The sequence below is a fragment of the Lysinibacillus sp. NPDC047702 genome, assembly GCF_050272555.1.
Lineage (GTDB): Bacteria > Bacillota > Bacilli > Bacillales_A > Planococcaceae > Lysinibacillus.
In genome coordinates, this window is record NZ_JBNNMG010000009.1 from 18889 (window position 1) to 76559 (window position 57671).

Sequence of the window (57671 nt, forward strand, 5' to 3'; positions counted from 1 at the left end):
GACAGCAACATGATGTTTTTTGTGCGAAAGCGTAGTGCTAACGCAGCGGCAGCAACATGATGTTTTTTGTGCGAAAGCGTAGTGCTAACGTAGCGGAAGCAACATGATGTTTTTTGTGCGAAAGCGTAGTGCTAACGTAGCGGAAGCAACATGATGTTTTTTGTGCGAAAGCGTAGTGCTAACGTAGCGACAGCAACATGATGTTTTTTGTGCGAAAGCGTAGTGCTAACGCAGCGGCAGCAACATGATGTTTTTTGTGCGAAAGCGTAGTGCTAACGTAGCGGCAGCAACATGATGTTGGTCACTCAGTCGTGTGTTGTTGCTGTCGCTTCGCTTTCGCACAGATAAAACCGTGTTGCTGTCGCTTCGCTTTCGCGCAGTAAAGTAGTGCAGAATGAAAATAAAAAAGCCTTTCACGCCTTACAAACACAGTTATTGCGTTGTAAGGGGCGAAAGGCTGAATAAATATTGGTTCGCGGTACCACCCTTAATCACTGCTAGTAGAACTTTTGCAGTCTTAGCTATATGCGTAACGTGCATGTGACGGATAAGCTTACTTTGGGATGTTCTGCCTATCTATTCAGGAGTGGAACTATTATCGTAGAAATCACTGATTTACACCAACCATCAGCTCTCTTGAGATTTTCTTGCGACTAGCGTGTCTCCGTCGTTATATTTTTGTGTAATTAAATTTGTTAACATCATAATCCCTATTGTTCACCTTTGTCAATAATATTTCTGAAAAAGTTAAAAAATATTGACTTCAAAAGTCTGAAAAATACCTAAAAACGAACTTTTTATTCTTTTTATCCTAAAATAGTTCGTCTTTTCAGAGAGGACAATGAAAGCGCTAACGAAATGTCTTAAGTCAGGTGAAATGGGCATTTGAGATTAAGTCGAAGTGAAAAATTATATGGCAATTTATTGGGAGATAATTGCTGAGGCGAGGGGTTTTTTCAATGTTTTCAAGAAGAAGGCGAACATTCTTTTCTTGTCACACTTTCGTCAAAAATATGAAAAGTAGAAGGTAAACGAACTATTAGGGAAGAATGTTAGTAAAGTACGATTGATTTTTTGGGGGTGTAAAATGTTGTATGATGTTGTAATTGTGGGAGCAGGGTTAGCAGGTTTAGTTGCTGCGTGTGAATTAGTAGATGCCAAGAAAAAAGTATTATTGGTAGATCAAGAGCCTGAAAATTCAATGGGGGGACAGGCATATTGGTCTTTTGGCGGAATATTTTTAGTGAATTCACCTGAGCAAAGACGACTTGGTATTAAAGATAGTAAGGAGCTTGCATGGCAAGATTGGCAAGGTACTGCTGGCTTTGATCGCTTGGAAGACGAAGATTCATGGGCGTTTAAATGGGCGAAGGCTTATGTTGAATTTGCGGCTGGTGAAAAATATGAGTGGCTAAAATCGTTAGGCATAAAGTTTTTTCCTGTAGTTGGTTGGGCTGAACGGGGAGGCTCATTAGCTGGGGGTCATGGAAATTCGGTGCCTCGATTTCATATTGTATGGGGAACAGGACCTGGTATCGTAAAGCCTTTTGCAGATAAAGTAAAAAAGGCAATAAAGGATGGTTTTATAGATTTTAAACCAAGACATCGTGTTGATGAATTTATTCAACATGAGGGAAAGATTGACGGAATTAGCGGAACAGTTTTAGCCGAAAGTTATGCAAGCCGTGGAGAGAAGAGCTCAAGGATTGGAATAGGTGAGTTTGCCTACGAAGCCAAGGCTGTAATTGTAGCTAGTGGTGGCATAGGGGCAAATTTTGATTTAGTAAGAAGAAATTGGCCACAACGACTGGGCATACCTCCTAAAAATATGGTTTGTGGTGTACCTGCCTATGTAGATGGTAGAATGCTAGAGATTACGGAACATGCGGGAGGGCGTATTGTTAATCGAGATCGTATGTGGCATTACACAGAGGGGTTAAGAAATTGGGACCCGATTTGGCCCAATCATGGTATTCGCATTTTGCCTGGCCCGTCATCATTATGGTTTGATGCAGAGGGAAATCGTTTCAGTGCACCAAATTTCCCGGGCTTTGATACACTAAGTACGCTAGAGGCCATTCAAAAAACAGGCTATGAGTACTCGTGGTTTATTTTAACGGAAAAGATTATTGAAAAGGAATTTGCTCTATCGGGTTCTGAACAAAATCCTGATTTAACCAATAAAAGCATAGGAGAAGTTCTTAAACGTATTTTGCCAGGTCCACCAGCTCCAATTCAGGCATTTAAAGAACATGGGGAGGATTTTGTTATAGCTGATAACTTAAAGGAATTAGTTGATGGCATGAATAAGTTAGCAGGTAACGAGCTTCTTAATTTTATGAAAATCAAGGAACAAATAATGGCAAGAGATCGGGAAATGGATAATAAATTTACAAAGGATTTGCAAATTAATGCCATTCATGGGGCAAGGAATTACATTGGAGATAAATTAGTGCGCGTTGCCAAGCCGCATAAGATATTAGACCCTGATAATTGGCCACTTATTGCGGTACGTTTAAATATTTTAACGCGGAAAACGTTAGGAGGTCTACAGACAAATTTAGATGGCGCTGTACTCGGGATGGATGGTCAGCCAGTACCAGGTCTATTTGCGGCTGGTGAAGTAAGTGGCTTTGGAGGTGGCGGTGTTCATGGTTACCGAGCTTTAGAGGGAACATTTGTGGGAGGCTGTTTATATAGTGGGCGACAGGTTGGACGCTACTTAGCTAAAGGAGAATAAGAAAATTAGAGGAAATCTCCGTCGTGATGTGAAAGCGCTCAAGTTTAGTGAAAAATGCTCAGGTAAGGCGTAAAAGTGCTCGAGTCCAAGTGAAAAATAGCTCGGGTTCAAGAGAAAATCGCTCAAGTAAGGTGTGGAAGTGCTCGGGTCCAAGAGAAAAACGCTCAGGTAAAGCGCAAAATTGCTCGGTTCCAAGAGAAAAACGCTCAGGTAAGGTGTGGAATTGCTCGGGTCCAAGAGAAAAACGCTCAGGTAAGGCGAAAAGTGCTCGAGTCCAAGTGAAAAACGCTCAGGTAAAGCACGAAACTGCTCAGGTACTAAATAAAAACAATTCACCAAAGGACAAAGCATCACCCGCAAATTGGATGATGCTTTTTTGATGTGAAAATTTATAAAACTGTCTAAATAGAAAGGTGACTCATTAAACTACTTGAATTTGAGCAATTTTAGCAATTTGTTCCTCGACCTGCTCCGTTGTCCAGCCATTTTCTTCAACGAAGAAGTTACGCTTTGCCCGGCGGCAATCATCTGAACAGCTGCGCATATAAAATGCTTCGTGCTTTTCTTCACAAAGCATTAATCGATGGCATTCTGGGTTTGCACAATTCGTATAGCGTTCTGATGGCTCACCTGTAAAGAAATCTTGCCCGATAACCACATGTTCAACCTGATTAATTGGTACACTGCGACGTCGGTCAAAGACAAACATTTGTCCATCCCAAAGCTGCCCTTTCACCTCAGGGTCTTTCGCATATGTGGCAATTCCCCCATGTAATTGAGCTACGCTTTCACCGTACCCCTCACGCTTTAACCAGCCTGAGAATTTTTCACAACGAATACCGCCTGTACAATATGTTAATATTTGCTTACCTGTAAATTTCTCTTTATGATCCTCCATCCAAGCTGGAAGATCGCGGAAGTTTTCGATCTCTGGACGAATGGCCCCACGGAAATGTCCAAGGTCATACTCATAATCATTACGTGCATCAAGAATGACGGTATTGTCTTCTTGCATGCGCTTCATAAATTCTTTTGGTGATAAATATTCTCCAGTTATTTCTAAAGGATTAATATCATTCTCTAAACCAAGATGCACAATCTCGTGACGAGGACGAACATGCATTTTTTTAAAAGCATGCCCTTTCGCTTCATCTATTTTCCATATGATATCGTTAAAACGAGAGTCAGCCTTCATCTGCTCCATGTAAGCGTCCGTTTGCTCTATGGAACCTGAAACTGTGCCATTAATTCCTTCATGCCCTACTAAAATACGACCAAGAAGTCCTATTTCTTTACATAGCGCTAAATGTTCTTCAGCAAATGCTTCAGGATCTTCAATCGTAATATATTTATAAAAAAGTAATACACGATAGTCTTTCTGTGTCACAATACTTAACCACCTTTAAACAATATTCGACCTTAAATATAGCATATCAAGTGCAAGTTTGCGCAGCATAGAAGGAGTTTTCTAAAAAAACTAGAATTATACATAGTGAATGACTATTCATATTTGGGGGTGCTAGGATGGAATTTTCAACAATTACTTTGGAAAAATTAGAGCGTCGAGCAACATTAACATTAAATCGTCCACAGGCGATGAATGCTATGGATGATGTTATGATGCGTGAGCTGGCGGAGTGCTTTGAGGCACTACAAAAAGAACAGGATATACAGGTTCTTGTTATTCGCGGAGAGGGGAAGGTCTTTTCAGCAGGTGGTGATATTAAAGCAATGCTAGATCCAAATAAACCGCTTAATATTGAAGAGGCAATGGTTTATTTAACTCGAATTGTAAAAGCCTATTATCAACTACCGATGATTGTTATTGCCGCAATTCACGGAGCATCTGCGGGATTAGGCTTCAGTCTTGCCTTAGGGGCAGACATCGTTGTAGCCTGTGAAAATAGTAAGCTTGCGATGAATTTCATTGGCATTGGACTTATCCCTGATGGAGGTGGTCATTTCTTTATGAAGGAACGTGTGGGCACTGTTAAGGCAAAGCAAATGATATGGGAGGGCAAAGTATTAACCGCAACAGAAGCACATGAAGCAGGATTAATTGACTACGTCGCTCCAGAGGGATCTGTTTTTGCAGTGACTGACCAGCTCGTTGGAAAAATGTTGGCGTCTCCAATTGCATCTATGATTACAACTAAGAAAATACTGCATGCTCAAAATTTACCTCAATTAGAAAGTATTTTGTCATTGGAGGCAGAGGGGCAAACAGCTATGCGGAAAACAGCTGATCATTTAGAGGGAATTCATGCATTTGTAGAGAAGAGAACACCAGTTTTTACGGGGAAATAATTAAGGGTAACATAGTGAAAGGCGCGTAGAGCTATTACTACGTGCCTTTTACTAGTCACTTTTAGACATGGAATAGGATTAATTTACCGGAAGAGTTGACAAGGCGATGAGTTTTATCGGCAACACCTTTTTCTTCGATTTGCTGTTGACCGTTAATTTTTGCAGTCTCATCGTTTTCGAAAGACCATGTTTCATCAAACAATGTTTCCCCTGTTTTTTCAAAAGCTGTGAAACGATAATGCTCCATTCTACACCCCACCCTTTACTTAAATATATATCTATTATACATAGAAGATTTATAAACTTCACGGTAAATCTAGCGGAAATTTTGATAAATTACGAAAATTGTGGAAAATTGAAGGCGATATAATTAGGGAATATATATTGAATAAATTTCTCATCTAATGAGAAGTATGATAAAATAGAACAAATATTCGGTTTGAATTTATGATATTTTATCCAAACTTCTTCGTAACTGAGAAAGTAGATATGATATTGCGAAGATTCAAATTATTTATTACTTGAGGTGATTGGATGTCTGCAATTCGTTTTTTTCATATGGCGGATTTACATTTAGATAGTCCATTTAAGGGCTTATTTGGTTTACCTGAACATAATTTTAAAAAAATTCGAACAAGTACTTTTGAGGCTTTTAATACAATTATTGATAAAGCTATTCATGAGAAACCTGATTTTTTACTAATAGTTGGTGATATCTATGATGGTGAAAATCGTAGCTTACAGGCTCAGCGCCGATTCCAAGAGGCAATGGAAAAACTTTTTCAACATAATATCCCAGTAATTTTAAGCTATGGCAATCACGATCACTTAAATGGTTCTTGGACTCGCTTTGCCTTACCAAGTAATGTCTATGAATTGCCAGCGGAGACTAGCGTTGTTCAGCTAAAAATACGAGGACAGCAAGTGAATATTTATGGCTTTAGTTATGGTGAACGTCATGTAAAGGAATCAAAGATAGAGAGTTATCCTATTGCCTCTGACCAACATGTACTTCATATTGGCATGCTCCATGGCAGTGAGTTTAGTGACACCACACATGCAGTTTACGCACCTTTCACAAAGGATCAGTTGCTTGAAAAAAACTATCATTATTGGGCTTTAGGACATATTCATAAACGCCAGTTGTTACATCAAAATCCACCTATTGTGTATCCAGGTAATATTCAAAGTCGACATCGTAAGGAACAGGGAATTAAGGGTTTTTATGATATCACTTTATCGCAAGCCTCTGTTGAACTGGATTTTATACCGACATCTGCTGTTGTTTATAATACTGTGGAGGTAGATTGCAAAAACATTTTTCATGCAAATGAACTTTTAAAAAAGTGTGAGGAAGCACTTTCTCTTAATAGACAAACCTATGGAGCGTCCGTTGTGGAGCTTCACTTAAAAAACATTGATGAACAAGCCTCTTCTTTATTTGAACATGCTACGGTAGATGCATGGCTAGAAACTATACGGGAGGCAGAAGATGGGATGGAACCAATGTGTTGGGTACAGAAGCTAGCGCTGCATAATTCATCTTCGCTGTACGAACATACTGCTGCAACTGAATCTGTGGTGAATTTAATGGAGCAATGGGATATTTCAGCCTGGAAGGATATACTAAAGGACCTATATCAACATGCAGGTGGTGCAAGATTTATCGAACCTTTAACTGAACAGGATATTAAAGCCTTAGTGCACAATGCACAGGAATTATTAGCAGAAGAAATTCAAAGGACGTGAATGACATGCTGACGATACGAAAAATCCAAATTTATGGTTTTGGGAAGCATGAAAATATCACAATCTCTTTATCTGACGGTGTTACTATTTTTTATGGCATGAATGAGGCTGGAAAAACAACGATTCAACAGTTTATTTTACAAATGCTCTTTGGTTTTCCTACAAAAAATCAAACGCAACGCAAATATGAACCAAAAACTTCAACTAAATTTGGCGGTCAGCTGACAATTTGGCATCCAATATATGGGCAATGTACCATAGAGCGTGTTAAAGGAAGGGCAGCTGGAGATGTCACGGTTTATCTTGAAGATGGGACAGTTGGACAGGACGAGCTATTAGCAAAGCTGCTTTATGGCTATTCAAGGGCATCCTTTGAGTCAATTTTCTCCTTCTCTTTACATGAGTTACAGGGCATTGAGAAAATGTCTGAGGAGGAGTTGACACAATTGTTGATTGCCTCAGGGACAACAGGCGTTCAACAATTGTCTGCTATTGAAAGGAAAGTGGAAAAAGAGGCTGGTGATCTTTTTAAAAAGTCAGGAAAGATACCTATTATTAATCAAAAGTTAGAGCAATTAAAGCAGCTTGAACGCACTATTAAGCAAGAGCAGAGTAATATTCAAAGCTTTGAGGGCAAATTGCTGCAATTAAAGCAGCTTGACCAAAAACTTGAAGACTTGTACAAGCAGCAAAAATTACAGCAACAGAATTGGCAGCAGCTCAACATTCTTAAGCAGGCAATGCCTCTTATGAAACAGCAGAAGGCTCTGGAGCAAACATTAAAGAATTATGAGCATGTGCAGTTTCCACCAGAAGGGATAAGACGCTATGAGCAATTAAAGGATCGGCTAATGCATGAAACATTGCAATTGCAGCAGCAAAAAGAGCGGGTTCAAGAACTACAACAAAAACTGTCATTAACAGTGGATGAGCAAGCTATACATGAAATGTCGCGACTTTTGAATAAGGAAGCAACATGGAATCAGTTAATTGTAAAAGAACAAAACTTAATGGATGATTTGTATTTATTAGAGCAAGAAATAGAAGCACAGTTTCGATTATTAGGTGTACAGGAAAATGAAGCACAGTTGAAGCTCCTTGAGGAGACGGTCTCATTGCAACAAGAGGAGCAGTTTCAACACCAGCTAAGTCTGCTGGAGGAGGCGGAGGAAGAGTTAAAATTTCATTTACGTTCCCTAGAGCAAATACACATCGAGCTAGATTCAATTGCCCAGCATAAGCAGCGTCTTCAACAGGAGGCATTAACAGCGGAAGAAGAACATATTTTAGCACAGTGGCCGCAACGTAAACGAAAGCTTGAGCAATTACGCCATGTAAGGTCACAGCGCTCAAAGCAGAAGCAATCCAGTGCTTTAATATGGATTTTATTAGCTATAAGTATATGTTCAATTATATATGGTGTTTTTGGGAAAAACATGGCTGTCATCGTTTTAGGAGCAGCTATCGTGTTATTCCTTATTTTATATTTGAAGTTTTCGGGAGATGAAAATAAAGCATCAGGACAGTCTAATCAGCTTATCCGCGAATTAGAGCAGGAGGAAAATATTGCTCAGGCGATTCTACTGAAAAGACAAAAGCTTGAGGAACGTTTGTTGCAGGTACAGGAACAGCAGCAAGAAAAAGAACATCAATATGTGCAACTAGAATATAAAATTCAACAGGCTGAAAGAGTGAGTGAGGAAGCAACTCAATCCCTGCAACAATTTTTAGGGCGCTTTCGTTTAGAGGGGAATATAGCGAGAACATTGTTACCAGAGCTTTTTATGCGAATACGGGGAGCTCAAGAGCTAGAGGCAAAAAGAAAGAGTACAAGTAACCTTTTACAAACGATACAGGTAGAAAAACGCGAGCTATTTGAACAGCTACAACAGGCTCTCAAGGCAGAGTACAGTGAACAAGAAATTTTTATGCATTTGCGTACTACATTCCTTACTATTCAGCAAGAGCAACAGATGACTCAGCATACAAAAGAGCAAATGACTGATCTTACTATCAGTATTCAAGGGATACAGTCTCATATAGAAAACATTGAATCACAAATTGCTCAATTATTTAGTGAGGCAAATGTTCAATTAGAAAAGGAGTACTACGAGAAACATGAACAATTTGAGCAACAGCAGAACTTCAAAGCTGAACTCCTTACAATAAAAAGTCAACTTGTTTCATTGGAAATATCGAACGATGAGTCATTGATACATGACAGTCAGCTAAGTGAACGTTTAAATACTCTGGAAGCGGAACAGGGTGCGAGTCAGTTAGCTATAGATCAATGCTTAGAGCAACGTGCTACACTACACGTCCAAAAGGAGCATCTTCTAAATGACGAGAATTATGGTCAATTGCTTCAGCATTTTGAGCAAGAGAAATCCATACTGCAACAGCTGATAGGGCAATGGGCAACAAAAAAAGCATTGTCTAATGCTATTCATGAAACATTATTCAGCTTAAGAGAAGAAAAACTACCCTATGTTTTAACAGAGGTTAATGCTATTTTTTGTTTATTAACAGGTGGACGTTATACAAAGTTATTCATTAACGATGCAGGCTATTTTGTTGCTCAGGATGCTACTAGCGGCTTACATTATCATATGGCGGAACTATCACAGGCGACGAAGGAGCAAGCTTATATTTCACTACGTATGGCACTAGCAAAAACACTTTCAACTTCTGCACCATTTCCATTTATTATGGATGATCCTTTTGTCCATTTTGATCGAATCCGAACAGACAAAATGGTACAATTAATGAAAGAAGTAGGATATGAACGCCAAGTTTTATATTTTACTTGTCATGACACGATGCTCAAATATTGGCGCAAAGATCAAATTGTCGATATAAGCTCATTAGCAAATGAAAGGGGAGTGGCGTCAACATGAAAGGAATAACGACGCTCCAGGTTGGAGAAGCAGTTGATCAATTTTTATTAATTAAACAAGCGACAAAAGGGGTTACAACGGTTGGAAAGCCCTTTATGTCGTTGTTATTACAAGATAAAAGTGGAGATATTGAGGCAAAGCTGTGGGATACGAATGAAGATCATGAAAAGATGTATCATGCTGAAGCAATTGTGCGTGTCGGTGGGGAAATTCACGACTACAGAGGGAAAAATCAATTGCGTATCAAAGCCATTCGTGTGGCAAAGCCAGAGGAGGGAATTGCAATCCATGATTTAGTTCCTTCTTCAGCTACGCCTAAAGAACAATTATATGAAGAATTAACACAATATTTCTTTGAAATTAAAAATCCTCATATTTCAAGAATTACGCGTGCAGCTATTAAAAAACATCAGGATGCTATTTTAGTATTTCCAGCAGCGACAAAAAACCATCATGATTATGCCTCAGGATTACTTGATCATATGGTATCCATGTTGAGACTTGGCAAAGCTATTGCTGATTTATATCCTACATTAAATCGTGACCTATTATTTGCTGGCATTATTTTGCATGATATTGGTAAGGTAGTGGAGCTTTCAGGTCCTATCGCAACAATGTATACAGTTGAAGGGAATTTACTTGGTCATATTACGATTATGGTAAATGAGATTGCTAAAATTGCTAGTGAACTAGAAATTGAGGGAGAAGAGGTTATGCTATTGCAGCATATGGTATTATCCCATCACGGCAAGGAAGAATGGGGCAGTCCCAAAAAGCCAATGCTTCAGGAAGCAGAAATTTTGCATTATATTGATAATATTGATGCAAAAATGAACATGCTAACACGAGCACTTGGTAAAACAACTCCTGGTGAATTTACAGAGAGATTATTCCCACTCGATAATCGATCGTTTTATAAGCCAACTATATAGAAAATAAGGCTGCTGAGAAATTTCAGCAGCCCTATTTTCTTATGCTAAGATATTGTTAGTTGCTGAATTATTTAATAAGTTAATTTTAATAATAGTGGCTTATGTAACTATAGAGTATATTATAAGGAAACTTTTTTGTGGGAACAGAAAATTTTGATGGGTTTTTGAAGTCTGAAAAATCGTTTAAGATTCGTCAAAATTTAAGAAAAGCATTCTTTAATTTCTAAACAATAGTATTTTTAAATCAAAATATATGTAGAACAGGTTTCAACTCCATCGTTCAAAGAAAGCTTTCTAAAATTTGACCATATTAAATTCACGATCGATAACAAGGTGAAAAATAAAATATCGCTTAAAATAATTGATTTGAGAATTTTCATAGAACTTAAACAATCATAAATGGGCAAAGTTTTATTTTTTGTATATAAACCTTTCTACTAATAAATACTATATGACCCATATTTAGTTGTATTAAAAGCATAAATTTCTCAATTTGTTAAAGGAGGATAAATAGTATGAAAAATTAAAAAAGTAAGTGCTCTGTTCAAAGTGATTCAAAGCACCTACCATCTTAAAAAGAATTTTTTCATTAATTGATAAGAAAAGCCCTCTATAGTTGACAATAAATCATTTTAGCCTATCTCAAAGCAACTATAGTGGATTTTGTAGATAAAGTCTTCCTTCATACCAATATAAACCAAGTGAGCTTTGAGATGCATTATAAATTAGCGTACCCGAATAAATAGCAGGCGCGTAAGGCGGATTTCGGTCTATAGCGATAGCATATTTGTGTGTTAGTCCGTAATACGTTGTAAAATAAAGACCGCCATTTATATACGGAACCTCACTTGCTAACATGCTATAAGTCAATGATTCTGTTTCTGCTATTGTTAAATTTAATGCTTCTGGTTCTGGAGAGGTTGAAGCATTAATTTCTTGTGCTGAAGAGCTTAATGCCCCTGGAAAAATTAAAGCTCCGCAAACTACTAAACCAGTGAATATTTTAGATATTTTCATAATAAAAAATCCCTCTTTTTTCTTTTATAATTATAAATAGTGCTATAGCATATTATACTAACCTCGAGTTAAACTAATATTACCATTATTTACAATGGAAAATCAAATTAAATTTTCCATATTTTTCTTTTGTAAGTTATTAAAGTAATCATTGTTAGGAATTACTAATGTCGAAAGTGGAAAATACATACAATGGCTTTTTCACTATGAAAATGATTTTATGCTTGGTAATCTTAGACATTATCATACATACAATACCTCTCTTTTAAACAAATAGTTTATTTGTGACAGCGAACAAATTTTAACGATTATTTTTCTGAATAAGTCGATTCAAAAAAATGACGGGATATAACCTAATTGAAAATCAATTGGTAAGAAGTGTATCTATCATCCATATTAGATTCTTTCAATTGAAAAATGATAAGTTATGGGGAGTGAGTGAGATAGAAATTGAAGATGATGTATTGATGTTGCTTCAGTATATGTTCTTGTGGAGTTATAGGAAAGATAAATGGAGTTTCTAAGAATGCAATAATTTATTTAAGCTTTTTGTCAACGTAAAAAAGGCTGTCGAGAAAGTATTAACTTTCTTGACAGCACTCACTACTTTTCTATCATAAATACTTACTAAGCTATATTGGTTTCCCTGCGCTTTTCGCTCAGAAAACGTTATGGGTCACAATCTTCAAAGCAAAGGATTGTCCTAAATTTGTGCAGACATTCCTTTGCTATTGAATTTAGGTTAGTTTGAAAAAAACATATGGGAAATTAGCTTATTTTTTTTCTGTTTCTTTGTCTTCATTCTTAGCTGCTTCCTCAGCTGCCTTAGCTTCTTTCTCTGCCGCTTTTGCTTCTTCCTCACTTGTTATGCTCAAGGTCTTTAATGCTTCCTGTAAAGATTTATCAGATGTTTTAAAATCAGCCTCTTTCACTAATTTTGCGACAACGTCTTTAGCAACTGTTTGAATTTCTCCAGATTTCTTTAAGTTCTCAAGCATAGTTTCACTAATTTTCTTCTCTTCATCTTTAAAGGAGCCAATATCTTTTACATCACGCTTGTCCGTTACTTCGATAATATGGTAGCCATATGCAGATTTTACAGGCTCACTAATAGTATTTACTGGTAACGCATAAGCAGCATCACTAAATTCAGGAACCATTGAACCAACAGAGAACCAACCAAGTTCGCCTCCTTTTTGTGCAGATCCTGTATCAGTTGAGAATTCTTTGGCTACATCCTCAAATTTAGCGCCACCCTTAATTTTTTCAATTACTTTTTTTGCTGTGTCTTCATCTGCTACTAAAATATGGCGAGCATTTAGCTCGGTTTTCATTTGTTCATAATATTTTTTTGTATCAAATGTATCTTTTACAGCTTTATCTTGAAGAAGTTCAATGCGTAAAGAATCTTTGAAGCCTTCTTCTGTAAAGCCATTTTTAGCAAGTGCTTGTTCAAAGCCATCACCGAATTGCGCTGCATAATTGTCATAAGCTTCTTTAAATTCTTTATCTGTTACTTTGTATTTTTCACTTAATACTTTTTCAGTCGCCATTTGTTGAAGTACAAAAGAACCTGCTAAAGTTTTCGCTTGTTCATTAAAGTCAGCTACTGAAATATCACCGACTTTTGATGTTGCAATTGTTTTACTGTCCCCTCCGCTACAAGCTCCAAGCGCTAAAACAGAGGCGGCTAATGTTAAAGATAATACGGTCTTTTTCATTGTGGATATTCTCTCCTAACATGGTTTTCGTCCATTTTTTACTATAACATAAACGTTTTAAAAACAAAATGGTTCCCCCTTGAGTATAGCCTATATTTCCATTTTTGAAGCGCATAGGATAGAGAAAAGAAAGGGGGTGAAGTTATGAGCAACGGAGGATATGGCGGCGGTGGCGGCTACGGCTCAGGCTTTGCTTTATTAGTTGTGTTGTTTATTTTATTAATTATCGTTGGTGCAGCGTTCCTATATTAATTAATAAAATGTTGAAAAGCTAAGGGTATAATATCCTTAGCTTTTTTAACAATGGAAGGCATTCAAGCCGCACGCTTGAGTTCAACCTTCATCGATCAGAAAGAGTTGATACACGAGGTGTTAAACTGACCTCCGAGCGTGCGCGGATGCACTTTTTTAACTATACTGCATATAAAATTTCAATATAAAATGAGACAAGTAATATTGTAATAAGTATATTTATAGTTCGGAATATTTTTGGCTGATTTTCTTCGGGAATTTCACGTCGCATGCACAGTGCATAAGTCATGCGGTTTATTTGAAATAAATAGAATACCGAGAATAGAACTACGATCATTAATAGCAAGTCTATTCCTCCCCTCTTTCAATAGTAATAGCATAACAAAAAACGTCAACAAAACACAAGTACAAGCAATTTAATGAATAGTAGGCGGTACTAAAATTTCATAGCCCTTTGGTGTTTCCTCAATTTGGGAGTCCTTTGGTGAATTCAATAAGTATTTTACATATAGGATATCAATTAAACATAAACTACAATGATATGCTAATAGCAATGTGCCGTAATGTGTGTAGGCAGGTAAAAAAAGTGTACCTATTAATATGACTGTATTAAGCACGAAAAATGGTGTAAGTAGTGCCATAATATAACGACTTTTTGATAATGGCTCACGTATGCGCATATGTAAAACAGGAATTACATAAAATTGCGAACGCATACGTAATGTTAAATGCTGCCGTAAATCAAATAATGCTAGAAAGTGTAAGCATTTATGAATTGGATAAAGGGCAAATACTGCAATGACAAATAACCAAAATAAATGATCAGTATAGTGTTCATCATTAAATAAATTAAATGTTACATAAGATAGAGAAAATACGGTTAAAAACACGAATACAGACATTATTATAATACGCGTTGTACCGTAGTGATGTTCAAGATTTAATATTTTCCAACAGTGCATGCTTTATCAACTCCATAATTGGAAGGGTCCTATTTAATGTAAATTGATTTATGTAAGAATGCAAGAAAAAGGAGGTATCTCAGAAATATTTTCTGAAATACCTCCTTTAACATGATTTTTAACGTTTCGTAAGGGCGTACCCCATATCGTTATTCCTCAATTGTTTAAATATAATCAGCAGCTACAAATGAGTTTCACTTTATCCTTTTACAGTTGAACGAACTTCTAACGTGTCAAAGGAATCACGGAAGTGTTGAAAGGAGCGCTCGAAAATATCAATGAAGTCTTCTCCATAAATATTGCGGATTACAGCCATAACATCTAAAAATTCTGGGAAGCGACCATATAAGTCTTTTAAAGCTAATGACCCTTCGAGGACAGAATGATACGTATTATGATAATTGCTATTCATTTCAACAATTAGTTCTGTGCCTGCTTCAGTTAGTTCAACATACGTATTACGTTTGTCGTCATCACGCTTTGAAAACTTCAGGAATCCACGCTCTTCTAATTTTTTTGAGAAGTTAAATGCTGTGGAAACGTGCATCACGCCAAATTTTGCTACATCGGAAATCGAAGCCCCTTTTAGATGATACGAAATCCATAGAATATGATGCTCATTGATGTTTAAATCGTATGGTTTAATCCATTGCTGCCAATCCTTTTCAACCGCTTTCCATAAGGCTTTTGATAATTGCGCAATTCTTTGACTATAAAGCATCGCCTCTTTTTGTGTGTATAATTCCTCTGACAAAGCCATCACCTACTGCTTTCTTTAACGTTTTAAAAATATTATAGCAATAAAGGAAAAAAGTTTAAAGTTAGAAAAATTAAATAATTGAAAAGTGGTTAAATAATAATATTTTTTAAGGGTTTTTTAATAAAAAAATATTATTATTTTTAGTTTAATAGGACTTTAGTTGTTTATATTTTCTTGTGGTTTTTTCTTTTTTTCTGTGAATTGTGCAACATTTTTCTCGATTTCGCTAATTGTATTCTGTAATGCCTCTATTTCTTGTTGTAAATTATTTTTTGTTGGCTCGATTTCATCTGTAAATGTAGTAATTGTTTGTTTTAATTCATTTATTATTTGCGGTATATTATTTTTGACTTCATTTGTTAAGGAATTAACTGACTGTTTAACATTATCAACCTGATGTTTAACTTCGAAAAGCTTGTCCTTAGTGATTTCAGCATTTTCTCGCAAATTTGCGCGTAATTGTCTGCCTGATTGGGGAGTAGAGAAAAGTACAGCAATAGTTCCTCCAACAATGCCAGTAACTAGTCCAAATAAAAATGGTTTTGCCTTCATATCGAAATACCTCGTTTCTGTAATAATTATATTACCCTTATTAAACCACGAAATGCACATATACCAAAAGAAAAAAGAAGCTAAACGAGTAATTTTCCATCACGTTTTAGCTTCTTTTAGTAGTTGAAAGTACTTTTTCCTCAAAATAAGGGTTTGTACTACATATTAAATTTGAGAAATAGCTGTATTGAATTTAGAACGCTTTACTAATTTTACAACAATTGGATAAATAATCGCGAAAGCAATGACATTAAATGCTACAGCAGGTAAGACAACACCTATAAAAAGCATAGCAAATGTTGCACCAACATTAGCATTGAACACAAAAAGTGCTACTGCTAAAAATACCGTACCTGATAATATTGTTCCTATACCTACTAAGACAGCTGATACAACAAAATTCTTTGCAAGTTTTTTTAGGGCGAATAAAATCGCTAAAAAGACAAAACCAGTAACAGCCTTATCGATAATATTTGGAACTAGACCAGCAGGAAATGTTGTAAATAATCCTGATAGAACACCTGTCGCTAAAGAAAGTAAAAACGTTTCTTTAATGGTAGGGAACAGTAATATCCCGATAAACATCATTGTTAGCATGAAATCGGGCTTCATGCCATTTACCATACCTGGTGTGACTACGTATAGCGCCGCACCTACACCGACTAAGAGTGCCATTAAAACTAAATTCTTTGTATTCATTTCTAATCTCTCCTCAACTATGCTAATCTGTCTCCCAACGTGTCCTCTTGACCGTTAGCGAAACTTATTTGTGATTGTACGATAAAAATTTTTAAATTGCAAGGCACTATTCTGAAAATTAAAGTATATCCCTCTTATTTAAAGATGTGCTTTAATATTTTCTGCAACTTCAGTTAATTGCTCTGGTGTATATTTTTGTGTTTGCCAAATTAAACCTAGACCTTCTTTTTCATCATAACGCGGAATAAAATGTAAGTGATAGTGGAAAACGGTTTGTCCAGCAGCTGCTCCATTGTTATTAATTGTATTCAAGCCAATAGGTTGAAACGCTGCTTTGATAGCATTTGCAATTTTAGGTGCCGCAGCATAAAGATTACGTGCTACATCCTCTGGCATTTCAAATAAATCCTGACAGTGCTGTTTGGGAATTAATAAAGTATGTCCTTTAGCAACCGGTGAAATATCTGTGAATGCATAGACATGGTCGTCTTCATAAATTTTTGTACTTGGAATGGATCCGTCAATGATTTTGCAAAATAGGCAATCGCTCATTCGTAATTTCCCCTTTCATTTATGTATGTAATTACATTCTATCATACTCATAACTGTATCATTTGCTAATTTTTGATAAAATATAAAACAAGAAGAGGAGTGAGGTCATGTCAGTATTAGAAGTACAACATGTGACAGGTGGCTACACAAGAAAGCCTGTTATAAAAGATTTATCATTTACCATTGGAAAAGGGGAGCTTGTTGGCTTAATTGGCTTGAACGGTGCTGGGAAAAGTACAACGATTAAGCACATTATTGGTACAATGCTTCCTAAAGAAGGGGATATTCGATTAAATGGTGTTACATTAAAGGAAAATACGGACAAGTATCGAACATCATTTTCTTATATACCTGAAACGCCTGTATTATACGATGAGCTAACATTACGGGAACATTTAGCATTAACGGCAATGGCTTATGATCTAGATGAGGCGACACTTGCAGCTCGATCAGAGTTATTATTGAAAGAATTTAGGATGGAAAAAAGACTGAATTGGTTCCCATCGCATTTTTCTAAAGGAATGCGTCAAAAGGTGATGATTATGTGTGCCTTTTTAGTTAATCCAAGTCTTTATATTATTGATGAGCCTTTTGTGGGTCTTGATCCTCTTGGCATTCAATCATTGCTAGATCAAATGGATGAAAAGAAAAAAGAGGGCGCTTCTATATTAATGTCCACTCACATTTTATCGACGGCTGAGAAGCATTGTGATCGAATCATCTTATTACATGAAGGACGTGTTCGAGCACAAGGAACGATGAATGATTTACGTCAGGCTTTTGCTATGCCACACGCGACATTGGATGAATTATATATTGCTATGACAAAGGAGCGGGACCATGAAGAACTTGCGTGATGTATGGTCTTCTCGTTTCATGCATTATATAGGAGAAGTACAAAAATATATGCAATTTATTTTTACTGGGCATATCGCGATTGTACTCGTATTTCTTGTTGGAGCAGGAGGCTATCAATATAGTGAATGGCTTAAAATCGTACAATTAGATTTTCCAGCAGAAATAGTAATTGCCGTAATCGTAGGAATTTTATTAGCTTTTAGCCGACCTACTTCGCTTTTGCGAGAGCCAGATCAAGTGTATTTATTACCTGTAGAATCGAAAATGTCACAGTACTTTCAAAAGGCGTTAGGGTGGACATTTTGGTCACAGGTTTGGATTGTTGCGATTGTATATATTGTAAGTATCCCTTTACTAAAGGCGATTACTGATTTAACAACAATTGAAATTTGGGCAGTGTTTGTTTTAATTATTGTATTGAAGTTTCTAAGTGTTCAAGGTGAATTTAGCTACCGTTATAGTGAACGCGGTCAGATGATTTGGGTGGACAGGCTAATTCGAGCAATAATATTTGGTGTGACTATTTACATGGCACTACAAGCCAAAATAATATTAGCAATCGTTGCCACTGTTATTGGCTGTATTTATGTTCTTATATTCAGAAAAAAATGTAAGGGTGAGCCTGTGCCGTATGAGCATTTTGTGGAGCTAGAGCAAAATCGAATGATGAGCTTCTATCGTTTTGCAAATTATTTTACGGAAGTGCCCCATTTAAGAGGAATCATTCGTCGTAGAGCATGGCTTGACTGGCTGTATAAATTCATCCCTTATAAAAAGGAGAACACACAAAAATATTTAGTGTTTCGAACTTTTGTACGTACTGACGATCACTTTTATTTATGGCTTCGTTTAACAGTTATTTCTGCTGTTATTGCAGCCTTTGTCGATATTCCTATCGTGACATGGATTGTTGTAGGAGCATTAAGCTTTGCATCCACAATTCAGTTAAAGCAAGCTTTATTGGCAAGTGGAGAATTTCGTATGGACATGCTGTACCCATTGCCTGACCATGCTCGTAAAGCAGCCGTTCAACAAATTGTTCGTTTAGCGATGGTCACTCAAGCCGTTATTGTTGGCATATGTAGTGTGATGCAGCCGATGTTCTATATAGGAATAGTAATTATTATTGTTGTCAGTGAAATAACAACGAAGGTTTCTAAGCCTTAATAAAAAGTCCACTACGGTGGACTTTTTTGAATGATTATTTGATTAATTGATAATCAAGTGCTGCCGTTAATAATACCTTTGCTGCCACTGCCATACCTTCTTCATCTATATCAAATTGAGGATGATGGTGAGGAGCTGGTGCAACAGGTGCAGCTCCTGTAAAGAAAAATGTGCCTGGTTTTTCCTCTAAGTAATAAGAAAAATCCTCCGCTCCCATTGTTGTCTCCATTTCAAATACCTCACAAATATCCTTGGCAATCTCACGAATAAATAATGTTTCCTTTTCATGATTGACAAGAGCAGGGTAGCCACGACGAAAATTAAGCTCAATCGAACAATCATGGGTAATTTCCGTACCTTTAATAATGCGCTTAAATTCACGCTCCATTGTTTCTCGTATGTCTTTATCAAATGTACGAATAGTCCCATTTAAATAAGCAGTATCGGCAATAATATTGTCTGCATTTGAAGCGACAAAGGAGCCGACTGATAATACGGCTGGCTCTGTTGGAACAACACGACGTGCCACAATTTGCTGTAGGTTCATGACAAGCTGTGCACCAATCACAATTGCATCTTTAGTTTGATCAGGGTGTGCACCATGTCCACCCTTGCCTTGGATTTTTAGGTCAAAGCTATCCACAGCAGCCATCATTGGACCCACTCGATAACCAACTGTTCCTGTTGGATGATTTGATGATAAATGTGTACCAAAGATAGCATCAACGCCTTGTAAAACACCTGCTTGGACCATTCCAATAGCACCGCCAGGATCAACCTCTTCTGCGTGCTGATGAATCAAAATATATTCACCTACTAAATCATCGCGCATTTCCCATAAAAGCTTGCCGACAATCAATAATGTTGCTGTGTGACCATCATGCCCACAAGCATGCATCACTCCGGGCACAGTAGATTTATAGGGAACATCTTTTTCATCTTGTATAGGCAGTGCATCAAAGTCTGCACGTAAGGCAATTGTTTTGCCAGGTTTGCTTCCTTTAATTCGGGCAATGAGTCCGTAGCCACTGATATTTACTTCAACTGGGACCCCAAGTTTTTTATAAAATTGACTAATATAATTAGCGGTTTCTTGCTCCTGGAAGCTTAGCTCCGGATGCATATGTAGATGGCGGCGAATAGCCACCATTTCTTCAAAATGAGCATCGATTTTCTCAAGTAGATGTTGATCCATAGTCAAAACTCCTTTATCAGATTATTCTAGATAAAACACGAATGTCACTCTTCGTCTTCTTCTTTTGGGGCAACGCTATAGGTTGTAATATAGGAAGCGGCTGAAAATATATTTTGTTGACGAACACCTGTTGGTTCTTCACGTTCTGCATGTGCTGACTTAAATGCTTTTGAGCTTTTCCATGCTTCAAATGAATGTGGACCATTCCATTGCGTCATGACAATATAGGTTTCGCTATTTAACGGACGAAGTAGTCGGAATGCTAGAAAGCCTGGTTCATCCTCGATAGCACGTGCACGATTTAAAAAGCGATGTTCAAAAACAGGTCGACCTTCATCTGTTACAGGAATGTTGTTAAAAACAAAAAATCCACGTTCTTCTAAATCGTTTACTGAATCCAATACTTCAAACTTACGTGGTGTGGCAAATACAGATTTTCCTTCAGTTTCATGTATAAGCACAGAATTTCCTTCACCGTGTATTAAAATCATCTCCTGGTTTGAGTGCTTTTTTCTTACTTGTTCTAAAAAATCTCCTGTACCTGAAGTTAAATAAATATACATAAATTTGCCCTCCTTATGAATGCTCAGTATAATAGCTTGATTATCTCCATTTAAGTGGAAGTCTATAGCTTTGTCAAAAAAGAAATCTTTTAGAAAGAACAATTTTATGACATTTCATGTGGAAAACTATACAATTACTAAGGAAGCGTTTACTATTGAAAACGGATATCAATAATAAAGGAATAAACTAAAGATTTTATCTTCATTCAGCAGAAGGCTCCCACCTCTACAGGTGGTGAGATGAATGCGGATTTGGTTTCTTTTCATTGAGTGTTCAAACACCTACTGAATGAAGATAAAGCCTCCGGCAGATGTCACGGATTTTCAAAGGAATGAATTGTGCAGGCACAATTCAAAATCCGGACGCAATTACGCCAAGGCGAAATTGATACGATATGAATTTTATTGAGGGGAAGGAACTATTCATGACAACATTTAATGATACACTTCTTCGTGCTGCACGAGGGGAAAGAACAGAACATACACCTGTATGGTATATGCGACAGGCAGGACGCTCTCAGCCAGAATATCGTGAGATTAAAGAAAAATATTCGTTGGAGGAAATCACACATCAACCTGAGCTTTGTGCGTATGTAACTCGTTTACCAGTAGAAAACTATAATGTTGATGCGGCCATTTTATACAAGGATATTGTAACACCTCTCCCTGGTATCGGTGTCGATGTGAAAATAAAAGCTGGAGTTGGTCCAGTTATTTCCAATCCTATTCGTTCTGTTGCTGATGTAGAAAAATTAGGTGAGTTTAATGCTAAGGAACAGACACCATTTGTATTAGAAACAATAAAGTTATTAACAGAAGAGCAGCTGAATGTACCTCTAATTGGTTTTGCTGGTGCGCCTTTTACGCTTGCAAGCTATATGATTGAAGGTGGACCTTCAAGAAATTATAATAAGACAAAATCATTTATGGTATCAGAACCACAAGCTTGGTTTGCATTAATGGATAAATTAGCAGATATGATTATTTCTTACGTAACAGCACAAATCGAAGCAGGTGCAAAGGCAATTCAAGTATTTGACTCTTGGGTAGGTGCTTTAAATGTTGAAGACTACCGTATCTTTATTAAACCAGTAATGACGCGTATTTTTGCTGAGTTGAAAAAAGAAAATGTACCGCTTATTCAGTTCGGTGTCGGTGCAAGTCATTTGGCAAAAGAATGGAATGATTTACCGATTGATGTTGTTGGCTTAGATTGGCGTTTACCGATTAAAGAAGCATGTGCAAATGGTATTACTAAACCAGTACAAGGTAACTTAGATCCATCTTTATTAATTGCAGATTGGTCAGTTATAGAAAAGCGTGCAAAAGATATTATCGATCAAGGCTTAGAAATGCCTGGACATATCTTTAATCTTGGGCACGGTGTATTCCCAGAGGTAGATCCAGAGGTATTGAAACGATTAACAGCTCTTATTCATGATTATAGTGCTCAACAAATCCAAGCACGCTCATAAAATTAAGAAGCTTTGACTAAATCTTGTCTGTGAATGTTACATTATGTACAACACAGCAAGGGAGCTGTCCAACCTAATGAATTGGACAGCTTCTTTTTGCCACATACTTATTTATAAGAAAAAATATATTTAAATTAATATTTAGAGGTGAAAAAGGTAATGAAAGAAATCAAAGGCTTATTAGTAATGGCATATGGAACACCTTATAAAGAAGAAGATATAGAACCTTACTATACGCATATTCGCCATGGTCGTAAACCATCACCAGAGCATCTAGAAGATTTACGTAGTCGATATGAAGCAATAGGCGGGTTATCACCACTTGCTGCTGCGACAAAAGCTCAGGCAGAAACTTTATGTGCACGTTTAAATGAAGTTCAAGATGCTGTAGAATACAAATTATTTATTGGTTTAAAGCATATTCACCCATTTATTGAAGATGCTGTAGAACAAATGGTAGCAGAAGGTATTAAAGAAGCGGTTTCTATTGTATTAGCGCCTCATTTCTCAACATTCTCTATCAAGTCTTATAATGGACGTGCAGCAGAAGCGGCTGGGAATCGTTTAGCAATTACTTCTGTAGAATCTTGGTACGATGAACCAAAATTCATAGAGTATTGGAAAAATGAAGTGAACGAAACATTTAATGGCATGTCTGAGGAAGAGCGTGAAAAAGCATGTTTAATTGTGTCTGCCCATTCACTTCCAGAGAAAATAAAAGAGTTGGGCGATCCATATGAAGACCAATTAATCGAGACAGCTCGTTTAATCCAAGCAGCAACTGGTGTACAAAATGTAGAAGTAGGTTGGCAATCAGCAGGTCAAACACCAGAGCCTTGGATTGGTCCAGATGTTCAAGACTTAACTCGTGAACTTTATGAGCAAAAAGGCTTCCAATCATTCGTGTACACACCAGTTGGCTTTGTAACAGAACATCTGGAAGTTTTATACGATAATGATTTTGAATGTAAAGTTGTTTGTGATGAACTAGGGGCGAAATACTATCGTCCAGCTATGCCAAATACACATCCATTATTTATTGATGCGATGGTAGATGCTATTCATAAAAAATTAAGCTAAGCGAAAAGAAAGTGATGATGTTGGTGACTCAGAAAAGACGAAAGGTAGTTGTTGTAGGCGGTGGTATTACTGGTCTTACAGCTGCGTTCTATATGCAAAAAGAAGCAAGTGCAAAAGAATTGCCATTAGATATCGTACTTGTCGAGTCGTCACTACGTCTTGGCGGAAAAATTCAAACACTTAGAAAAAATGGTTTTATTATAGAGCGCGGACCAGAATCTTTCTTTGATCGGGAGAACAATGTAAATACGTTGGCAAAAGATTTAGGAATTGAACAAGAAATAATTACGAGTAACACAGGTCCGACTTATATTGCAGTTGGTAGTCATCTTTATCCGATCCCTAGTAATCTTTTGTCTGGAGCAACACCGCATGCCTCGTCATTTATTACATCTGGTTTATTTTCACTTAGCGGAAAAATACGTGCAGCAGGGGATTTTTTTATTCCCCGCTCTGCACAGAATGAAGACCAACCATTAGGGCAGTTCTTCAGAAGAAGATTTGGTGCAGAAATTGTCGAAAATTTAGTAGAACCACTACTTGCAGGAACATTTGCAGGAGATATTGAGCAGCTAAGCATGTGTTCAACCTTCCCACAGCTTTATGATTTAGAACAAAAATATCGTAGCCTTTTACTTGGAATGAAAAAGTCTGGTACGAATTTTTTAAGTAATAATCTTATCGCTAAGGATAAGGGGATTTTTCAAACTTTTAATAATGGTTTGGAGACACTTATCGAGGAACTTGAAAATTCATTACTTCCTGGCTCAATAATGAAGGGTGTCAAGGTCGAAGAAATTGAACATGGTAAGGAAGGCTCAGTTCAAGTTGTGTTAAATAATTTTACTCAAATCAAAGCGGATGCTGTTATTATTGCCACGCCATTTAATGTCGTAGAGAAAATGTTTAGTAAACAACAGCTTTTAGCTGAATTGAGTACGATGAAGGCAGCTACTATTGCTACTGTGACAATGGCTTTTACAAAAGATCAATTAGGTGATCTGGATGCACTATCGTTTTTTGTCTCCCGAAATAGCGATTTTTCAATAACTTCATGTACTTGGATGAATCGCAAGTGGCCAGGTACCTCACCTGACGATTATGTGCTATTACGCAGTTACATTGGTCGAGTGGGCGACGAAGCGATTGTAGCGTTATCAGATACTGAAATTGAGAAAACTGTGTTACAGGATTTAAATAAAACTATAGGTATAGATGGGGATCCAATAACGACAGTGGTTACACGTTGGAAAAATGCAATGCCGCAGTACACTGTTGGACATGAGGCGAAAGTCCGGAGCATTAAACAAAAATTACAAGAATATTTCCCAACTGTAAAATTGGCAGGTAGCTCCTTTGAGGGAATATCCATACCAGAATGTGTGCAACAAGGTAAACATGTTGCAGAAGAAGTATTAAAGGATATATTTGAATAATAGCAGTGCAATAGTACGAACATTAACATTAATGTTTGTACTATTTTTTTGTATTTATGTAAATTGAATAAGCAAAAAGAAATAGCAAACTAAATATCATAGTTTGTTATTTTTATTACCAATTATTTCTAAATTTTCTTAATAACCTGATCTAAGAGATTCGATGACATGACCAAACGATACCACCAGAGTTAGCGCCACCTAGTGTAAGAGAGAGAGTTAATCCATTAGATTCATAGAACAAGTCAATAGTATCTCCAGCGTTTAAATTTACTTCTCCAGCCAAAGTTATAGTCCCATTTCCAAGAATCGATATTTCATTGAGATGCTAGAAGAAATAGATAATTACCTCTTATTCGTGATAAAGAAAGTTTAATAAATAGAAGGTTGTTTTGTACCAGATTATAGCTTTCAAAATATATAGCTTAATTTATATATTAGAAGTCCTTATGTTCTTTAGTTAAAATACTTTTTATTGTGTAAAACTTTTTTATCGTTTGGAATAAAGGATCTGGCTAATTCATTATGGGAATTGGCTAGTTCGTATTGTTGTAAGCTGTCAAAATTTTTTACAACCATACATAAGCTAATTGACACCATAGCTGAAACGCCTCCTTACCAGAATCTATGTAGTAGATGTTTATTAAAGGGATAGGGTTGGATAAATGTTTGTTAAAAGTAGTGTTATTTATAATGAATCTGATAATGGCGTTGGTTTGTCATAGAATTACCAATCAAGTTTCACTCGGATTTCACAAATGTGAAGTATAGTTAAGAGGCAGAGGTGATGATGTTGAAAAGGTTTGCATTCTTCATTCTTTCTTTAATTCTAGTAGTGTGGTTGGCTGGCTGTACAGATTTATCCTTTAAGCCTATCAAGAGCAAACAGAACTTTATTGCGTCTTTAAATATACAAGAACCATCATTAGATTTTATAGATGAACAGGGGAAGGTAATAGCCACATGGTCGTTTGATAAAGCTTATACTGGTGCAGTATTACTTGGAGACGATCGTATCTTATTGTTCGGTCATCAGTTAGATAAAATTGATGTTTATACATTATCAACTGGGGAAAAGCTCTATTCAAAAAAAGTGAAGATTGGTACTACAAATGTTTATTATTCCGAAAATGATAAACAATTCTTTATTACGAATAGCACCACGAATACAGTGACAAGCTTTGATGAGAAGGGAAATAAGCTGGCATCGCAGCAATTAGGTAATTACCCTATGTCCATGGCAGCTTTTAAGGAAAAGCTATATATCATAAATTTTAAAGATACAAAATTATCAATTTTAAATGTAAAAAATCTGAAGGTTGAACAGGAGTGGGTAATTCCAAAATCAGCACATGGCTTAGCGATAATAGAGGAGACAAATGAGCTGTGGGTTGGAGGGCATGGTGATGGAAGTAAGCCTAATAGCTCGGTAAAACGTTATGATTTAACTACAGGTGAATTATATGGAGAAATAGAGATGCCGTTAATGCCTGTTGGATTAACAAAAACGAAAGACTCAGTCCTTGTAGTTAGTCATGGACATAATGAATTATATGTAGCTGACTTTAATGGTAAGGTGAAATGGCAGCTAGAGGTAGGGGCGAATCCATTTGTTGTTAATCAATTTCAGAACCATATTGTGGTTGCTGGATATGATGATCACACATTGTATTTTATTAAGGATGGTCATATAGAAAAAACAGTAGATGTTGGAAAAGGTGCATTTCAACTGTTAGTGAGGGAGGAAAAATTGTGACAACTGTATTAATTGTTGATGATGAGCGAGATATGCGCAATCTAATAGAGATGATGCTTAATAATTCTAATTTTGAGACCTTTACTGCAGCAAGTGGTATGGAGGCATATGATATTATTGTTCGAGAACAAATCGATTTGGTTCTACTAGATGTTATGATGCCACATGAGGATGGCTTTGTAGTATGTCAGAGTATCCGAGCAATGTCAAATGTACCGATTATATTTTTAACTGCCCGTGACGCGAATGAAGATAAGGTAAAGGGGCTTACACTTGGCGGGGATGATTATATTGTCAAGCCTTTTACAGTAGAGGAGCTATTAGCTCGTATTCGTGCAGTTTTGAGAAGAACTGGTTTAAGTATATTGGAAACACAGCAAAAATATATCGTTACTGGACCGATAAAACTAGATGAAATATCTCGAAAAGTATCAGTGAATGATAAAAGCATCCCACTCACATTAAAGGAATTTGAACTATTGCATCTATTTATGAAAAATCCTGGAAATGCGTATACGAGGGAACAATTATTGGAACGCATATGGGATATTGATTATATTGGTGGTACAAGAACGGTGGATACTCATATTAAAACGTTACGATTGAAGCTTGGAAAGGAAGCAGCGGCATATGTACAAACCGTCTGGGGAGTAGGCTACCGTTTTGATGCAAACGAATGAAAAAGATATCTACTCGTATTTGGATATTAATTTTTATTTTTTTAATTATAACAGTTGTATTTATGTATGTTTTGACTGATTTCTTATATGAACGACTTTATGTGGAAGACACAGAGGATATGATGATTGAGGTTGGTACAAAATTACAAACCATGTATGCAGGTGGAAAAGTAACGGACGAATTTATTGCGGATATTGAACATTATAGTAATTATTCTAATTTAAATATTTTTGCAGTTAGAAATCCTCGTGAGCTTAGCGCTTGTGTACCATTCGATATTGATTATGAAACATTAATTGGTCCAGAGGATCGCCAGCAATTATTAGCAGGTCGTTATGTACAAAAAATAGGTTATGAACCTCGATTTGACAGACAGCTTATTTCTGTAGTACTTCCGTTAGTGGATCAAAATAGACTTGAAGGCATCATTTATATTTACTTCCCGTTGGCAAAAATTAGTGAGTTGGCAAATGAACAGGTTATTTTTCTAGTTGGCAGCGCCCTATTATTTTTAATCGTAATCAGCTTTTTAATTTATAAAGGGATTCGCCATATAATGCGACCATTAAGTGAATTACAAAGGGCTGTAGAAGAAATGTCAGATGGAAATTATGGAACTCGTGTGCCGGTTAATTCGAAAGATGAGATTGGGCGATTATCTAGTACCTTTAATGAAATGGCAGAGTCAATACAGCAAGAGGATGAGGCTCAAAAAACGTTTTTAGCTACCGTTTCTCATGAATTACGGACGCCTATTAGTTATGTGAAGGGCTATGGTGAAGCATTGCATAATGGCTTTATACAGGAAGAACAAAAAGAAGAAACCATTCAGCTTATTGTTCGCGAGGCAAATCGTATGGAACGTTTGACAAATGAACTACTTCAACTAGCTCGGATGGAGAATGAGCAAACAGAAATCACGCTATATCCAATTCCACTTGCCGAAACATTGCGTGAAGTTCAAAAAATATTAATTCATCAAGCAGAAAAAAAGAGGATAGTACTGAATTTGGGTGCTGATGATGCTTTAATTATCAAAGCAGATGAAATCAAGCTGAAACAGATTTTTATTAATATAATAGAAAATGCTATTAATTACTCGTATGAGCAGTCAAAGATAGAAATAGTAGCTGTAGAGAATCATAACTATGCTCAGATTACGATAAAGGATTATGGAATTGGTATTCCACAGGAGGACTTACCACATGTGACAGAGCGTTTTTATCGTGTCAATAAGGCACGTGGTCGAGCAGATGGTGGTAGTGGATTGGGCTTATCGATTGTGGAGCAACTTTTAAAACAGCTATACGGTAAAATTGAAATTGAAAGTAAAGTAGAAAAGGGCACAACGGTGAAAATTACGTTGCCATTAATGGAGGAAGAATAAATGAGAAAATGGTTGTTAGCATTAATAGCAGTACCAGCATTATTAGTAGGGTGTGGGGAAAAAGAAGAACCCACAACATTAAAGGAGCCTGAGGTACCTCAAATACCAGATGTTGAAATCCTAACAGCAAAAGAAGTAGCAATCAATGAAACGATTGAACTTGCTGCACATGTTGAGCAGGGTGGAAAAAATGTGGATAATGCTGTTGTAGAATTTGAGGTTTGGGAATCTGGCAAACGTGACGAAGGACAAATGATTGAAGGGAATTTAGAGAAGGACGGCGTTTATAAAGCAGAAACGACATTTGACCATGATGGTGTTTATTATATGTATGCTCATACAACAGCTAATGGCGTTCATAATATGCCTAAGCAACAAATTACAGCTGGAAACCCTGATATGTCACAGGTCGTACCAGAGGATAACAAAGCGAATAACAGTATGGATAATAATATGATGAATCACGATAATAATACAGAGCAAAGCGATCAAGAAAAAAATGAAAAAAATCATCATTAAACACTTGCATTATTGTTAAAATAGGAATATGATAATGACCAGATGACCGAAATGGTTTTCTGGTCATTTTGTTTCTGTGTACTAAGAATGTACATAACCTAACAAGAAAGGATGTTATTAATGGATCGTAGGCAGGAAATTCTTGAAGCAGCTGCAAAATCTTTTACATTGTTTGGTTACAAGGCGACAACGATGGAGCAAGTAGCGAAAATTGCTAATGTCGGTAAGGGTACGATTTATACATTCTTTGCAAATAAAGAAATTTTATTTCAAGAGATAGCTATGTCACTTGTACGAGAGATGAAGGCAGAAGCAGATGCAGTGTTGGATGCATCTGCGAGTTTTATGGACAATGCGCATAATGCTTTAATGAAAATGCTTCAGTTCCGTGAAAAACATCTTTTATTTGCGAAGTTATTAGAGGAGGAAAAGGAATTACGAACGCCAGCTGTCAAACAAGTTCTCATCCGTATCGAGACTGAGATTTTATCGTATGTTGCTGAGTTAATTCAAAGGCGTATTGATAAAGGGGAGATTCGAGACTGTGATGCAGAATTAGTAAGCTATCTGTTGCTAAAGGCATATCTAGCATTTGTCGTTGATTGGCATGAACTGCATGGCGACATGATTCCAGAGGAAAAGATTTTAAATCTTTTTAAAGAAACAATCTTCCGTGGACTACTTTTAACTTGATTCGGCATTATTAACTGGATCAAGTGCAAGTCTTGGGTGTTTATTCCCAGGAAGGTTTCAATTTTTTTGAATTAAAATGACCGATTGACGTTTTCAGTCAATCAGTATAGGAGTGAAGGAATTTTATGATTAAAGCTGAATGGCTGAAAATCTTGAAAACAAGAAAAATGCTTGTGTCAATCATTGCTGTATTATTTATCCCAGTCATGTATGCAGGCATGTTTTTATGGGCTTTCTGGGATCCATATGCAGGCCTGCCTAACCTGCCAGTAGCAATTGTCAATGAAGATAAGGGTGCTGAAATGGATGAGGTAAAATTAGATTTAGGTGACACCCTGGTTGAAAAGCTCGTTGATAGTGAGCAATTTAACTTTATTGAAGTATCCAAAGAGCAGGCTGAAAAAGGTTTAAATGGTCGTGACTATTACATGATTTTAGAAATTCCAACAAATTTCTCTGAGCATGCTACAACACTATTAGATGACAAACCTTCTAAATTAGTGATGAACTATATTCCGAATGAGGGATTAAACTTCCTTGGTGCACAAATTGGTGAAACGGCAATGGATCGTGTACGTGCGGAAGTAAATGCACAGGTTTCTGCGACTTATGCGGAAAAACTATTTGATTCCATTGCAACACTTGGAGATGGCTTTACAGAGGCTGCTGATGGCTCTAATAAGCTAGATGAAGGTGCTCAAAAAGTAGCTAATGGTGCGAAAGATTTAAAAGGTTATCTTGAACAACTGGCATCAAGCACAATTGAATTATCAAATGGTACAGATAAAATTACAAAAGGTGCTGGAGATGCTGCTAAAGGTGCAAATGATTTATCTACTGGTTTAGTAAAGCTTCAGGATGGCACAGTACAATTACAAAAAGGTGCGCAACAAGCAGCGAATGGTGCTACAAGTCTTGAGCAAGGTTTAACGCAATATACACAAGGTGTTGCAAAAGTGGAAGCAGGTTTAAACACTTTAAATGATAAACAACAGCAGATTAGTACAGGTGCAGCTTCTATTGCTGATAATGCAGGTACACTAAATGGTGCAGCAACCCAACTAACAGCTGGTTCAGCAAAAGTAGAAGCAGGAATTACTGCCTTATCTAATCAACTACAAGGTATGATGGCTTCAATGCCTGAAGAGCAAGCTGCAGTATTAAAGCAAACATTAGCAGAGCTTCAAGCTGGAAGTGCAAGCGTGCATAATGGTTTAAATTCGTTATCAACAGGTACAGAAAAATTACAAGCTGGTGCAAATCAAGTTAGCTCAGGAGCAACTCAAATTGCGGCAGGTCAGTCAGAAGTGCTAGCAGGTGCTAACGCACTAACTGCAAAAAGCAATGCTTTAATGGAGGGTGCAAAAGGTCTCCAAGCAGGTAATACGACATTAGCAGCAAAATTAGGTGAACTAAATGCTGGTGTAAATACAGCAGTAACAGGTTCTAAAACATTAGCATCTGGTTTAAATGAGTTAGCGAATGGTACAACAACTTTAAATCAAGGTACATCTACACTTGCCTCAAAATCTGGGGAGCTAGCACAAGGCTCTGCAACACTTGCAGATGGTTCTACTGAGCTTGCAGATGGTACAGCAACTTTATCTGGCAAATTAGGTGAAGCAAGTGAGAAAGCAAATGAAGTACATGCAAATAAAGACACATATGATATGGTAGGTAGTCCAGTTCAAGTCGATAAGGAATCCGTTAACCATGTACCTAACTACGGTACAGGCTTCGCTCCATACTTTATTTCTCTTGGTTTATTCGTCGGAGCATTATTAATCTCCATCGTGTTCCCACTTGTAGAGCCAGCTATTCGTCCAAAAAATGGAGCAACTTGGTTTACAAGTAAGGTGTCAGTATTAGCAATCGTCGGCTTAGTTCAAACTATATTAACAGTGGTTATTGTTAAATGGGGACTTGGTCTTGAAGTAAATAATTTAGGATACTTTGTATTAACAGCATTATTAACAAGCTACGTTTTCTTAGCTTTAATTCAAATGTTAGTGTCCATCTTCGGTGACCCAGGACGCTTTATAGCAATTGTTGTACTGATTTTACAATTAACAACAAGTGCGGGAACATTCCCACTAGAGTTAATCCCATCACCATTACAAGTATTTAACAAACTATTACCAATGACATATACTGTTCAAGCCTTTAAAACAAGCATTTCTACAGACGATATGTCATTCTTAATGCAAAACTACGGCGTTCTATTAGGCTTCCTAGTTGCATTCTTAGCGATTACGTTCGGATACTTTATGTTACTACACACAAAACGCTATTCTAAAGTAGCCGAAGAAAATTAAAATTCAACTTACTTTGCACCCACCAATTGAATGGTGGGTGTTTTTTATATTGCTATTGAAAAGATAATTTCTTGGGGAAAGTAGAGATTCGCTCAGGTGAGTGGAAAAATCGCTCGGGTGGAGTAGAGATTCGCTCAGGTCAGAGGAAAAACTGCTCGGGTGGAGTAGAGATTCGCTCAGGTGAGTGGAAAAATCGCTCGAATAGAGAAAATATTCGCTCAGGTGAGTGAAAAAATCGCTCAAGTAGAGGAAAGATTCGCTCATGTGAAAGGATAAGCATACAAAAAACAACAGCTGATATGAGCGTATCAGCTGTTGTTTCGTAAGTGTAAGAGATTTAATTAAGGGTTCATCAAAAATGATGAGGGGTGTCATTAATGGTACGTGTGGGGCACGTAAATGACAATATTACAGAATAGGCAAATGCTTATAGGTGGTTACATTTTTCACAAGTGTTGCTGTAGCATTCACTTTGCTCTTCAATTTTTTCACCGCATTCTGTGCATTGCTTTGCAGGTAAGTTCTTGAAAAATTCAACTACGTTTTCTAACATTGTGGACTCCTCCTTTAAGTTCATCTGTACTATTACTGTTTTGATATTTCTTAGTGTATTATAACAGATGCTTTTCGTCAACACAAAATGCCTAATTTGCGTTAAAATAAATATGGATATTTTGTGAAGGAGGAAAAGCAAACGATGATTTTTGTTGATAATAAAGGAATTCATGACCCACGCATTAACCTTGCCATCGAGGAGCACTTATTAAAAACGATGGATGTTGAAAAGGAACCTGTACTTCTTTTTTACATAAACCAGCCTTCCATCATCATTGGAAAAAATCAAAATACTATTGAAGAGATTAATACAGATTATGTGGAGGACAATGACATTATTGTTGTGCGACGGCTATCTGGCGGTGGTGCAGTGTATCATGATTTAGGAAATCTTAATTTTAGCTTTATTACCAAAGATGATGGCGAAAGCTTTATGAATTATAAAAAATTCACACAGCCTGTTGTTGAAGCACTAGCTAAAATGGGTGTTAATGCAGAGCTTTCAGGGCGTAATGACATTTTGGCAGAGGGACGTAAGGTTTCTGGAAACGCACAATTCTCTACTAAGGGGCGAATGTTTAGTCATGGTACGCTGATGTTTGATACAGAAATTGACGCTGTTGTGTCTGCTCTAAAAGTGAAGAAGGATAAAATAGAATCCAAGGGAATTAAATCAATTCGCTCACGAGTGGCTAATATCTCAGAATTTTTGAAGGACAAGATGACTGTTGAAGAGTTCCGATTAGAAATTTTGAAATCCATTTTTGATGGTGAAGAAAATATTCGTTACTATGATCTAACAGAGGAAGATTGGGCAAATATCCATAGACTATCTGCTGAACGTTATCAAACTTGGGAGTGGAACTATGGTAAATCCCCACGCTTTAATATTCAAAAAACACATCGCTTCCCAACAGGAGGCATTGATATTCGCTTAGAAGTAAATCATGGCATTATTGAAGAAGCTCATATTTTTGGTGATTTTTTCGGTGTAGGAGACATGGCGGATGTTGCGCAACGATTAGTTAGGACAAACTATAATCGTTCAGCGATTGCTGAAGCGTTAGCGGATATTGATATTCCAACATACTTTGGCGGAATTACAACTGAAGAGTTTTTACAATTAATTTATTGAGTAAAGTTTATTGAAAAAGACGAATGCCTAAGACGTCACACTTCGAGCAAATGATCTTTTATGATAAAGGTTCGCTGACAATTATGTCGTCGAACCTTTTTTTGGTACAATATAGAGTAGAAAGGAGTGTTGGTATGCAGAAGCATCGGATATTTATTGTCGAAGATGATGTGAAGATTGCATCATTGCTTGCGGAAACACTTAGAAAATATCAATACGAAGTTGAAACAATTAAAGAATTTGATCATCTCATTGAAGAGTTTACAGCATTTAACCCACATATGGTATTGCTTGATATAAATTTACCTGCGTACGATGGCTACTATTGGTGTCGTCAATTACGTCAGCATACAACTTGTCCGATAATATTTATTTCTGCCCGTTCAGGGGAAATGGACCAAATATTCGCATTGGAAAATGGTGGAGATGATTTTATCACAAAGCCGTTTAACTATGAGATTGTGCTGGCAAAAATTCGTAGTCATTTGCGCCGTACATATGGTGAATATGCAGCAAGACAAGAGGAACGGACGATTAAGCAGGGACAGCTAATTCTTCATTTAGAGAGAATGGAGCTTCATAAAAATGATTTAGAGATACCCCTTCAGAAAAAGGAATGTATTATTTTAGAGCTGCTAATGGGCAATGCCCCGAAAGTAGTTACCCGTGAGCAATTGCTAGAAGAGCTCTGGGATGATCAGGCTTTTGTGGATGAAAATACTTTGAACGTTAATATGACAAGAGTACGTAAAAAACTTGCGGATTATCATATTTCATCAACGATTGAGACAGTACGTGGTGCAGGATATCGCTTTATGTTAAGCGCAGGTGAGCTATAGTGGGATGGAAATTATTTTTGCGTGATTACGCATCGTTCATTGTGTTCCAGCTGCTATTAGTTGGATTCATTATGGTCTTATATGGGCTCGACGGTTTTCGAAACGTTGATACTGCGATATATTCCTTCTGTATTAGTTTAGTATTGCTAGCCTCTTTTTTACTTGTCCGCTATTTAATGCGTCAGCGTTATTTATTGAAAATCTCTCAGCTTCCAAAAACGATGGAGGATGTACTCCAAAAAAACGCCAAAACACCGGAAGCAATACAGACTGAAAAATATATGCATGAGCTATATCGGCTTTACCAGCATGAGCTCCATTCATTGTATGCAAGTCAAAAACGACACGATCAATTTATGAATCAATGGGTGCATCAAATGAAAACACCCATATCTGTAATTGAGCTTTTATTGCAGGATGATCGCCCGCTTGATAAAAGAAATGTGCAGGAGGAAATTGATCGTTTACGAAGAGGCTTAGACATGGTGCTTGTGAATGCTCGATTGGAGAACTTCGAGGAGGACATGCAAGTAGAGCAAGTGGCATTAAAAACAATTGTTACTGCAACTGTAAATGAAAATAAACGTTTATTTATTACGAAAAGAGTTTTTCCCGAAATTCATATCGAGGATGACATAATTGTAGCGAGTGACTCTAAATGGCTTCGATTTATTATTGGGCAATTTGTAACCAATGCTGTTAAATATACTTTTGAAGCCAATAAAAAAATAGTTATTTCTGGTGTGAAAAGGGATGACTATGTTCAGTTAGCTATTTGCGATGAAGGTATTGGTATTCCTGCATCAGATCTTTCGCGTGTCACAAAAGCCTTTTTCACAGGAGAAAATGGTCGTAAAACAGGAGAGTCTACAGGAATGGGCTTATATTTAGCTAAAGAGATTTGTGAAAAGCTTGGGCACGAATTAAATATTACATCAGAGGTGGGAAAAGGAACAATCGTTACAGTGACATTTACGAATTAGGGGGAGCAAGGATGAAAGAAGTACGTATTAATGAATGGATTTTGAATATCGAGAGCGAAAAAATGGAAGCATTTATCGAATCAAATCATGATGCTTGTGAATGTCTATCCTGCAAAAATTTTCGTAAGGCAAGTCTTTTGCTTGATGCAGAAGTCATGCATTTTTCGAATTGTCTTGGGCTAGACTTACATAAACCAACTTTACTAAATGCTTTTCCTGTGGATGGTGAACAGGTGATGTATAGTGGACATTATACGGTTTGTGGAGAAGTCATTGAAGGGGAAATGGACGCTTGGGATATTGTTGTTGGCAATCATTGCTTCAGTCTCGTTGAGGACGAGGACCAGACGTCAGTCTCAGAGCCTCATTTTCAAATTGGTTTTGAGGTAGTCTTGCAATGGCTATTACCGGAATCTCTGGAACTACTTAAGAAATAAGGTGATGAGGATATGCCTATTTTACAAATAAAAGATGTGACAAAGGTTTATGAAGGCAAAGTAACACATCGTGCGTTGAATCAACTAAGCTTTGATGTTGAAGAGGGCGAGTTTTTAGCAGTCATGGGTCCATCAGGAAGCGGAAAAACTACATTATTGAATATTATTTCTACGATTGATGAACCAACTAGTGGTGAAATTATTTTAGACGGTTTAAATCCACATAAGCTAAATGCAACAGAGCTTGCCTACTTCAGAAGGAGACAGTTAGGTTTCGTTTTTCAGGATTTTAATCTGCTACACATGCTGACTGTTGAAGAAAATATTGTGTTGCCGCTAACGTTGGACCAACAACCATTAGAAGTCATGGAGGAACGTTTGGCAGGCATTGTTGAAAAGCTGGATTTAACTTCTTTTTTGGAAAAACGACCAAATGAAATATCTGGTGGGCAAGCACAAAGAACAGCTATTGGACGAGCACTTATTCATAATCCAAGTCTGATTTTGGCGGATGAGCCAACTGGTAATTTAGATTCGAATTCTTCGCGCGATGTACTTGAACTTTTAACAAAAATCAATAAGGAAAAACAAACAACGATAGTCATGGTCACACATGATCCGATTGCAGCGAGCTACTGTGATCGTGTGTTATTTATTAAGGATGGGGAATTTTTCAATGAAATTTATAAGGATGATCGCCGTCAAATGTTTTTCCAACGCATATTGAATGTTTTAAGCTTACTAGGAGGAGGACAAGTAGGTGACCTTTCGACAATTCGCTTACCGTAATGTCGTACGGAACAGCCGTATTTACGGAGCCTTTTTCATGGCAAGCTTTTTTTCTGTGGCTGTGTTTTTTATCTATTCCATGCTAATGTTTCATCCAGATATTGAACGAGGAATTTTAGGTGAGGTATCGTTAATTGGGATGATTGGTGCTGAAATCGTACTTGTCCTCTTTACACTTTTCTTTTTGTATTATTCGATGAGTGCTTTTTTAGAGGCCAGATCACATGAATTTGCGATTTTATTGCATCTTGGAATGGAAAGACGCCAGATGAATAGATTAGTTTTTTTAGAAACAATGATCATAGGATCAGGTTCCATTATTGTTGGTATTATATTTGGCTTCTCTTTTTCAAAATTTTTTTTCATGATTGTGCGAGAAATTTTACATTTAGATCAATTGCCATTATATGTTTCTTGGCAGCCGTTTTTGCTAACAATAGGTGTCTTTACTAGCGCTTTTGTGGTCATCTCGTTTATCAGTGTGTACTTTACTCGTGAAAGAAAGTTACGTGATCTTATTAAAGGGAATGACTATTTAAATAAAGGTTCCACTTATTCGAAAATCCGAGCAATATATGGTATTGCCCTCGTTTTATCCACATATATTCTAGCGTTTATTGTAGCGAATACATCATTAATTGGATTGACCTTATTAATTCCGTTTTCAGCGACCTTTGGAACCTATTATTTTTTCAGTGATTCGCTGCCTTGCTTTTTAGATGTAGCCCGAGGCAAACGAAAATTCCATTGGCAGCGCTATCGCCTTCTTTCATTAGCTGAGCAAACCCATATTATGATGGATAATGTGAAAATGTTTTTTGTTGTAACAATGGTGTCAACCTTGGCATTTTTATCGGTTGGGGTTTTAGCGACAATGTCTTCTTATACGACTCAGTATGATCGTTTAAATCCACTAGGGCTTGTGTATAAGGGCGATGTAGACAATCCATATGAACGAAGTCATATTAATTCTTTACGAATTCAGTTAGAGGAAAAGGGTTTATCATATCACTTATCTCGCTTCGTGGTAATAAAGCAAACTTCTTCTTTTACCCATAATGAAGTGGAAGTTTTTAGAGAATCAGATATGAACGTACTACTATCATCCTTTAGCTATCCACTGCTTGATTTGGCATCAGGAGAAGCTGTGTTCATACCCTATTCAGAGGATTCCTTACAAAAATTAAAAAATAAAGTTGTACAAACTATTTTGGAGGAAAATTCTATCCCGATTACTATAGATAGTGTTTATCCTAAAATCATATTCCCTGGCTCCATTGTCAGTGTCAATTCAATTATTATAAGTGATGAGGACTTTGCCAGACTAATTAAGCCGATTGTTAACAAAGATGTTGAGCAGCCTGTTTATCATTTATTCACTTTTTATATTCCTCAATGGATGGAAACAAAGGATATTGGCAGTGATATTGATGAGATAGCTGTATCTCAATATTTCAAAAAGAAGGGTAAATTTAGCCCATTCTATTTTGAAAACGCAGGATTAAATTATTCTTATATATTAGCTACCTACTCATTATTTACATTAGTAGGTGTTCTGGTGGCAACAGTATTTTTATTAGCGGCAGGCAGTTTTATTTACTTTAAATTGCATACCTCTCTTGAACGAGAGAAGCGTAAATTTGATGTTTTAAAAAGGATGGGCTTAACAGATACAGAGCTTAAAAAGCTAGTGAATCGACATCTTTTCCCACAATTTTTCTTGCCATGGGGTGTTGCGATGATGCATAGCGCCTTTGCCTTTCTAATGGTTCAAAGTATTTTAAAGGATATCGCTAATATTTCCATTGTTAAGGAAGTTTTCTTTGCATTTGGTTTCTTTGTTTTGATACAAGTAATCTATTTTTATTTAATTCGTTGGCGCTATATCTCCCATATCCGTTCGTAAGGAAAGTGTATAAAAGAGAAAAAAATGAATTATTTGACGGATTTTTTGACATGAAATAAAAAGTTTCATTGTCTTTTAGTTATATTTCTTATATAATATTACTGAATCACGATTCATTTTATCTTTATTCAGTAGAAGACTTCCACCTCTAAGGTGGTGATATGGATGCGGGTGTAATTCCTTTTCAAGGGATATCCAAACAACTACTGAATGAAGATAAAGCCTCCGGCGGATGTTACGGATTATTAAAGGAATAAATTACAAGCACAATTCAAAATCCGGACGCATTGTTTATCTGTAGCGAAAGCAAAGCGGCAGCTACAATTATGCCAAGGCGAAATTGATACGATAAGGGGATGGTGTAATTGAATTTAGTTTCGAGTGTTCGTCAACAAGCAGTACAGCAGCCAGATAAAATTGCGTATCATTTTATGGGGAAAGATACGACATATGGCGAGTTTGAGTTTACAGTTGGACGTTTTGCAAAGGGGTTACAAGAATTAGGCGTAGAAAAAGGGGACCATGTAGCATTTTTATTAGGCAACACACCGCACTATTTAATTGCCTTGTATGCAACGATGCGCTTAGGTGCAACAGCAATACCAATCAACCCGATTTATACACCTGATGAAATATTTTATATTTTGCATAATGGCGATGTAAAGGCAGTTATTGCACTTGATGCTCTTCTACCTCTAGTAGAAAAGGGTGTACAAGCTTTTCCACAAGTAACATCATTTATTATTTGTGAAACAGCAGCCGATACCGCAGAAAAAATAGCTGCCTTGTCACAAGAGGCAAAAGCAAAAACGCATTTATTTACACAAGTGATTGCTAACGTATCAGACTCTTTACAGCCTGTAGAAGTTGCCGATGATGATAATGCCATTATTCTCTATACTTCTGGAACAACAGGTTCTCCAAAGGGAGCCATGTTGACGCATGAAAATATTTATTCAAATGCACGAGATGTAGCACATTATTTAGGCTACAAAGCTGATGATCGTATTATTGCAACTTTGCCAGTTTTCCATGTATTTGCGTTAACGGTTGTTGTGAATGCACCTTTATTGAGTGGAGCAACGGTATTACTTACACCACGCTTTAGTCCAACTGAGATTTTCGCCTTAGCAAGTGAGCAAAAAGCAACTGTATTTGCTGGTGTACCTACAATGTATAACTTTTTATATCAATTACCTGAGGGCAATCCAGAAGATTTCTCGACAATCCGCTTAGCAATCTCAGGAGGCGCTTCTTTACCTGTGGCACTATTACATAATTTCGAGAAGAAATTTAATGTACGTGTTTCGGAGGGCTATGGCTTATCAGAGGCTTCACCAGTAACTTGCTTTAATCCATTAGATCGTGATCGTAAAGCAGGTTCAATTGGGACATCCATCTGCAACGTTGAAAATAAAGTTGTAGACGTAAATGGGCAAGAGGTGCCTGTTGGTGAAGTTGGAGAGTTAATTGTTAGAGGACCTAACGTTATGAAGGGGTATTATAAACTGCCTGAAGAATCAGAGATGGCTATACGTGATGGCTGGTTATATACGGGTGACTTAGCGAAGGTTGATGAAGAGGGGTACTTCTATATCGTTGATCGTAAAAAAGATATGATTATTGTAGGAGGATACAATGTCTATCCAAGAGAGGTTGAGGAAGTACTCTTTGCTCATAACAATATTGTTGAAGCGGCAGTTATAGGCTATCCCGATCCTAATTTAGGGGAGGCTGTTCATGCATTTGTGGTCTTAAAGGAAGTAGCAGCAACCTCCACAGAGGATCTACTTGCATATTGCACAAAACATATGGTGAAGTATAAGGTTCCTAAAGTCATTGAAATTATGGATGAACTACCGAAAAATACAACAGGAAAGATTTTGCGTCGCTCTTTAAAAGAAAAAGTATAAAATGAAGTAGCTACTATTGAAAAATGGTAGCGCTTTTTTTATCTTCATTCAGTAGAAGACTCCCACCTCTACAGGTGGTGAGATGAATGCGGTTTTGGTTCCTTTTCAGTGGGTGCCCAAACACCTACTGAAATAGAGGAACTCAGTCTAAGAACGCCACGTCCTGTGGCAATTTATCTGTGCGAAAGCGAAGCGACAGCAACACACAACTGAGTGACCAACATCATGTTGCTGCCGCTACGTTAGCACTACGCTTTCGCACAAAAAACATCTGTTGGCCCAAAGCCTCCGGCGGATGTCACGGATTTTAAAAGGAATGAATAAAGGATGTTAACCTAAAACCTTCGCATCCTGCGAAAACGGCTAACTGACCTGCCTCGTGCAGGCCTGGGCACAATTCAAAATCCAGACGCAATTACGCCAAGGCGAAATTGATTGTACAATGCTAGTTTGTAAAAAGAATTGCTCTTGCATGAAATAAGTTGAGCGCAGCTACCGGGAAGTGATAAAATCAAACTTGTGACAACTGTTACATACTTTATCAAGGCTTGTCATATAGTGAGAAAGTAGTCTATAGCAAGCTGTATACAATAATGGAACCCTTTGGTGTATAGTTGCGTCAAAGCATTTAGAAAATTAAATTGAAAGAGAGCATTCGGAAAAATGATAGAACTCATCAAGGAGTTAATTAGCTTTATTGTGCATATCGATGTGCATTTAGAAGAAATCATTAGCGATTTTGGTAATTGGAGTTATCTTATTTTATTTGCCATTGTTTTTGTTGAAACAGGTGTTGTCATTTTCCCGTTCTTGCCAGGTGATTCATTGCTATTTGCAAGTGGTACATTAGCTGCAGCAATGGGTGCATTTGATATGTGGATACTAATTCCCGTATTTTTAGTAGCTGCGATATTAGGAGATACGATGAATTATCATATTGGTCATAAAGTTGGAACATCCATTCCGCCAAAGAGCTTCCTAGGAAGGGTCATAAAAAAAGAGCGTATGGAAGCCGCAGAAAAATTCTTTAATACACATGGTGGAAAAACTATTGTCATCGCACGCTTTATGCCCTTCATTCGGACATTCATACCATTTGTTGCAGGTGCAAGTAAAATGAAATATAGCTACTTCATTATGTATAATGTTGTAGGCGCTATTTTATGGGTATTCAGCTGTACATTATTAGGATATTTCTTTGGTAATATTCCAATTATTAAAGATAACTTCTCAACAGTGCTTATTTTAATTATCCTTATATCTGTAATACCAGCCGTAATCGGTGCTATTAAAGCAAAGAATGGAAAATAATATGGACAGTCCAAAAGTGATAAAAAATCACATGGGCTGTCCTTATTTCAACTTCTTTCAGCAAATGTCTTTTGTACCGAAAGCGTAGCGGCAAATGTTTTTTGCGCGAAAGCACAGCGACAGCGGCAGGTACAGAAGACTCCCACCTCTATAGGTGATTAGGTGAGTGCGAATTTTAGCAACTTTTCAGCGAGTGTCCAAACACCCGCTGAAATAGAGGAACTCAGGCTAAGATCTTCACATCCTGTGAAAACTCCTGAGTGACCAACATCGTGCTGCTGACGCTACGTTAGCACTACGCTTTCGCGCAAAAAACATCTGTTGGCCCAAAGCCTCCGGCGGATGTCACGGAATAAATAAAGGATGTTAGCCTAAAATCATCGCATCCCTGCGATAACGGCTAACTGACCTGCTTCATGCAGGCCTAAGCACAAAGCCGATTCCAGACGCAATTATGCCGAGGCATAATTGATTTTATCTTAAAAATTGTATAACCCCCTGAGAATCCTCAATATCTGTTCCACGAGGTGTTTCAATAACAATAAAATTGGAAGAAAGATAGAAGATGGTAGATGAAGAATCATCATCTAAATCTACCTTTCGATTAAAATCTAAAATACCTAATGCTGCTTTAATACGATGATAATTGACTTCATGCCTCGATAAAGCTTCAATCCAAAGCTGGTTCTGTGACATATAAACATTTGGTAATGGGATTTTATCTGAAATATCAATGCCATCGATAATAGCTGGGAATTGATAATAGGTAATAAGTACTTTCCCTGCTGGAATATTGTCATTATTAAGATGACGAATGTTAAGATTAGAGTCAGAATTTATTGCCACTGGCAAATTATCACCTAGAAAATCTATTTCCCATGTTTTCTTCTTATAGTTATCTGTTAAAAAAGAAGAGTTATATTGTTGATCATATTTTTGGATAGATTCAATATTCTTTTCAATTTTCTTTAATTCTGATTTCGATAATACCTGTATGGATGAATCTGCAAAAAAGCTAAGATATAGCAGTGCAAATAACCCAAGCGCGATATATGCTGTAATCCCAATAGATAGACGTTTAAGTGTCCAGAAATTTTTTGTTTTGTTATTTACCTTTCTTAATACAAACAAGACCATGATAACTAATAATATTGGAATCAATAATGAGAGTAAGAGTACTGTAAAGTTTGTCATTTGCGAGATACCTCCGATTTATCAGCAATCCAAATACAGAGAGTAAAGCATAATATAGATACAATTACATAAAATCCGCTAAGTGCGAGATCTGGTAATTGTATGAATGGTTGAAAATTCACAAACTTAGGAAAAATAATAGGTGAAATAATGACAATTGCTAATAACACAATTGCCGATATTTTTATGATACTTGGGCCTTGGAAGCAGTAGCCAAATAGTAAACCGATTGCGCCAAACAAACAAATGCTGCAGAGGCATACAATAAAAATCGATGGTGAAATAATGAGTTTATCAATAATGAGTGACTCCTTTTCCATCAACGACAGGCCTAATATTTGTATATAGTAACTAGCTAACATAATCAAGACAGCAATAAAACTATAAAGAATAAGGACAAGTATATTTGCGATTGCACTTGAAGTTCGACTTGAAATAATAGATAAATCATCCATGCGATACGCTTTTGTAGTAAAGATAAAAGCTGTTATAAATGCCCAAAATGCTGAAATTATAAGAAACATATCAAGCGAATAAATGGAGAACTGAACATTTAAATTTCCACGTCCATGGCCACTTGAAGCACTCCCAGAGCTGAACAGCAATGCGCCAAAAATAACTTGTAAAATTATAAGGGAGCTAAGGGCTGAGCTATATAATTTGGCTTTCCATTTCACTTGCTTTTTGACAATCGTTTTAAGAGACATATTAGTCAAAGATTGCATCGATATCACTTCCTTTATTATTGGTTAAATACCTACAAATCTCACTTGCAGTAAGGGCTGATTTTGTAATACCTTTTGTTCGAAGCACTTCCTCTGTTATGAAAAGCCTGCTTGCATCAACAATTGCTGTAGACACTCCAGCTACAATCTGATGGGCATAAACGTCTATATCAGAAAGCAAGGATTCAATCATTTCACTTGGCCCGTTTAAGGCAATTAATTGTTCCTTCAATTCATCTACAGAGACATGTGTAACGACAGTTCCCTCATCTATAAGTAGAATTTCCTCCAAAATGGACTCCATTTCCTGTAAATGATGACTAGCAATTAAAATTGTCCGAGGGAAGGCTATGTATTCCTTTAGAATGGCTCTATAAAAATCTGTTCGAATTGCTTCGTCCATTCCATTCATTGGCTCATCTAATATAGTTAAAGCACAGCGGCTTACTAATCCGTAGACAAGATTAAAGGTAGCCATTTGTCCTTTAGATAATTGTTGATGTTTAGCAGAAAGATCAATGTTTGCATATTGTAGCAGGCGATATGCTAACTCACTTTGCCAATTTGGATAAAAATCAGCACCCATTTTTAAGATTTCTTCTAGTGATAAGTAATCTGAAAAGCTTAATCGATCATCAATTAAAATTGTGTTGGCAGCAGTTTGAATATTGTTAAAGGAATTCTCATTAAACACATGACAGAAACCATTAGTCGGTTTTAGGAAGCCTGCTATAATTGTCAGCAATGTTGATTTACCAGCTCCATTACGACCAATAACACCGATTATTTTTTCACCATTTATTGTACAAGTAACATCTTGGAGTGCATGAAGACGCCCAAATTTTTTAGATAGCTTTTCACATTGAATAACATTCATTTCAATTCCTCCTGTGTTTTTTGAATAAGTACCAGCAATTCCTCATCAGAAACTAGTAAGCGTTGTGCCTCTAAAACAATCTCTTGAGCCATCTTTGTTAATATTTCACTACGACGTTTCAATAAAATCCGATCCTTTGCATCTGCTGCAACAAACATACCCAGCCCCCGTTTCTTATAAAGAAGTTGTTCTTCAAGTAAAATGGTCAGTCCTTTACCAGCCGTAGCAGGATTAATATTGAATAACTCTGCTAGCTGATACTGTGAATAAACCTTTTCGTCTGCTTGTAACCGATTGGCGATAATTTCATGCTGCAGCCATTCGGCAATTTGAATATAAATGGGTATTGTACTATCTAAATGAATATGCATGAAAACCCTCCTTTCATTTTGGGTATCACAGTACATTAGTGTTGTAATGTACTATAATTTAAATTAAATTAAATGTCAAATAATACTAAGCGTATTTTAATGTGTATGGATGCGAATTTTTTTACAAGTAGTTATAAGGTTTTGTTTAACTGCAGAACATTTTTAAATGTATGATGAATGATGAGCAAATGGTCATGAAAAAATGTTATAATATTCATTATTAAATAATGGAGGAATGGGGGCGACAATATGGAAGTATTTATTGGCAGACAGCCAATTTTTAATCTTCATGAACAAGTTGTTGCATATGAATTGTTATATCGAAGCAAAAATGTGGATACTTTTCCGATGGTTGATTCAGATGCAGCAACAGTCGATGTATTAGTAAACTCATTTCTTTCAATTGGAATAGAAGAAGTTACAAACGGTAAGCCTTGCTTTGTCAATTTCACAGAAAATCTACTAATGAGCTCAATTAATGAATACTTAAATCCATCTCAAGTGGTCATAGAGATTTTAGAGGATGTTCCTTTGACACCACAGCTAGTTGAGCGGGTTATAGAGCTTAAATCATATGGGTATAAAATTGCTTTAGATGATTTTATATTGGATGAGCATGTACAAGTTTATGACGAGTTATTTGTTCATATTGACTTTATAAAGGTAGATTTTCTATTGTCGCCTTTGCATGAACGTATGGAAATTGAAAATAAAGTAAAGGAAAAATTCCCTCATATTAAATTGCTTGCAGAAAAGGTTGAGACACGTAATCAATTTGAAATAGCAAAGCATTCAGGCTATGAGTTATTTCAAGGTTATTTTTTTGAACAACCTCAAATTATAAAAGCAACTGATATACCAGTGAATACTATCCAATATTTTTATATTATTTCGTTGTTAAAAGAAGAGGAACCTAATGTACAGTTATTGTCTGAAAATATTGAACGTGATATTTCGTTAACCTTTAAATTATTGCAAATGGTTAACAATTCTTCTAGACGCTCAAATTCGAAGGTACGCTCTATAAAACAGGCAATTTTAATACTTGGAATAGCCGATTTACGCAAATGGATTTATTTATTAGCAATGCGGGAAATAGATAGGGATTCGGATTCAGATCTTTTTAAAGAAGTGGTGAGAACGTCATTATTTAGGGCGAAAGCATGTGAGAAATTAGCGAAGCTCTCCTATAAACAAAATTTTTCAGAGTATTTTTTTGTGGGCATGTTTTCATTGATTGATACTTTACTGCAAAGACCATTACATACTATTTTACAGCAACTACCATTTTCTGAGGATATAAAAGCAACCATTTTAGGGTATCAAACAGAGATGACGCCATATCTAGAATTCAGTATTGCACTAGGGAAACTTGACTGGGATAGCTTAGAAGAAATAGCTCCCCAAATCAATATAGATTTGACAAGAATAGATTTTTTATACCATGAGGCAATCGAATGGGCAGAAAAATCAATATAAGCATTGCAGAAATAAGTACCCTTTAAATGCTCTTTCAGGTACTTATTTTTTGTTTTTATCGAATAATTTGTTATATACAAATTGATGAAAGTAAATAATATGTAGGATTATTCTCTTCATCATGATGAAGTTCTCAACGTGAAAACTATTTGCTATAATCATCTCGTCTTAAAAAAATTCTGATAGTTGAAGTGGGCGTGGGGAAATGAAACATGATGTTCGGGAAAGCATTGTGGAGTATGTGTATGTGATTGTTGGGGCGGCAGTGATTGCTATTGGTTTTAATATTTTTTTATTACCAAATCAAGTCGCTTCAGGCGGAGTAAGTGGAATAAGTACAATTTTACATGGTTTATTCGGCTGGAATCCGGGGATAGTTCAATATGGTTTTAATATTCCATTATTTATTGCTGGTGTATTATTCCTTGGCAAAAAATTCGGGGTAAAATCGTTTGTTGGCACAGTGACTTTACCGTTCATTGTATTATTAACGAATAATTGGGAACCTTGGACTGATAATCCTTTACTTGGTGCGCTTTTTGGAGGAATTGTTGTTGGTTTAGGAATAGGACTTGTTTTTAAAGGGAATGCTTCTACTGGTGGCACTGATTTGCTAGCGCAAATTATTACAAAGTTTACCGGATTATCTCTTGGTACAAGTGTACTATTGATTGATGGGGTCATCGCCATTAGTGCAGCAATTGTTTTCGACTTAGAGAAAGGTTTGTATGCTCTGATTGGATTATTTGTGACAACAAAAACGATTGATATTATTCAGCTAGGCTTTAGCCAATCCAAAATGGTTTATATTATTACGATGAAACAAGATGAGGTACGTGATGCCATTTATGCTGAAATTGATCGTGGTGTGACACAATTACCTGCAATTGGTGGCTATACAAGGGAAGCACGACCAGTATTGATGGTTGTCGTTTACCAAACAGAATTCACAAAGCTGAAACAACTCATTAAAACCGTTGATCCATCAGCGTTTGTTATTGTTTCTGATGCTTATGAGGTATTAGGAGAAGGTTTCAAACGTGCATAATTTTGGTATAATATCATGGAAGTATATTTATTTTGAGGAGGGGTACTAATGAAAAAAGCAATGTTAACATTAGTGTTCGGTTCAGCAATCTTTTTAGCTGCTTGTGGCGGTGGTAAGACGACTAATGAAGGTACAAAAACGAATGCAACACCAGATGGTGAAGCAATTGCTATGAAATCATGTATCACATGTCATGGCGGCGAATTGCAAGGTCAGGGTAATGCACCAGCGATTAAAGATATAGGCGCTCGTTTATCCGAAACAGAAATTTTAGATGTTATTGAAAATGGTAAAGGTTCTATGCCTGCAGGTATTGTTAAAGGTGAAGATGCAAAAGCTGTTGCTAAATGGTTAGCAACTCAAAAATAAGATTGTCTAAACTAGCGGACTGGAGAACCGCTAGTTTTTTATGTTTTGCTTCCTTTAGCGAACGAGAGTAAATACATTTCTTTTATACATAGTCATGCTAAAATAAAGTGATACTGCAATCAGAGAGACTGATTGTAAGTGAAAAATGGACAAATACGGTTAGTTGTAGAGACCGTTAACGGAACAAACAATATTCAATTCCTTTGAAATGGAGGCTTCTAACATTGGTCGTAGTATTAACAAGAGACGTGATGGAGAAATTTAAGTTAGATCTATTAGCTGGCGAGGAAGGAATTGGAAGAACGATTGTCACTAGTGATATTTCTAGACCAGGGCTAGAGATGGCAGGATACTTTACCCATTATCCTGCAAATCGAGTACAATTACTTGGGAAAACAGAATTGTCCTTTTTTGAAATGTTACCAGTAGATGTTAAGCTTGAGCGTATGCGTTTACTGTGTTCACAAGATACTCCAGCTATTATTATTTCTCGTGATTTAGAGGTGCCCGAGGAGCTATTACAGGCTTCTAATGAAAAGCATGTACCTGTTTTTAAAACACATATGACAACAACGAAATTTTCTAGTAGACTGACCAACTATTTAGAGGGGCGCTTGGCACCAATGACAGCTGCACATGGCGTGTTAGTGGATGTTTATGGTATTGGTGTGTTAATCATCGGCAAAAGCGGCGTAGGAAAAAGCGAAACTGCACTTGAGCTTGTCAAGAAAGGTCATCGATTAGTAGCTGACGATTGTGTGGAAATTCGCCAGGAATCAGAGAATTTTTTAATTGGTAGCCCGCCTCCACTTCTAGAACATTTACTTGAAATACGAGGTATTGGCATTATCGATATTATGACGCTTTTTGGAGCAAGTGCGGTAAGACCTTACAAGCGTATTACCTTAATTATAGAGCTGGAGATTTGGGATCCTGAAAAGGTTTATGATCGTTTGGGTTTAGAGGAAGAGAAAATGAAAATTATCGATACAGAATTAACTAAATTAACAATTCCTGTAAGACCTGGGCGTAATGTATCTGTTATTATTGAAGTTGCAGCAATGAATTATCGCTTGAAAAAAATGGGTGTTAATGCAGCAGAGGAGTTTTCAAGACGTTTGGATGAGGTGATCTCTTCAGCTGATGAATTAGATGATTAATTGTTCATAATTAGGATAAAATGACCTATAGAATGGATAGAAATTGAGAGGAGCATTTGATGGATTTATTACTATTGCAAATTAACCCGATTGCTTTTCATTTGGGACCAATTCCCGTTCGTTGGTACGGGTTGTTAATTGTATCGGGTATTATTTTGGCTTATATTGTAGGTCAAAGAGAGGCTGTTAAGCGAGGCTTACCAGAGGATTTTCTTGCAGATTTATTACTATGGGCAGTTCCTATATCAATAATATGCGCACGTATTTACTATGTTTCAATGCGTTGGGATTATTATAGTGAAAATCCGGGGAAGATTATTGAAATTTGGAATGGTGGTATTGCTATCCATGGTGCATTAATTGGGGCATTTATAACAGCATACATATTCACACGTAAAAAAAATGTTAGTTTTTTACGTGTAGCGGATATAGCAGCACCAAGTATTTTGATCGGACAAATCATTGGTCGATGGGGAAATTTTATGAACCAGGAGGCTTATGGTGGTCCAGTATCTAAAGAGTTTTTAGAAAATCTGATGTTACCAGATTGGATTATTAACCAAATGTATATTGAGGAATTAGGAACATATGTCCATCCTACTTTTTTATATGAATCTGTATGGAATTTCATCGGGTTACTTATTTTACTGTTTTTACGTAAAGTGAATTTAAATCGAGGAGAAATTTTCTTCAGTTATTTAATTTGGTATTCAATTGGTCGCTTCTATATAGAAGGTTTACGTACGGATAGCTTGTATTTAATTGGTGACTTACGTTCAGCACAGGTTGTCTCTATCATCGGTGTAGTAGTGGGTCTTGGTGCGATTATTTACCGACGCATAAAAGTAAAGCCTGCTGTAAAGTATTTGGAAAATAAATAAGGGGTGTAAGACAATGGTTAAGGCATTACTATTTGATTTTGATGGTACGTTACTTAATACAAATGATTTAATCATTCAAACATTTATGCATGTTTTAAATGAGCGATTTCCTGGGCAATATTCGCCAAAAGATTGCCTGAAGTTCATTGGACCTTCTTTAAAACAGACATTTAGCGACATTGCTCCAGGTGAGGAGGAGGCAATGATGGCAAAATATCGCGAATGGAATGAATTACATCATGATGAACTAGTCACTCAGTATCCTGATGTTGTTTCGACTTTAGAGCAATTAAAGAATATGGGCATCAAATTAGCAATTGTTTCTACAAAACGAAATGAAATGATAGATCGTGGTCTTTCTATACTTGATGCTAGTCATTTATTTGATGTCCGTATTGGTACGAACGATGTGAGAAATGTAAAGCCTGATCCAGAGCCAGTATTGCTTGCACTTAAACGACTTGGTGTAAACAAAGAAGAAGCTATTATGATTGGTGACAATTCTCATGATATTGAGGCTGGGCACAATGCTGGTATAAGAGCTGCTGGTGTTGCATGGGCTTTAAAAGGTGAGGACTATTTACTGCAATTCAAGCCGGAATACATGTTGCACCATATGACAGATTTATTTGAAATTGTGAAAGCGGGGTAAGTAAATGGCACGTAAAACAGAACGCTACCGTGTCGAAGGAGCAAACTCCCTGTGGAATATATATGATACGGTGTCCTTTTGGAAGGTGATGAAGTGTTTCATTGTCATTCAAATTGGACGCTTCACACCATCTTTACGTGTGAAAAACTGGCTATATCGAACATTTTTAAAAATGAAAATTGGCGAGCAAGCCTCATTAGCCTTAATGGTCATGCCTGATACCATGTTTCCAGAACGCATTCACATTGGCAATAATACAGTAATTGGCTTTAATACGACGATTTTAGCGCATGAATATTTAATAGAGGAATATCGTCTAGGAGATGTGAAGATTGGTAATGAGGTAATGGTTGGTGCCAATTCAACAATACTGCCTGGTGTAACGATAGGTGACGGTGCGATTGTCTCAGCTGCTACACTTGTACATAAAGACGTGCCAGCCGGCTGTTTAGCTGGTGGTAATCCGATGCAAATTATTTATACTGCTGAGCAAATGGCGGAGCGTAAACGCAACGAAGTTGTAGAGTGGTGTACGACAAAAAAATAATGATCTATAAGGTTGAACAATGAAAAAACTGTTCCAAAAACAAAGGTATCTTTGTTTTTGGAACAGTTTTATTTTAATGTTGGGAATTTGCTGCTACATATTCAGGCTTAAATTCACAATTATCATGATCTCCTAAACAAATGGACTCTGCAAAAGTTGATTTAATCGCTGTACCATCAATGTCATCATTTGTGTGTAGTGTAACTTTGTCTCCAGGATAAAATTCTCCCTTACAAATACTTACGATCATTTGCTCACTTAGTTGTACGAATGGACATGCCATATTAAATCCCTCCAATTTATAGTGTATATGTTTCTACTTGGTTATTAATATTATTCTATAGTGTATTCTTTTAAATGTAAAATTAAAAATAGATTGAGAGTAATAATCAATAAAAATATTGATAATATAGTATTCTATTTGATAATGAAACTGAGAATCATTTTAATTTATGAGGTGATATAAATTATTTTGAAATAATTTATAATTACAGTTAATGAGAATAAGATTTTGATAAATTCATCTTTTTTTAAGCACCTATTCAAAAGATAATCATTCTCATTTTTTAGCTTACTTCTAATTTTGCTACAAATGTCTTTGTCATAAAATAGACACATTCTCATTCTCAATAGGCTACTGTCCCTATTCATGAAATAAAATTTGGAGATATTTTGAATTTCATTATTTTCCATTAGTAAATGTGTATAATAAACAGAATAATCAGTGTTGAAATTGTTAGAGAATTCAAGAGAGTTTACATTGACTGAATGGGAGAAATAAGTTAGAATTCTTTCATAATCTGATTCTCTAATACTCTAGTGAATTAAAGTGAAACGTAAGGAAGTGTCTACATGTCTTCAATAAAAATGTTTGAGAAACCACTTGGAATGCGCGATACATTTCCACAAATATATGAAAAGGTAGAGGCTGTAAGAAATACTGGACGAGACTTTTTATGCAGCAGAGGTTATGAATTTATTAAGACACCTGCCGTAGAGTATTTTGATACAGTTGGTAAAGCTTCTGCGATTGCTGATGCTCATTTATTTAAGCTCGTAGATAGTCAGGGAAACACGTTAGTACTACGACCAGATATGACAACACCAATTGCTCGGGTTGCCACATCTAAATTATTGAAAGAGATGATACCAATACGCCTTGCTTATTTTGCAAGTGTCTTTCGTGCACAGGAGACAGAAGGTGGGCGTCCAGCAGAATTTGATCAGATGGGAATCGAGTTAATTGGAGACAACTCTGTGTTTGCTGACGCTGAAGTGATTGTGACGGCAATGGAGCTATTACAGCAATATGGTTTAACTAAATTTAAAGTCACTATCGGTCATGCCGGCATATTAAATTGTATTTTACAAGATTATACAGAAAGCGTTGAACAGCAAGACATACTCCGAACACTTCTTGTGCAGCGCAACTATGTCGGATTTGAAGAAGCGGTAGAATCTTTTGATTTACCTAAAGCGAAAACCGATGCATTACTTCAATTTATTGAGGAAGCAATGAATTTAAAGCAAATCAAAGATATTGAAAAATATGTGCGAAAAAATGACGCATTAGAATATATGCAACAGCTTGCTAAATTACTTGAAATAGCTAATTTAGCGGACTATGTAGCCTTCGATTTTACACTTTCTAGTCATATGAGCTACTACACAGGCATGCTATTTGAAGTGTTTGCATTAGGAAGTGGATTTCCGTTAGGAAACGGTGGTCGTTATGACGGGTTACTAGAAGTGTTTGGTTCAAAAGTAGGTGCTACTGGATTTAGTATTCGGGTTGATCGTCTATTAGAAACACTTGATGGACTAGCAAATGAGCGTGAAGAAGCAGTGGTTGTGCTTTTTGGGGAAGAACAATTCGAGGAGGCATTAGCAAAGGTACAAGCATTACGAGCGGCTGGTAAACAGGCTACCTTGCAATTAAGAAGTAGCCTAGTCGATGAAAAAGCATTTTTAGCTTATTTTTCTGAGGTAGTTGTTGTTGGACAGGAGGAAGTTTGCGGTGAATGAATTAACGATTGCTATGCCGAAAGGGCGTATTTTTGAAGAGGCATACCAAATGCTTATAGAAGCTGGCTTTAATTTACCAGAGGAAGTAGAAATGTCCAGGAAATTGATGATAGAAATTCCTGAGGAGAAAATTCGTTTTATTTTAGCTAAGCCAATGGATGTTCCTGTTTATGTAGAACATGGGGTTGCAGATATTGGGATAGCAGGAAAGGATGTTTTATTAGAGCAGCAACGAGAAGTGCATGAATTACTGGATCTCAAAATTAGTACATGCTATATCGCTTCAGCAGGTTTGCCTAATACGACGATGAATGAAATAGCGCCAAGAATAGCCACGAAATACCCAAACATTGCTATGAAATATTATAAGGGCATTGGGGAGCAAGTAGAAATTATTGAACTTAATGGATCGATTGAATTGGCACCTATGATTGGCTTAGCAGATCGAATTGTCGATATTGTTTCTACTGGCCGAACGCTTAAAGAAAATGGTCTTGAGGAATATGAATTTATTACAGATGTATCATCACGGTTAATTGCTAATCCAGTAAGCTATCGGATGAAGGGAGATCGTATTATCGATCTAGTAAGACGCTTAAAGAAATGTGTTAACTAAATAGAAGCTACAGCATACATTTATCCGTGGTAGTTATATATGAAAAAAAGGGGAGTAATCCTATGAAAATAACAAAGCTAACAAAGGGTATTTCCTTAAAGCGTCAGCTTGAAAGTGGAAATGAAGAACAGTTAAAGGTAGTACGTCAAGTATTAGCGGATGTTCGAGCAGATGGCGACACGGCTATACGTTCTTATACAGAAAAATGGGATGGCTTTGCACCTAAAAATCTACGTGTGACACAGGAAGAAATAGAAGAAGGCGCTAATGCAATTGATCAACAGCTTTATGATGATTTAACAGAGGCTGCTCAAAATATTCGACTATATCATGAGCAACAAAAACGTTCAGGTTATCGCTTAGAGCTAGAAAATGGGTCATGGCTAGGGCAACGAATTACAGCGCTCGATGCAGTGGGGCTGTATGTTCCTGGGGGTATAGCGGCTTATCCATCGTCAGTTTTGATGAATGTTATTCCTGCACAAGTTGCTGGTGTGAAACGCATTGTCATTTCTTCTCCAGCAGGGAGAGATGGAAAATTACCACCAGGTGTACTTGCTGCAGCGCAAATTTTAGGTGTAGAGGAAATATATAAAATTGGTGGAGCACAAGCCATTGCGGCACTTGCATATGGTACAGAAACCATTTCACCAGTTGATAAAATTACAGGTCCAGGGAATATTTTTGTAGCATTAGCCAAACGTGAGGTATTTGGTGAAGTATCGATTGATATGATTGCGGGACCAAGTGAAATTGCTGTGCTAGCAGACGATACTGCATTTGCGGATGAAGTTGCGGCAGATCTATTATCGCAGGCGGAGCATGATCAGTTGGCATGTGCTATTTTAGTGACGACTTCTGAGCAATTGGCTAAAAAAGTAGCTTATGAAGTGGAGAAGCAATTAACTGCTTTACCACGTCAAGAGATAGCAAGTGCATCTATTGATAACTTTGGAGCGATTTATGTTGCTGAAACGATGGCAGATGCAGTAGATGCCATTAATTCACTAGCACCTGAGCATTTAGAAATTGTGACAAAAAATGCTGAGGCTGTGGCTGAACAGGTTCGCCATGCGGGTGGTATTTTCATCGGGCGTTATAGCTCTGAACCTGTTGGTGATTACTTTGCTGGGACAAACCATATACTACCAACCAATAGTACTGCACGTTTTGCCAGCGGGCTAAATGTTGATGATTTTGTGAAAAAATCCAGTATCGTTTTTTATAGTGAAAAAACATGGGCAGAAAATGCACCGAAAATTGCACGACTTGCACGTATGGAAGGCTTAGAGGGGCATGCACGTGCAGTGGAATCACGTGGATGGGAAAAGGAGTAGTACAATGACAGAAAAAAAACGCTTTGCGAAAGTAGAAAGAACAACAAATGAAACACAAATCTCAGTAGCCATTGATTTAGATGGTGAAGGGAAGGCTGATATTAAAACTGGCGTTGGCTTTATGGATCATATGCTAGATTTATTTATCAAGCATGGACTTTTTGATGGAATAATTCAAGCGAATGGTGATACCTATATTGACGACCACCATACAACAGAGGACCTTGGAATCGTACTAGGTCAAGCGATTCGTGAAGCACTTGGTGATAAAAAGGGCATTAAACGCTACGGCACAGCATTTGTGCCAATGGATGATGCGCTAGCACAGGTCGTTGTAGATTGCTCTAATCGTCCACATTTAGAATACCGTGTACCGCAATTAAAAGAAAAAGTGGGTAGCTTCGATACAGAATTAGTTCATGAATTTTTATGGAAATTTGCTCTAGAAGCACGAATGAATGTTCACGTCATTGTACCTTACGGACAGAATACACATCATATTATTGAAGCAATTTTTAAGGCGTTAGCACGTGCAATCGATGCGGCAGTGGAAATTGATCCACGTGTTAAAGGTGTGCCATCAACTAAGGGGCTGTTAACGTGAAAATAGGTGTGATCGATTATGGTATGGGCAATTTATTTAGTGTAGAGCAGGCATTAGAACGACTTGGCTGTGAGGTGGTTGTTACGGCTGATGAAAAAGCGCTGGATACAACAGATGCACTTTTATTACCGGGTGTGGGAGCATTTCCAGATGCTATGAAACGACTGGCTGAGACAAAATTAGATCGCTATTTACAAAAGGTAAAGGCAGACAATCGTCCACTGCTTGGTATTTGCTTAGGTATGCAGCTGCTATTTGAGGAAAGTGAAGAGGTTACGGCAACAAAAGGCTTAGGATTTTTCAAGGGAAGCATTAAACGTTTCAGTGGTGTGAATGATGGTCAAGTATATCGGGTACCACATATGGGCTGGAACGAGCTTGTCATGACTAATCGTCCAACCTGGCTAACAGCATTGCCACCAGCAAAGCATGTGTATTTTGTTCACTCCTTTTATGCAACAGATATTGATGATACAGAGCTTGTCGCCTATGCGGATTATCATGGTATTCGGGTTCCTGGTATTGTTGCCACTGGCTCTGTAACGGGAATGCAGTTTCATCCAGAAAAATCAGGTGAGTTAGGTGTTTATTTATTACAGCAATGGTTGAAGGGGGTAGCTTCATGCTAACAAAGCGTATTATTCCATGTCTGGATGTGAAAGAGGGGCGGGTTGTAAAAGGTGTGCAGTTTGTGTCTTTACGAGATGCGGGTGACCCAGTAGAGCTAGCCAAGTTTTATGATGAGCAAGGGGCTGACGAGCTTGTCTTTCTTGATATCTCTGCCTCACATGAAGGGCGTGAAACAATGGTGGATGTTGTTCGACAAACTGCAGCGACACTAGCTATTCCATTTACAGTAGGTGGTGGGATTCGCACATTGGATGATATGAAACGCATTTTACGTGCAGGCGCTGATAAAGTATCAGTCAATACTTCTGCTTTAGAGCGACCAGAGCTTATTAAAGAAGGATCTGACTTTTTTGGTGCACAATGTATTGTTGTTGCAATTGATGCACGCTATAGTGATGAAGACGGTACATGGATGGTTTATACTCATGGTGGTCGCAACAAAACTAGTTGGCAAGCAACAGAGTGGGCGAGGGAAGCGGTTCGCTTAGGCGCTGGTGAAATTTTATTAACAAGCATGAATCAGGACGGTGAAAAATCAGGTTTTGATTTAGCCTTAACTAAGGCAGTGAGAGAGGCAGTGACAGTTCCTGTTATTGCTAGTGGCGGTGCAGGAAATGCCGAACATTTTTACGAAGTATTAGCGGATAATGTTGATGCAGATGCAGCGCTGGCAGCATCCATCTTTCATTACAAAGAAACAAGCGTAGCGCAAGTAAAAGAATACTTACGTGAAAAAGGAGTGGCAGTAAGATGATAGAGGGCATTAAATTTGATGATAAAGGTCTTGTTACTGCGGTTGTACAAGATGCCAATACAAAAGAAGTACTAACTGTAGCCTATATGAACAAAGAATCATTGGAAAAAACACTTGAATCAGGTGAAACATGGTTTTATTCACGTTCACGCCAAGAGCTTTGGCACAAGGGGGCAACTAGCGGTCATACGCAGAAAGTGGTATCTATTAAAGCGGACTGTGACGGTGATGCATTAGTTGTGGAAGTACTTCCTGCTGGTCCAGCTTGT

General features: G+C 37.0%; 60 protein-coding genes (1 of these 60 running past the window's edge). 40 read left to right on the forward strand and 20 right to left on the reverse strand.

Translation table 11 applies throughout. From position 1 onward, the window contains the following. Positions 1 to 1087 precede the first annotated feature (1087 nt). Positions 1088 to 2740, forward strand: coding sequence for an FAD-binding dehydrogenase (locus ACQKIM_RS06785; protein WP_427540983.1), 1653 nt, complete (start codon positions 1088 to 1090; stop codon positions 2738 to 2740). A 421-nt stretch (positions 2741 to 3161) separates the two neighbouring features. Here the strand turns inward: ACQKIM_RS06785 and ACQKIM_RS06790 are convergent, their stop codons facing one another. Next, positions 3162 to 4127 carry a rhodanese-related sulfurtransferase gene (locus tag ACQKIM_RS06790; RefSeq protein WP_427540986.1) on the reverse strand — a complete coding sequence of 322 codons (966 nt, stop codon included), beginning with the start codon at positions 4125 to 4127 and terminating at the stop codon, positions 3162 to 3164. A gap of 137 nt (positions 4128 to 4264) precedes the next feature. On the opposite strand from ACQKIM_RS06790, the gene ACQKIM_RS06795 reads away from it, so the two are divergent. Next, on the forward strand, positions 4265 to 5047 hold the full coding sequence (locus ACQKIM_RS06795; protein ID WP_427540989.1) for an enoyl-CoA hydratase: 783 nt from the start codon (positions 4265 to 4267) through the stop codon (positions 5045 to 5047). Between the two features lie 61 nt (positions 5048 to 5108). Here the strand turns inward: ACQKIM_RS06795 and ACQKIM_RS06800 are convergent, their stop codons facing one another. After that, positions 5109 to 5294 carry a YhzD family protein gene (locus ACQKIM_RS06800; RefSeq protein ID WP_427540992.1) on the reverse strand — a complete coding sequence of 62 codons (186 nt, stop codon included), beginning with the start codon at positions 5292 to 5294 and terminating at the stop codon, positions 5109 to 5111. 287 nt (positions 5295 to 5581) lie between these two features. Between ACQKIM_RS06800 and ACQKIM_RS06805 the strand changes: the two genes are divergently transcribed. Genes ACQKIM_RS06805 through yhaM form a run of 3 tightly spaced genes read left to right on the forward strand, consistent with a single transcriptional unit; the run spans position 5582 to position 10625 of the window. Continuing rightward, a complete protein-coding gene (locus ACQKIM_RS06805; RefSeq protein WP_427540995.1) occupies positions 5582 to 6796 on the forward strand; it encodes a metallophosphoesterase family protein in 1215 nt (404 codons plus the stop codon). 5 nt (positions 6797 to 6801) lie between these two features. Further along, on the forward strand, positions 6802 to 9693 hold the full coding sequence (locus ACQKIM_RS06810; protein ID WP_427540997.1) for an AAA family ATPase: 2892 nt from the start codon (positions 6802 to 6804) through the stop codon (positions 9691 to 9693). After that, positions 9690 to 10625 (forward strand): 3'-5' exoribonuclease YhaM, encoded by a 936-nt coding sequence (yhaM, locus tag ACQKIM_RS06815; protein ID WP_427541000.1) that lies wholly within the window; start codon positions 9690 to 9692, stop codon positions 10623 to 10625. Before ACQKIM_RS06810 ends, yhaM begins: the two co-directional genes overlap by 4 nt. 651 nt (positions 10626 to 11276) lie before the next feature. Here yhaM and ACQKIM_RS06820 read toward each other — a convergent pair. Both ACQKIM_RS06820 and ACQKIM_RS06825 read right to left on the reverse strand, forming a co-directional pair. Next, positions 11277 to 11642 carry a hypothetical protein gene (locus ACQKIM_RS06820; RefSeq protein WP_427541003.1) on the reverse strand — a complete coding sequence of 122 codons (366 nt, stop codon included), beginning with the start codon at positions 11640 to 11642 and terminating at the stop codon, positions 11277 to 11279. A 773-nt stretch (positions 11643 to 12415) separates the two neighbouring features. Next, the gene (locus ACQKIM_RS06825) at positions 12416 to 13363 is read right to left on the reverse strand and encodes a peptidylprolyl isomerase (RefSeq protein ID WP_427541006.1); all 948 of its coding nucleotides are present in this window, start codon (positions 13361 to 13363) and stop codon (positions 12416 to 12418) included. Positions 13364 to 13507: 144 nt separating this feature from the next. Here ACQKIM_RS06825 and ACQKIM_RS06830 point away from each other — a divergent pair, with 144 nt between their 5' ends. After that, positions 13508 to 13615 carry a YjcZ family sporulation protein gene (locus ACQKIM_RS06830; protein ID WP_080647610.1) on the forward strand — a complete coding sequence of 36 codons (108 nt, stop codon included), beginning with the start codon at positions 13508 to 13510 and terminating at the stop codon, positions 13613 to 13615. 160 nt (positions 13616 to 13775) lie between these two features. Here ACQKIM_RS06830 and ACQKIM_RS06835 read toward each other — a convergent pair whose 3' ends face one another. From ACQKIM_RS06835 to ACQKIM_RS06860, 6 genes are all read right to left on the reverse strand, one after another. Then, entirely contained in the window at positions 13776 to 13961 is a 186-nt protein-coding gene (locus ACQKIM_RS06835) for a hypothetical protein (protein WP_008173337.1), read from the reverse strand. Positions 13962 to 14031: 70 nt separating this feature from the next. Next, complete coding sequence (locus tag ACQKIM_RS06840; protein ID WP_427541009.1) at positions 14032 to 14577, reverse strand: DUF3267 domain-containing protein; 546 nt, start codon at positions 14575 to 14577, stop codon at positions 14032 to 14034. Between the two features lie 199 nt (positions 14578 to 14776). Beyond that, positions 14777 to 15337, reverse strand: a complete 561-nt coding sequence (locus ACQKIM_RS06845; RefSeq protein ID WP_427541011.1) for an HTH-type transcriptional regulator Hpr — start codon at positions 15335 to 15337, stop codon at positions 14777 to 14779. Between the two features lie 156 nt (positions 15338 to 15493). Then, entirely contained in the window at positions 15494 to 15889 is a 396-nt protein-coding gene (locus ACQKIM_RS06850; RefSeq protein WP_427541014.1) for a YtxH domain-containing protein, read from the reverse strand. 165 nt (positions 15890 to 16054) lie between these two features. Beyond that, the gene (locus ACQKIM_RS06855; protein ID WP_427541017.1) at positions 16055 to 16588 is read right to left on the reverse strand and encodes a tryptophan transporter; all 534 of its coding nucleotides are present in this window, start codon (positions 16586 to 16588) and stop codon (positions 16055 to 16057) included. Positions 16589 to 16726: 138 nt separating this feature from the next. Next, a complete protein-coding gene (locus ACQKIM_RS06860; protein ID WP_427541020.1) occupies positions 16727 to 17140 on the reverse strand; it encodes an HIT family protein in 414 nt (137 codons plus the stop codon). 107 nt (positions 17141 to 17247) lie between these two features. On the opposite strand from ACQKIM_RS06860, the gene ACQKIM_RS06865 reads away from it, so the two are divergent. Then, the gene (locus tag ACQKIM_RS06865) at positions 17248 to 17997 is read left to right on the forward strand and encodes an ABC transporter ATP-binding protein (RefSeq protein ID WP_427541023.1); all 750 of its coding nucleotides are present in this window, start codon (positions 17248 to 17250) and stop codon (positions 17995 to 17997) included. After that, positions 17981 to 19165 carry an ABC transporter permease gene (locus tag ACQKIM_RS06870; protein WP_427541026.1) on the forward strand — a complete coding sequence of 395 codons (1185 nt, stop codon included), beginning with the start codon at positions 17981 to 17983 and terminating at the stop codon, positions 19163 to 19165. The genes ACQKIM_RS06865 and ACQKIM_RS06870 overlap by 17 nt, the downstream gene beginning before the upstream one ends. Before the next feature lie 34 nt (positions 19166 to 19199). Here ACQKIM_RS06870 and ACQKIM_RS06875 read toward each other — a convergent pair whose 3' ends face one another. Further along, the gene (locus ACQKIM_RS06875) at positions 19200 to 20360 is read right to left on the reverse strand and encodes an amidohydrolase (protein WP_427541029.1); all 1161 of its coding nucleotides are present in this window, start codon (positions 20358 to 20360) and stop codon (positions 19200 to 19202) included. Between the two features lie 44 nt (positions 20361 to 20404). After that, positions 20405 to 20923 carry an antibiotic biosynthesis monooxygenase family protein gene (locus tag ACQKIM_RS06880; protein ID WP_427541032.1) on the reverse strand — a complete coding sequence of 173 codons (519 nt, stop codon included), beginning with the start codon at positions 20921 to 20923 and terminating at the stop codon, positions 20405 to 20407. 425 nt (positions 20924 to 21348) lie between these two features. On the opposite strand from ACQKIM_RS06880, the gene hemE reads away from it, so the two are divergent. The 3 genes from hemE (at position 21349) to hemY (ending at position 24914) form a co-directional block, all read left to right on the forward strand. Continuing rightward, entirely contained in the window at positions 21349 to 22398 is a 1050-nt protein-coding gene (hemE, locus tag ACQKIM_RS06885; protein WP_427541035.1) for a uroporphyrinogen decarboxylase, read from the forward strand. 159 nt (positions 22399 to 22557) lie between these two features. Continuing rightward, on the forward strand, positions 22558 to 23478 hold the full coding sequence (gene hemH, locus ACQKIM_RS06890; RefSeq protein WP_427541038.1) for a ferrochelatase: 921 nt from the start codon (positions 22558 to 22560) through the stop codon (positions 23476 to 23478). A 14-nt stretch (positions 23479 to 23492) separates the two neighbouring features. Beyond that, positions 23493 to 24914 (forward strand): protoporphyrinogen oxidase, encoded by a 1422-nt coding sequence (gene hemY / locus ACQKIM_RS06895; RefSeq protein ID WP_427541288.1) that lies wholly within the window; start codon positions 23493 to 23495, stop codon positions 24912 to 24914. Between the two features lie 151 nt (positions 24915 to 25065). Here the strand turns inward: hemY and ACQKIM_RS06900 are convergent, their stop codons facing one another. Further along, on the reverse strand, positions 25066 to 25200 hold the full coding sequence (locus ACQKIM_RS06900) for a hypothetical protein (RefSeq protein WP_427541041.1): 135 nt from the start codon (positions 25198 to 25200) through the stop codon (positions 25066 to 25068). Between the two features lie 170 nt (positions 25201 to 25370). Next, on the reverse strand, positions 25371 to 25514 hold the full coding sequence (locus tag ACQKIM_RS06905) for a hypothetical protein (RefSeq protein ID WP_427541044.1): 144 nt from the start codon (positions 25512 to 25514) through the stop codon (positions 25371 to 25373). A 187-nt stretch (positions 25515 to 25701) separates the two neighbouring features. Between ACQKIM_RS06905 and ACQKIM_RS06910 the strand changes: the two genes are divergently transcribed. From ACQKIM_RS06910 to ACQKIM_RS06940, 7 genes are all read left to right on the forward strand, one after another. Continuing rightward, positions 25702 to 26670 carry a YncE family protein gene (locus ACQKIM_RS06910; protein WP_427541047.1) on the forward strand — a complete coding sequence of 323 codons (969 nt, stop codon included), beginning with the start codon at positions 25702 to 25704 and terminating at the stop codon, positions 26668 to 26670. Then, the gene (locus ACQKIM_RS06915; protein ID WP_427541050.1) at positions 26667 to 27350 is read left to right on the forward strand and encodes a response regulator transcription factor; all 684 of its coding nucleotides are present in this window, start codon (positions 26667 to 26669) and stop codon (positions 27348 to 27350) included. The genes ACQKIM_RS06910 and ACQKIM_RS06915 overlap by 4 nt, the downstream gene beginning before the upstream one ends. Further along, on the forward strand, positions 27347 to 28738 hold the full coding sequence (locus ACQKIM_RS06920) for a sensor histidine kinase (RefSeq protein ID WP_427541053.1): 1392 nt from the start codon (positions 27347 to 27349) through the stop codon (positions 28736 to 28738). Before ACQKIM_RS06915 ends, ACQKIM_RS06920 begins: the two co-directional genes overlap by 4 nt. Continuing rightward, positions 28739 to 29257 (forward strand): FixH family protein, encoded by a 519-nt coding sequence (locus tag ACQKIM_RS06925; protein ID WP_427541056.1) that lies wholly within the window; start codon positions 28739 to 28741, stop codon positions 29255 to 29257. It begins immediately after the preceding gene. A 120-nt stretch (positions 29258 to 29377) separates the two neighbouring features. After that, positions 29378 to 29950 (forward strand): TetR/AcrR family transcriptional regulator, encoded by a 573-nt coding sequence (locus tag ACQKIM_RS06930; RefSeq protein ID WP_427541059.1) that lies wholly within the window; start codon positions 29378 to 29380, stop codon positions 29948 to 29950. 125 nt (positions 29951 to 30075) lie between these two features. Next, positions 30076 to 32265 (forward strand): YhgE/Pip family protein, encoded by a 2190-nt coding sequence (locus tag ACQKIM_RS06935; protein WP_427541062.1) that lies wholly within the window; start codon positions 30076 to 30078, stop codon positions 32263 to 32265. A 71-nt stretch (positions 32266 to 32336) separates the two neighbouring features. Then, a complete protein-coding gene (locus ACQKIM_RS06940) occupies positions 32337 to 32495 on the forward strand; it encodes a hypothetical protein (protein WP_427541065.1) in 159 nt (52 codons plus the stop codon). A gap of 197 nt (positions 32496 to 32692) precedes the next feature. On the opposite strand, the gene yhfH is transcribed toward ACQKIM_RS06940, so the two are convergent. Continuing rightward, the gene (gene yhfH / locus ACQKIM_RS06945; RefSeq protein ID WP_012292204.1) at positions 32693 to 32818 is read right to left on the reverse strand and encodes a protein YhfH; all 126 of its coding nucleotides are present in this window, start codon (positions 32816 to 32818) and stop codon (positions 32693 to 32695) included. 144 nt (positions 32819 to 32962) lie between these two features. Between yhfH and ACQKIM_RS06950 the strand changes: the two genes are divergently transcribed. From ACQKIM_RS06950 to ACQKIM_RS06985, 8 genes are all read left to right on the forward strand, one after another. Next, positions 32963 to 33955 (forward strand): lipoate--protein ligase, encoded by a 993-nt coding sequence (locus ACQKIM_RS06950; protein WP_427541068.1) that lies wholly within the window; start codon positions 32963 to 32965, stop codon positions 33953 to 33955. 134 nt (positions 33956 to 34089) lie between these two features. Continuing rightward, the gene (locus ACQKIM_RS06955; protein WP_427541071.1) at positions 34090 to 34794 is read left to right on the forward strand and encodes a response regulator transcription factor; all 705 of its coding nucleotides are present in this window, start codon (positions 34090 to 34092) and stop codon (positions 34792 to 34794) included. After that, entirely contained in the window at positions 34794 to 35777 is a 984-nt protein-coding gene (locus ACQKIM_RS06960) for a sensor histidine kinase (protein ID WP_427541074.1), read from the forward strand. The genes ACQKIM_RS06955 and ACQKIM_RS06960 overlap by 1 nt, the downstream gene beginning before the upstream one ends. A gap of 11 nt (positions 35778 to 35788) precedes the next feature. Next, a complete protein-coding gene (locus tag ACQKIM_RS06965) occupies positions 35789 to 36214 on the forward strand; it encodes a hypothetical protein (protein ID WP_427541077.1) in 426 nt (141 codons plus the stop codon). 12 nt (positions 36215 to 36226) lie between these two features. After that, positions 36227 to 37003 (forward strand): ABC transporter ATP-binding protein, encoded by a 777-nt coding sequence (locus ACQKIM_RS06970; protein ID WP_427541080.1) that lies wholly within the window; start codon positions 36227 to 36229, stop codon positions 37001 to 37003. Continuing rightward, positions 36975 to 38909 carry an FtsX-like permease family protein gene (locus ACQKIM_RS06975; protein WP_427541083.1) on the forward strand — a complete coding sequence of 645 codons (1935 nt, stop codon included), beginning with the start codon at positions 36975 to 36977 and terminating at the stop codon, positions 38907 to 38909. The genes ACQKIM_RS06970 and ACQKIM_RS06975 overlap by 29 nt, the downstream gene beginning before the upstream one ends. A gap of 365 nt (positions 38910 to 39274) precedes the next feature. After that, the gene (locus tag ACQKIM_RS06980) at positions 39275 to 40822 is read left to right on the forward strand and encodes a fatty acid--CoA ligase family protein (RefSeq protein WP_427541086.1); all 1548 of its coding nucleotides are present in this window, start codon (positions 39275 to 39277) and stop codon (positions 40820 to 40822) included. Between the two features lie 666 nt (positions 40823 to 41488). After that, positions 41489 to 42133, forward strand: a complete 645-nt coding sequence (locus ACQKIM_RS06985) for a VTT domain-containing protein (protein ID WP_427541291.1) — start codon at positions 41489 to 41491, stop codon at positions 42131 to 42133. A 474-nt stretch (positions 42134 to 42607) separates the two neighbouring features. On the opposite strand, the gene ACQKIM_RS06990 is transcribed toward ACQKIM_RS06985, so the two are convergent. From ACQKIM_RS06990 to ACQKIM_RS07005, 4 genes are read right to left on the reverse strand one after another with little or no spacing between them, the layout of a single operon-like run. Further along, entirely contained in the window at positions 42608 to 43327 is a 720-nt protein-coding gene (locus tag ACQKIM_RS06990; protein ID WP_427541089.1) for a hypothetical protein, read from the reverse strand. Then, a complete protein-coding gene (locus tag ACQKIM_RS06995) occupies positions 43324 to 44052 on the reverse strand; it encodes a hypothetical protein (protein WP_427541092.1) in 729 nt (242 codons plus the stop codon). The genes ACQKIM_RS06990 and ACQKIM_RS06995 overlap by 4 nt, the downstream gene beginning before the upstream one ends. Continuing rightward, the gene (locus tag ACQKIM_RS07000) at positions 44036 to 44929 is read right to left on the reverse strand and encodes an ATP-binding cassette domain-containing protein (RefSeq protein ID WP_427541095.1); all 894 of its coding nucleotides are present in this window, start codon (positions 44927 to 44929) and stop codon (positions 44036 to 44038) included. Before ACQKIM_RS07000 ends, ACQKIM_RS06995 begins: the two co-directional genes overlap by 17 nt. Further along, complete coding sequence (locus tag ACQKIM_RS07005; RefSeq protein ID WP_427541098.1) at positions 44926 to 45300, reverse strand: GntR family transcriptional regulator; 375 nt, start codon at positions 45298 to 45300, stop codon at positions 44926 to 44928. Before ACQKIM_RS07005 ends, ACQKIM_RS07000 begins: the two co-directional genes overlap by 4 nt. A 249-nt stretch (positions 45301 to 45549) precedes the next feature. Between ACQKIM_RS07005 and ACQKIM_RS07010 the strand changes: the two genes are divergently transcribed. From ACQKIM_RS07010 to ACQKIM_RS07040, 7 genes are all read left to right on the forward strand, one after another. Beyond that, positions 45550 to 46779 carry an EAL and HDOD domain-containing protein gene (locus ACQKIM_RS07010; protein WP_427541101.1) on the forward strand — a complete coding sequence of 410 codons (1230 nt, stop codon included), beginning with the start codon at positions 45550 to 45552 and terminating at the stop codon, positions 46777 to 46779. A 205-nt stretch (positions 46780 to 46984) separates the two neighbouring features. Continuing rightward, positions 46985 to 47827, forward strand: coding sequence for a YitT family protein (locus ACQKIM_RS07015; RefSeq protein WP_427541104.1), 843 nt, complete (start codon positions 46985 to 46987; stop codon positions 47825 to 47827). A 48-nt stretch (positions 47828 to 47875) separates the two neighbouring features. Then, positions 47876 to 48196 carry a cytochrome c551 gene (cccB, locus tag ACQKIM_RS07020; protein WP_427541107.1) on the forward strand — a complete coding sequence of 107 codons (321 nt, stop codon included), beginning with the start codon at positions 47876 to 47878 and terminating at the stop codon, positions 48194 to 48196. A 224-nt stretch (positions 48197 to 48420) separates the two neighbouring features. Further along, the gene (gene hprK, locus ACQKIM_RS07025) at positions 48421 to 49356 is read left to right on the forward strand and encodes an HPr(Ser) kinase/phosphatase (RefSeq protein ID WP_427541110.1); all 936 of its coding nucleotides are present in this window, start codon (positions 48421 to 48423) and stop codon (positions 49354 to 49356) included. 59 nt (positions 49357 to 49415) lie between these two features. Continuing rightward, positions 49416 to 50237 (forward strand): prolipoprotein diacylglyceryl transferase, encoded by an 822-nt coding sequence (lgt, locus tag ACQKIM_RS07030; protein ID WP_427541113.1) that lies wholly within the window; start codon positions 49416 to 49418, stop codon positions 50235 to 50237. A 13-nt stretch (positions 50238 to 50250) separates the two neighbouring features. Continuing rightward, complete coding sequence (gene ppaX, locus ACQKIM_RS07035; RefSeq protein WP_427541116.1) at positions 50251 to 50889, forward strand: pyrophosphatase PpaX; 639 nt, start codon at positions 50251 to 50253, stop codon at positions 50887 to 50889. Positions 50890 to 50893: 4 nt separating this feature from the next. Continuing rightward, positions 50894 to 51436 carry an acyltransferase gene (locus tag ACQKIM_RS07040; protein ID WP_427541119.1) on the forward strand — a complete coding sequence of 181 codons (543 nt, stop codon included), beginning with the start codon at positions 50894 to 50896 and terminating at the stop codon, positions 51434 to 51436. 73 nt (positions 51437 to 51509) lie between these two features. On the opposite strand, the gene ACQKIM_RS07045 is transcribed toward ACQKIM_RS07040, so the two are convergent. Further along, complete coding sequence (locus tag ACQKIM_RS07045) at positions 51510 to 51719, reverse strand: hypothetical protein (protein ID WP_427541122.1); 210 nt, start codon at positions 51717 to 51719, stop codon at positions 51510 to 51512. A gap of 569 nt (positions 51720 to 52288) precedes the next feature. Here ACQKIM_RS07045 and ACQKIM_RS07050 point away from each other — a divergent pair. The 7 genes from ACQKIM_RS07050 to hisIE form a co-directional block, all read left to right on the forward strand. Next, the gene (locus tag ACQKIM_RS07050) at positions 52289 to 53461 is read left to right on the forward strand and encodes an ATP phosphoribosyltransferase regulatory subunit (protein ID WP_427541125.1); all 1173 of its coding nucleotides are present in this window, start codon (positions 52289 to 52291) and stop codon (positions 53459 to 53461) included. Continuing rightward, on the forward strand, positions 53454 to 54077 hold the full coding sequence (gene hisG, locus ACQKIM_RS07055) for an ATP phosphoribosyltransferase (RefSeq protein WP_427541128.1): 624 nt from the start codon (positions 53454 to 53456) through the stop codon (positions 54075 to 54077). The genes ACQKIM_RS07050 and hisG overlap by 8 nt, the downstream gene beginning before the upstream one ends. A 62-nt stretch (positions 54078 to 54139) precedes the next feature. Continuing rightward, positions 54140 to 55414: a histidinol dehydrogenase gene (gene hisD, locus ACQKIM_RS07060; RefSeq protein WP_427541131.1), complete on the forward strand. Its 1275-nt coding sequence runs from the start codon at positions 54140 to 54142 to the stop codon at positions 55412 to 55414. Between the two features lie 4 nt (positions 55415 to 55418). Next, entirely contained in the window at positions 55419 to 56018 is a 600-nt protein-coding gene (gene hisB / locus ACQKIM_RS07065) for an imidazoleglycerol-phosphate dehydratase HisB (protein ID WP_427541134.1), read from the forward strand. Then, a complete protein-coding gene (gene hisH, locus ACQKIM_RS07070) occupies positions 56015 to 56647 on the forward strand; it encodes an imidazole glycerol phosphate synthase subunit HisH (protein WP_427541137.1) in 633 nt (210 codons plus the stop codon). Before hisB ends, hisH begins: the two co-directional genes overlap by 4 nt. Continuing rightward, on the forward strand, positions 56641 to 57402 hold the full coding sequence (gene hisF / locus ACQKIM_RS07075) for an imidazole glycerol phosphate synthase subunit HisF (RefSeq protein WP_427541141.1): 762 nt from the start codon (positions 56641 to 56643) through the stop codon (positions 57400 to 57402). The genes hisH and hisF overlap by 7 nt, the downstream gene beginning before the upstream one ends. After that, positions 57399 to 57671, forward strand: the 5' end (the start) of a protein-coding gene (gene hisIE, locus ACQKIM_RS07080) for a bifunctional phosphoribosyl-AMP cyclohydrolase/phosphoribosyl-ATP diphosphatase HisIE (protein WP_427541144.1). Its footprint extends 345 nt past the window's final position; only the first 273 of its 618 coding nucleotides appear in the window; it begins with the start codon at positions 57399 to 57401; the stop codon falls past the right edge of the window. The genes hisF and hisIE overlap by 4 nt, the downstream gene beginning before the upstream one ends.

What these genes read in the sequence shown, in the direction of transcription:
- ACQKIM_RS06865 (WP_427541023.1), top strand. Translation starts at nt 17,248, where the DNA reads ATGTCAGTATTAGAAGTACAACATGTGACAGGTGGCTACACAAGAAAG.
- ACQKIM_RS06970 (WP_427541080.1), top strand. Translation starts at nt 36,227, where the DNA reads ATGCCTATTTTACAAATAAAAGATGTGACAAAGGTTTATGAAGGCAAA.
- ACQKIM_RS07045 (WP_427541122.1), bottom strand. Translation starts at nt 51,719, where the DNA reads ATGGCATGTCCATTCGTACAACTAAGTGAGCAAATGATCGTAAGTATT.
- yhaM (WP_427541000.1), top strand. Translation starts at nt 9,690, where the DNA reads ATGAAAGGAATAACGACGCTCCAGGTTGGAGAAGCAGTTGATCAATTT.
- ACQKIM_RS06920 (WP_427541053.1), top strand. Translation starts at nt 27,347, where the DNA reads ATGAAAAAGATATCTACTCGTATTTGGATATTAATTTTTATTTTTTTA.
- ACQKIM_RS06795 (WP_427540989.1), top strand. Translation starts at nt 4,265, where the DNA reads ATGGAATTTTCAACAATTACTTTGGAAAAATTAGAGCGTCGAGCAACA.
- ACQKIM_RS07010 (WP_427541101.1), top strand. Translation starts at nt 45,550, where the DNA reads ATGGAAGTATTTATTGGCAGACAGCCAATTTTTAATCTTCATGAACAA.
- ACQKIM_RS06850 (WP_427541014.1), bottom strand. Translation starts at nt 15,889, where the DNA reads ATGAAGGCAAAACCATTTTTATTTGGACTAGTTACTGGCATTGTTGGA.
- ACQKIM_RS06820 (WP_427541003.1), bottom strand. Translation starts at nt 11,642, where the DNA reads ATGAAAATATCTAAAATATTCACTGGTTTAGTAGTTTGCGGAGCTTTA.
- ACQKIM_RS06935 (WP_427541062.1), top strand. Translation starts at nt 30,076, where the DNA reads ATGATTAAAGCTGAATGGCTGAAAATCTTGAAAACAAGAAAAATGCTT.
- ACQKIM_RS06845 (WP_427541011.1), bottom strand. Translation starts at nt 15,337, where the DNA reads ATGGCTTTGTCAGAGGAATTATACACACAAAAAGAGGCGATGCTTTAT.
- yhfH (WP_012292204.1), bottom strand. Translation starts at nt 32,818, where the DNA reads ATGTTAGAAAACGTAGTTGAATTTTTCAAGAACTTACCTGCAAAGCAA.
- ACQKIM_RS06955 (WP_427541071.1), top strand. Translation starts at nt 34,090, where the DNA reads ATGCAGAAGCATCGGATATTTATTGTCGAAGATGATGTGAAGATTGCA.
- ACQKIM_RS06950 (WP_427541068.1), top strand. Translation starts at nt 32,963, where the DNA reads ATGATTTTTGTTGATAATAAAGGAATTCATGACCCACGCATTAACCTT.
- hisB (WP_427541134.1), top strand. Translation starts at nt 55,419, where the DNA reads ATGACAGAAAAAAAACGCTTTGCGAAAGTAGAAAGAACAACAAATGAA.
- ppaX (WP_427541116.1), top strand. Translation starts at nt 50,251, where the DNA reads ATGGTTAAGGCATTACTATTTGATTTTGATGGTACGTTACTTAATACA.
- ACQKIM_RS07050 (WP_427541125.1), top strand. Translation starts at nt 52,289, where the DNA reads ATGTCTTCAATAAAAATGTTTGAGAAACCACTTGGAATGCGCGATACA.
- ACQKIM_RS07015 (WP_427541104.1), top strand. Translation starts at nt 46,985, where the DNA reads ATGAAACATGATGTTCGGGAAAGCATTGTGGAGTATGTGTATGTGATT.
- hemY (WP_427541288.1), top strand. Translation starts at nt 23,493, where the DNA reads ATGATGTTGGTGACTCAGAAAAGACGAAAGGTAGTTGTTGTAGGCGGT.
- ACQKIM_RS06855 (WP_427541017.1), bottom strand. Translation starts at nt 16,588, where the DNA reads ATGAATACAAAGAATTTAGTTTTAATGGCACTCTTAGTCGGTGTAGGT.
- ACQKIM_RS06870 (WP_427541026.1), top strand. Translation starts at nt 17,981, where the DNA reads ATGAAGAACTTGCGTGATGTATGGTCTTCTCGTTTCATGCATTATATA.
- ACQKIM_RS06990 (WP_427541089.1), bottom strand. Translation starts at nt 43,327, where the DNA reads ATGACAAACTTTACAGTACTCTTACTCTCATTATTGATTCCAATATTA.
- ACQKIM_RS06930 (WP_427541059.1), top strand. Translation starts at nt 29,378, where the DNA reads ATGGATCGTAGGCAGGAAATTCTTGAAGCAGCTGCAAAATCTTTTACA.
- ACQKIM_RS07040 (WP_427541119.1), top strand. Translation starts at nt 50,894, where the DNA reads ATGGCACGTAAAACAGAACGCTACCGTGTCGAAGGAGCAAACTCCCTG.
- ACQKIM_RS07000 (WP_427541095.1), bottom strand. Translation starts at nt 44,929, where the DNA reads ATGAATGTTATTCAATGTGAAAAGCTATCTAAAAAATTTGGGCGTCTT.
- ACQKIM_RS06880 (WP_427541032.1), bottom strand. Translation starts at nt 20,923, where the DNA reads ATGTATATTTATTTAACTTCAGGTACAGGAGATTTTTTAGAACAAGTA.
- ACQKIM_RS07005 (WP_427541098.1), bottom strand. Translation starts at nt 45,300, where the DNA reads ATGCATATTCATTTAGATAGTACAATACCCATTTATATTCAAATTGCC.
- ACQKIM_RS06785 (WP_427540983.1), top strand. Translation starts at nt 1,088, where the DNA reads ATGTTGTATGATGTTGTAATTGTGGGAGCAGGGTTAGCAGGTTTAGTT.
- ACQKIM_RS06810 (WP_427540997.1), top strand. Translation starts at nt 6,802, where the DNA reads ATGCTGACGATACGAAAAATCCAAATTTATGGTTTTGGGAAGCATGAA.
- ACQKIM_RS06965 (WP_427541077.1), top strand. Translation starts at nt 35,789, where the DNA reads ATGAAAGAAGTACGTATTAATGAATGGATTTTGAATATCGAGAGCGAA.
- ACQKIM_RS06800 (WP_427540992.1), bottom strand. Translation starts at nt 5,294, where the DNA reads ATGGAGCATTATCGTTTCACAGCTTTTGAAAAAACAGGGGAAACATTG.
- ACQKIM_RS06910 (WP_427541047.1), top strand. Translation starts at nt 25,702, where the DNA reads ATGATGTTGAAAAGGTTTGCATTCTTCATTCTTTCTTTAATTCTAGTA.
- hisD (WP_427541131.1), top strand. Translation starts at nt 54,140, where the DNA reads ATGAAAATAACAAAGCTAACAAAGGGTATTTCCTTAAAGCGTCAGCTT.
- hemE (WP_427541035.1), top strand. Translation starts at nt 21,349, where the DNA reads ATGACAACATTTAATGATACACTTCTTCGTGCTGCACGAGGGGAAAGA.
- lgt (WP_427541113.1), top strand. Translation starts at nt 49,416, where the DNA reads ATGGATTTATTACTATTGCAAATTAACCCGATTGCTTTTCATTTGGGA.
- ACQKIM_RS06905 (WP_427541044.1), bottom strand. Translation starts at nt 25,514, where the DNA reads ATGGTGTCAATTAGCTTATGTATGGTTGTAAAAAATTTTGACAGCTTA.
- hemH (WP_427541038.1), top strand. Translation starts at nt 22,558, where the DNA reads ATGAAAGAAATCAAAGGCTTATTAGTAATGGCATATGGAACACCTTAT.
- cccB (WP_427541107.1), top strand. Translation starts at nt 47,876, where the DNA reads ATGAAAAAAGCAATGTTAACATTAGTGTTCGGTTCAGCAATCTTTTTA.
- ACQKIM_RS06830 (WP_080647610.1), top strand. Translation starts at nt 13,508, where the DNA reads ATGAGCAACGGAGGATATGGCGGCGGTGGCGGCTACGGCTCAGGCTTT.
- hisF (WP_427541141.1), top strand. Translation starts at nt 56,641, where the DNA reads ATGCTAACAAAGCGTATTATTCCATGTCTGGATGTGAAAGAGGGGCGG.
- ACQKIM_RS06995 (WP_427541092.1), bottom strand. Translation starts at nt 44,052, where the DNA reads ATGCAATCTTTGACTAATATGTCTCTTAAAACGATTGTCAAAAAGCAA.
- ACQKIM_RS06860 (WP_427541020.1), bottom strand. Translation starts at nt 17,140, where the DNA reads ATGAGCGATTGCCTATTTTGCAAAATCATTGACGGATCCATTCCAAGT.
- ACQKIM_RS06840 (WP_427541009.1), bottom strand. Translation starts at nt 14,577, where the DNA reads ATGCACTGTTGGAAAATATTAAATCTTGAACATCACTACGGTACAACG.
- ACQKIM_RS06875 (WP_427541029.1), bottom strand. Translation starts at nt 20,360, where the DNA reads ATGGATCAACATCTACTTGAGAAAATCGATGCTCATTTTGAAGAAATG.
- ACQKIM_RS06925 (WP_427541056.1), top strand. Translation starts at nt 28,739, where the DNA reads ATGAGAAAATGGTTGTTAGCATTAATAGCAGTACCAGCATTATTAGTA.
- ACQKIM_RS06805 (WP_427540995.1), top strand. Translation starts at nt 5,582, where the DNA reads ATGTCTGCAATTCGTTTTTTTCATATGGCGGATTTACATTTAGATAGT.
- ACQKIM_RS06825 (WP_427541006.1), bottom strand. Translation starts at nt 13,363, where the DNA reads ATGAAAAAGACCGTATTATCTTTAACATTAGCCGCCTCTGTTTTAGCG.